Annotated in this window: 52 protein-coding genes (2 of these 52 cut by a window edge); 15 read left to right on the plus strand and 37 right to left on the minus strand. The window is 69.6% G+C overall.

Going from position 1 to position 56215, the window contains the following annotated elements:
• Nucleotides 1–651, plus strand: the 3' portion of a protein-coding gene (locus E3O39_RS00995) for a TIGR01777 family oxidoreductase (RefSeq protein ID WP_134446934.1). 240 nt of this gene lie to the left of the window's left edge; the window shows 651 of its 891 coding nt (coding positions 241–891); its start codon lies beyond the left edge, outside the window; its stop codon occupies nucleotides 649–651.
• A 138-nt stretch (nucleotides 652–789) separates the two neighbouring features.
• Here the strand turns inward: E3O39_RS00995 and E3O39_RS01000 are convergent, their stop codons facing one another.
• Together E3O39_RS01000 and dapB are read right to left on the minus strand one after the other, a co-directional pair.
• A complete protein-coding gene (locus E3O39_RS01000; RefSeq protein WP_134446932.1) occupies nucleotides 790–1233 on the minus strand; it encodes a tetratricopeptide repeat protein in 444 nt (147 codons plus the stop codon).
• Nucleotides 1230–2063 carry a 4-hydroxy-tetrahydrodipicolinate reductase gene (gene dapB, locus E3O39_RS01005; RefSeq protein WP_134446930.1) on the minus strand — a complete coding sequence of 278 codons (834 nt, stop codon included), beginning with the start codon at nucleotides 2061–2063 and terminating at the stop codon, nucleotides 1230–1232. Before dapB ends, E3O39_RS01000 begins: the two co-directional genes overlap by 4 nt.
• Nucleotides 2064–2171: 108 nt before the next feature.
• On the opposite strand from dapB, the gene E3O39_RS01010 reads away from it, so the two are divergent.
• Nucleotides 2172–2693: a GNAT family N-acetyltransferase gene (locus E3O39_RS01010; protein WP_134446928.1), complete on the plus strand. Its 522-nt coding sequence runs from the start codon at nucleotides 2172–2174 to the stop codon at nucleotides 2691–2693.
• A gap of 42 nt (nucleotides 2694–2735) precedes the next feature.
• Here E3O39_RS01010 and E3O39_RS01015 read toward each other — a convergent pair whose 3' ends face one another.
• The 3 genes from E3O39_RS01015 to E3O39_RS01025 form a co-directional block, all read right to left on the minus strand.
• Nucleotides 2736–3338 carry a histidine phosphatase family protein gene (locus tag E3O39_RS01015; protein ID WP_134446926.1) on the minus strand — a complete coding sequence of 201 codons (603 nt, stop codon included), beginning with the start codon at nucleotides 3336–3338 and terminating at the stop codon, nucleotides 2736–2738.
• Between the two features lie 69 nt (nucleotides 3339–3407).
• The gene (locus tag E3O39_RS01020) at nucleotides 3408–4763 is read right to left on the minus strand and encodes a pitrilysin family protein (protein ID WP_134446924.1); all 1356 of its coding nucleotides are present in this window, start codon (nucleotides 4761–4763) and stop codon (nucleotides 3408–3410) included.
• Nucleotides 4764–4844: 81 nt separating this feature from the next.
• A complete protein-coding gene (locus E3O39_RS01025; RefSeq protein ID WP_134446922.1) occupies nucleotides 4845–5915 on the minus strand; it encodes an aldo/keto reductase in 1071 nt (356 codons plus the stop codon).
• Between the two features lie 228 nt (nucleotides 5916–6143).
• Here E3O39_RS01025 and E3O39_RS01030 point away from each other — a divergent pair, with 228 nt between their 5' ends.
• Nucleotides 6144–7781, plus strand: a complete 1638-nt coding sequence (locus E3O39_RS01030) for a peptide chain release factor 3 (RefSeq protein ID WP_134446920.1) — start codon at nucleotides 6144–6146, stop codon at nucleotides 7779–7781.
• A 36-nt stretch (nucleotides 7782–7817) separates the two neighbouring features.
• On the opposite strand, the gene E3O39_RS01035 is transcribed toward E3O39_RS01030, so the two are convergent.
• From E3O39_RS01035 to E3O39_RS01050, 4 genes are all read right to left on the minus strand, one after another.
• Nucleotides 7818–9266, minus strand: a complete 1449-nt coding sequence (locus tag E3O39_RS01035; protein ID WP_166789558.1) for an HNH endonuclease signature motif containing protein — start codon at nucleotides 9264–9266, stop codon at nucleotides 7818–7820.
• 141 nt (nucleotides 9267–9407) lie between these two features.
• A complete protein-coding gene (locus E3O39_RS01040) occupies nucleotides 9408–10010 on the minus strand; it encodes an NADPH-dependent FMN reductase (protein ID WP_134449613.1) in 603 nt (200 codons plus the stop codon).
• 120 nt (nucleotides 10011–10130) lie between these two features.
• A complete protein-coding gene (locus E3O39_RS01045) occupies nucleotides 10131–12236 on the minus strand; it encodes a transglycosylase domain-containing protein (RefSeq protein ID WP_166787386.1) in 2106 nt (701 codons plus the stop codon).
• A gap of 95 nt (nucleotides 12237–12331) precedes the next feature.
• Nucleotides 12332–14020, minus strand: coding sequence for a ribonuclease J (locus tag E3O39_RS01050; RefSeq protein WP_255454135.1), 1689 nt, complete (start codon nucleotides 14018–14020; stop codon nucleotides 12332–12334).
• Nucleotides 14021–14350: 330 nt separating this feature from the next.
• On the opposite strand from E3O39_RS01050, the gene E3O39_RS01055 reads away from it, so the two are divergent.
• Nucleotides 14351–14857, plus strand: a complete 507-nt coding sequence (locus E3O39_RS01055) for a glutathione peroxidase (protein ID WP_134449611.1) — start codon at nucleotides 14351–14353, stop codon at nucleotides 14855–14857.
• Between the two features lie 7 nt (nucleotides 14858–14864).
• On the opposite strand, the gene E3O39_RS01060 is transcribed toward E3O39_RS01055, so the two are convergent.
• Nucleotides 14865–15533, minus strand: coding sequence for a VOC family protein (locus E3O39_RS01060; protein WP_134449610.1), 669 nt, complete (start codon nucleotides 15531–15533; stop codon nucleotides 14865–14867).
• 184 nt (nucleotides 15534–15717) lie between these two features.
• Here E3O39_RS01060 and E3O39_RS01065 point away from each other — a divergent pair, with 184 nt between their 5' ends.
• The 7 genes from E3O39_RS01065 (at nucleotide 15718) to E3O39_RS01095 (ending at nucleotide 23799) form a co-directional block, all read left to right on the plus strand.
• Nucleotides 15718–16233 (plus strand): Lrp/AsnC family transcriptional regulator, encoded by a 516-nt coding sequence (locus E3O39_RS01065; protein WP_134449609.1) that lies wholly within the window; start codon nucleotides 15718–15720, stop codon nucleotides 16231–16233.
• A 107-nt stretch (nucleotides 16234–16340) separates the two neighbouring features.
• Nucleotides 16341–16826 carry an NADH-quinone oxidoreductase subunit B family protein gene (locus E3O39_RS01070; RefSeq protein ID WP_134449608.1) on the plus strand — a complete coding sequence of 162 codons (486 nt, stop codon included), beginning with the start codon at nucleotides 16341–16343 and terminating at the stop codon, nucleotides 16824–16826.
• Nucleotides 16823–18841 (plus strand): proton-conducting transporter membrane subunit, encoded by a 2019-nt coding sequence (locus tag E3O39_RS01075; RefSeq protein WP_134449607.1) that lies wholly within the window; start codon nucleotides 16823–16825, stop codon nucleotides 18839–18841. Before E3O39_RS01070 ends, E3O39_RS01075 begins: the two co-directional genes overlap by 4 nt.
• Entirely contained in the window at nucleotides 18841–19839 is a 999-nt protein-coding gene (locus E3O39_RS01080; RefSeq protein ID WP_134449606.1) for a respiratory chain complex I subunit 1 family protein, read from the plus strand. The genes E3O39_RS01075 and E3O39_RS01080 overlap by 1 nt, the downstream gene beginning before the upstream one ends.
• Nucleotides 19840–19847: 8 nt before the next feature.
• On the plus strand, nucleotides 19848–20504 hold the full coding sequence (locus E3O39_RS01085) for a hypothetical protein (protein ID WP_134449605.1): 657 nt from the start codon (nucleotides 19848–19850) through the stop codon (nucleotides 20502–20504).
• Nucleotides 20504–22222 (plus strand): proton-conducting transporter membrane subunit, encoded by a 1719-nt coding sequence (locus E3O39_RS01090; RefSeq protein ID WP_198413340.1) that lies wholly within the window; start codon nucleotides 20504–20506, stop codon nucleotides 22220–22222. The genes E3O39_RS01085 and E3O39_RS01090 overlap by 1 nt, the downstream gene beginning before the upstream one ends.
• Nucleotides 22222–23799, plus strand: coding sequence for an NADH-quinone oxidoreductase subunit C (locus E3O39_RS01095; protein ID WP_198413341.1), 1578 nt, complete (start codon nucleotides 22222–22224; stop codon nucleotides 23797–23799). Before E3O39_RS01090 ends, E3O39_RS01095 begins: the two co-directional genes overlap by 1 nt.
• A 30-nt stretch (nucleotides 23800–23829) precedes the next feature.
• Here the strand turns inward: E3O39_RS01095 and E3O39_RS01100 are convergent, their stop codons facing one another.
• The 4 genes from E3O39_RS01100 to E3O39_RS01115 form a co-directional block, all read right to left on the minus strand.
• A complete protein-coding gene (locus E3O39_RS01100; protein WP_134449604.1) occupies nucleotides 23830–24165 on the minus strand; it encodes a helix-turn-helix transcriptional regulator in 336 nt (111 codons plus the stop codon).
• A 143-nt stretch (nucleotides 24166–24308) separates the two neighbouring features.
• The gene (locus E3O39_RS01105) at nucleotides 24309–26591 is read right to left on the minus strand and encodes a polyribonucleotide nucleotidyltransferase (RefSeq protein WP_134449603.1); all 2283 of its coding nucleotides are present in this window, start codon (nucleotides 26589–26591) and stop codon (nucleotides 24309–24311) included.
• A gap of 142 nt (nucleotides 26592–26733) precedes the next feature.
• On the minus strand, nucleotides 26734–27654 hold the full coding sequence (locus E3O39_RS01110; protein ID WP_198413342.1) for a dihydroorotate oxidase electron transfer subunit: 921 nt from the start codon (nucleotides 27652–27654) through the stop codon (nucleotides 26734–26736).
• The gene (locus E3O39_RS01115) at nucleotides 27651–28646 is read right to left on the minus strand and encodes a dihydroorotate dehydrogenase (protein WP_241984931.1); all 996 of its coding nucleotides are present in this window, start codon (nucleotides 28644–28646) and stop codon (nucleotides 27651–27653) included. Before E3O39_RS01115 ends, E3O39_RS01110 begins: the two co-directional genes overlap by 4 nt.
• Before the next feature lie 157 nt (nucleotides 28647–28803).
• On the opposite strand from E3O39_RS01115, the gene E3O39_RS01120 reads away from it, so the two are divergent.
• Complete coding sequence (locus E3O39_RS01120; RefSeq protein WP_304990098.1) at nucleotides 28804–30504, plus strand: alpha-glucosidase; 1701 nt, start codon at nucleotides 28804–28806, stop codon at nucleotides 30502–30504.
• A gap of 118 nt (nucleotides 30505–30622) precedes the next feature.
• Here the strand turns inward: E3O39_RS01120 and E3O39_RS01125 are convergent, their stop codons facing one another.
• The 22 genes from E3O39_RS01125 to nirD all read right to left on the minus strand — a co-directional run bounded on the left by E3O39_RS01125 (nucleotide 30623) and on the right by nirD (nucleotide 50647).
• A complete protein-coding gene (locus E3O39_RS01125; protein WP_134449600.1) occupies nucleotides 30623–32155 on the minus strand; it encodes an amino acid permease in 1533 nt (510 codons plus the stop codon).
• A 62-nt stretch (nucleotides 32156–32217) separates the two neighbouring features.
• Entirely contained in the window at nucleotides 32218–33195 is a 978-nt protein-coding gene (locus tag E3O39_RS01130; RefSeq protein ID WP_134449599.1) for an NAD(P)-dependent alcohol dehydrogenase, read from the minus strand.
• Nucleotides 33192–33476: a helix-turn-helix transcriptional regulator gene (locus E3O39_RS01135; RefSeq protein ID WP_134449598.1), complete on the minus strand. Its 285-nt coding sequence runs from the start codon at nucleotides 33474–33476 to the stop codon at nucleotides 33192–33194. The genes E3O39_RS01130 and E3O39_RS01135 overlap by 4 nt, the downstream gene beginning before the upstream one ends.
• The gene (locus tag E3O39_RS01140; protein WP_134449597.1) at nucleotides 33470–33898 is read right to left on the minus strand and encodes a hypothetical protein; all 429 of its coding nucleotides are present in this window, start codon (nucleotides 33896–33898) and stop codon (nucleotides 33470–33472) included. Before E3O39_RS01140 ends, E3O39_RS01135 begins: the two co-directional genes overlap by 7 nt.
• A gap of 122 nt (nucleotides 33899–34020) precedes the next feature.
• The gene (locus E3O39_RS19245; RefSeq protein ID WP_241984932.1) at nucleotides 34021–35205 is read right to left on the minus strand and encodes a DUF4232 domain-containing protein; all 1185 of its coding nucleotides are present in this window, start codon (nucleotides 35203–35205) and stop codon (nucleotides 34021–34023) included.
• A 64-nt stretch (nucleotides 35206–35269) separates the two neighbouring features.
• Nucleotides 35270–35530 (minus strand): ferredoxin, encoded by a 261-nt coding sequence (locus tag E3O39_RS01150; protein ID WP_134449596.1) that lies wholly within the window; start codon nucleotides 35528–35530, stop codon nucleotides 35270–35272.
• Nucleotides 35527–36768, minus strand: a complete 1242-nt coding sequence (locus tag E3O39_RS01155) for an NADH-ubiquinone oxidoreductase-F iron-sulfur binding region domain-containing protein (RefSeq protein WP_134449595.1) — start codon at nucleotides 36766–36768, stop codon at nucleotides 35527–35529. Before E3O39_RS01155 ends, E3O39_RS01150 begins: the two co-directional genes overlap by 4 nt.
• Nucleotides 36765–37322, minus strand: a complete 558-nt coding sequence (locus tag E3O39_RS01160) for a ferric reductase-like transmembrane domain-containing protein (RefSeq protein ID WP_134449594.1) — start codon at nucleotides 37320–37322, stop codon at nucleotides 36765–36767. The genes E3O39_RS01155 and E3O39_RS01160 overlap by 4 nt, the downstream gene beginning before the upstream one ends.
• A complete protein-coding gene (locus E3O39_RS01165) occupies nucleotides 37319–38302 on the minus strand; it encodes an FAD:protein FMN transferase (RefSeq protein WP_134449593.1) in 984 nt (327 codons plus the stop codon). Before E3O39_RS01165 ends, E3O39_RS01160 begins: the two co-directional genes overlap by 4 nt.
• The gene (locus E3O39_RS01170; protein WP_134449592.1) at nucleotides 38302–38604 is read right to left on the minus strand and encodes a hypothetical protein; all 303 of its coding nucleotides are present in this window, start codon (nucleotides 38602–38604) and stop codon (nucleotides 38302–38304) included. The genes E3O39_RS01165 and E3O39_RS01170 overlap by 1 nt, the downstream gene beginning before the upstream one ends.
• Before the next feature lie 214 nt (nucleotides 38605–38818).
• Nucleotides 38819–39088, minus strand: a complete 270-nt coding sequence (rpsO, locus tag E3O39_RS01175; protein ID WP_134449591.1) for a 30S ribosomal protein S15 — start codon at nucleotides 39086–39088, stop codon at nucleotides 38819–38821.
• Nucleotides 39089–39191: 103 nt separating this feature from the next.
• Entirely contained in the window at nucleotides 39192–39833 is a 642-nt protein-coding gene (locus E3O39_RS01180; protein ID WP_134449590.1) for a maleylpyruvate isomerase N-terminal domain-containing protein, read from the minus strand.
• Nucleotides 39834–39860: 27 nt separating this feature from the next.
• Nucleotides 39861–40856 (minus strand): dihydroxyacetone kinase subunit DhaK, encoded by a 996-nt coding sequence (dhaK, locus tag E3O39_RS01185; RefSeq protein ID WP_134449589.1) that lies wholly within the window; start codon nucleotides 40854–40856, stop codon nucleotides 39861–39863.
• A gap of 74 nt (nucleotides 40857–40930) precedes the next feature.
• Complete coding sequence (locus tag E3O39_RS19365) at nucleotides 40931–41017, minus strand: hypothetical protein (RefSeq protein WP_370294556.1); 87 nt, start codon at nucleotides 41015–41017, stop codon at nucleotides 40931–40933.
• Complete coding sequence (locus tag E3O39_RS01190; protein ID WP_370294552.1) at nucleotides 40978–41586, minus strand: dihydroxyacetone kinase family protein; 609 nt, start codon at nucleotides 41584–41586, stop codon at nucleotides 40978–40980. The genes E3O39_RS19365 and E3O39_RS01190 overlap by 40 nt, the downstream gene beginning before the upstream one ends.
• Nucleotides 41583–42401 (minus strand): HAD-IA family hydrolase, encoded by an 819-nt coding sequence (locus tag E3O39_RS01195; RefSeq protein WP_134449588.1) that lies wholly within the window; start codon nucleotides 42399–42401, stop codon nucleotides 41583–41585. Before E3O39_RS01195 ends, E3O39_RS01190 begins: the two co-directional genes overlap by 4 nt.
• 3 nt (nucleotides 42402–42404) lie before the next feature.
• The gene (locus tag E3O39_RS01200; RefSeq protein ID WP_134449587.1) at nucleotides 42405–43262 is read right to left on the minus strand and encodes a class II fructose-bisphosphate aldolase; all 858 of its coding nucleotides are present in this window, start codon (nucleotides 43260–43262) and stop codon (nucleotides 42405–42407) included.
• Nucleotides 43263–43418: 156 nt separating this feature from the next.
• Nucleotides 43419–44648 carry an AI-2E family transporter gene (locus E3O39_RS01205; RefSeq protein WP_134449586.1) on the minus strand — a complete coding sequence of 410 codons (1230 nt, stop codon included), beginning with the start codon at nucleotides 44646–44648 and terminating at the stop codon, nucleotides 43419–43421.
• A gap of 100 nt (nucleotides 44649–44748) precedes the next feature.
• Entirely contained in the window at nucleotides 44749–46557 is a 1809-nt protein-coding gene (locus E3O39_RS01210) for an NAD(P)/FAD-dependent oxidoreductase (protein ID WP_134449585.1), read from the minus strand.
• Entirely contained in the window at nucleotides 46550–48697 is a 2148-nt protein-coding gene (locus tag E3O39_RS01215) for a molybdopterin oxidoreductase family protein (RefSeq protein ID WP_134449633.1), read from the minus strand. The genes E3O39_RS01210 and E3O39_RS01215 overlap by 8 nt, the downstream gene beginning before the upstream one ends.
• Before the next feature lie 126 nt (nucleotides 48698–48823).
• Nucleotides 48824–50221 (minus strand): MFS transporter, encoded by a 1398-nt coding sequence (locus tag E3O39_RS01220; RefSeq protein WP_134449584.1) that lies wholly within the window; start codon nucleotides 50219–50221, stop codon nucleotides 48824–48826.
• A gap of 81 nt (nucleotides 50222–50302) precedes the next feature.
• The gene (gene nirD, locus E3O39_RS01225; protein ID WP_134449583.1) at nucleotides 50303–50647 is read right to left on the minus strand and encodes a nitrite reductase small subunit NirD; all 345 of its coding nucleotides are present in this window, start codon (nucleotides 50645–50647) and stop codon (nucleotides 50303–50305) included.
• Between the two features lie 224 nt (nucleotides 50648–50871).
• Between nirD and nirB the strand changes: the two genes are divergently transcribed.
• The 3 genes from nirB to E3O39_RS01240 all read left to right on the plus strand — a co-directional run bounded on the left by nirB (nucleotide 50872) and on the right by E3O39_RS01240 (nucleotide 55873).
• Complete coding sequence (gene nirB / locus E3O39_RS01230) at nucleotides 50872–53559, plus strand: nitrite reductase large subunit NirB (protein ID WP_134449582.1); 2688 nt, start codon at nucleotides 50872–50874, stop codon at nucleotides 53557–53559.
• 3 nt (nucleotides 53560–53562) lie between these two features.
• Nucleotides 53563–54678 (plus strand): uroporphyrinogen-III C-methyltransferase, encoded by a 1116-nt coding sequence (cobA, locus tag E3O39_RS01235; protein WP_134449581.1) that lies wholly within the window; start codon nucleotides 53563–53565, stop codon nucleotides 54676–54678.
• A gap of 163 nt (nucleotides 54679–54841) precedes the next feature.
• A complete protein-coding gene (locus E3O39_RS01240) occupies nucleotides 54842–55873 on the plus strand; it encodes a uroporphyrinogen-III synthase (protein WP_241984937.1) in 1032 nt (343 codons plus the stop codon).
• A 108-nt stretch (nucleotides 55874–55981) separates the two neighbouring features.
• Here the strand turns inward: E3O39_RS01240 and E3O39_RS01245 are convergent, their stop codons facing one another.
• On the minus strand, nucleotides 55982–56215 hold the final stretch of the coding sequence (locus tag E3O39_RS01245; RefSeq protein WP_134449579.1) for an LLM class flavin-dependent oxidoreductase. Its footprint extends 660 nt past the window's final position; the window shows 234 of its 894 coding nt (coding positions 661–894); its start codon lies beyond the right edge, outside the window; it ends in the stop codon at nucleotides 55982–55984.

Raw genomic sequence — 56215 nt, forward strand, 5'->3', positions numbered from 1 at the left:
GAGATCCTGGCCTCCCGGACCCACGCGACCCGCACCCTCGTCGAGGCGATCAGGAGGACTCCCACCCCGCCGGCCGTGTTCCTGAGCGGCTCGGCTGTCGGCCTGTACGGCGACCGGCCCGGTGAGATCCTCACCGAACTGTCCGCTCCCGCCGACGATTTCCTCGCTGCCGTCGTCGAGGCCTGGGAGGCCGAGGCCCTGCGCACACCGGCGCCGACCCGGGTCGTCCTGCTCCGTACCGGGCTCGTGATCGCGCGTGGCGGTGCGCTGAAACCATTGCTCCCCCTCGTCAGGCTCGGCCTCGGCGGCCCGCTCGGCCACGGCACCCAGCACTGGCCGTGGATCAGCCTGCACGACGAGGTCGCCGCGATCGTGCACCTGCTCGGCTCCACGCTCAGCGGCCCGGTCAACCTCGTCGGGCCGGCGCCGGCCTCGGCGAACGATGTGATCCGGGCCGTCACGGTCGCCCTGCACCGCCCGTTCCTCCTGCCGGTGCCGGAGTTCGCGCTGACGTTCGCGCTCCGCGACGCCGCCCGCCAGCTGCTCCTCGCCGACCAGCGGGTGAGCAGCGCCCTGCTGCAGGGCGACGGCTTCGTGTTCCGGCACGGCACGGTCGCCGAGGCCGTCGACGCGATGCTCGCCGAGGTGTGACCCGGCTGGTCGGCTCGCGCCGGGCAGCCAGTGCCCTGACGAATTCGACGGAGATTGTGCCCGGAAGGCGCCTACCGCGGTCCCCGGTGCTCAGAACCCACAATCTCCGTCGCACTGGTGCCGGGAGAGGTGCAGGGGTCAGGCGGCGGCGCGCTCGAGCGTGATCGCTGTGCGGATGGCGCCACGGGCGCGTTTCCGGTCCCCGGCGGCGTCGTACGCGAGGCCCAGCCGGAACCAGGCTTTCCAGTCCTCCGGTGCCGCGTCGACCGCGTCGCGGTACTGCGGGAAGTCCGCGTCGGCCGCGTCCCTGACCGGGCGCCCGCTCGCGCGGATCGGCAGGGTCTCGACCGGGAGTTCTCCGCTCGCCTCGAGCAGGCGAACGAGCCTGGCCGAGCGGAATCCGAAGGTGACCTCGAGCACGAGCGCCCAGATCCCGATCAGGGGCAGAACCAGCAGCGCCACGCCGATCGCGATGCCGACGGGTGCGCCACTCTGCAGGAAGAGCACCGCCCGCCACCCGACGAGCACCAGGTAGAAGGCGAGCAGGATCGCCATCATGCCGGCGCCGATGCGGCCCTTCATTCGAAGATCTCGGAGTCGGCGTCGATCTCGGGGACGCTGTCGAGGTCGGGCTCCGCTGCGATCGCGACGATCGCCGCCGGCGGGGTGGGGGGCGCGCCGAGGCCGAGGTCGACGACCTGGTCGAGGCCGACGGTCACGCCGACGGCAGTGCGGGCAGCGTCGAGGGCGAGCAGAATGCCGCGCCGGTACGCGTTGGCGGACAGCGTGTTGTGGGAGATCGTGACCGTCTCCCCCGCGCCGCCGAAGATGACGTCCTGCCGGGCGAGCACGCCGTCGAGGCGCAGGCTGTGCACGGGCACGCTCGACACCTGCTGCCCGCGTGCTCGCTGGTCGTTGTGCGGTGCGGACACCGGGCCGAGCTCCGTGCGTGCGAGACCGATGAGCTCGGCGGTGCGGACCGCAGTCCCCGAGGGAGAGTCGACCTTGGCGGCCTGGTGCGTTTCGACGATCTCGATCGAGTCGAAGAGCCGGGCGAGCATGGCCGAGACGGCGGTCGCGACGACGGAACCGATCGAGAAGTTCGGCACGATCACGACGCCGGTGTCACTCCGGCCGCGGATCCGACGCTCGAGCGTCGTGATGCGGGACTGGGACCAGCCGGAGGTGCCGACGAGCACCCGGATGCCGTTGTCGACGGCGAAGTCGACGACGCTCTGGCTCACGCCGGGCAGGGTGACGTCGACGACGACATCCGCCCCGAGCATGTCGGACAGCGGGCTGCGCGAGTCGAGGCCGGCGTGCAGCTCGTACCCGTCGGTCTCCTCGACGAGCCCGCTGATCAGTCGGCCCATCGTGCCCGTAACGCCGACGATGGCCACCCGTGTTGTCATACGCCTAATCTACCAAGCGGTCATCCGGCAATCCGGCATCCGGCATCCGGGCCCCGCACGACCCGGCGCGAACTGGGCTCACCGGGTTCACCGACGTAGCCTTGTGGCATGCCAGCCACCCCGAAAGCACCCGGCCCCGTCTTCCGCGAGGTATCCGTGACGGATGCCGGTTCCCTCGCCCTCCTGACGGCCTACTTCAGCGATCGGCAGTCGAGCTTCCCCGTCGAGCAGGGTGCCTACCGAACGACCTTCCCGGTGGCCGGGGACTTCCTGCCGCCGAACGGTGTCTTCCTGCTCGTCGGCGAACCCAGCGGGAACCCGGAGCAGGCCTGGGTCGGGTGCGGCGGCATCCGTCGGATCGGGGACACCCCGGGCGGCGGCCCCCGCTACGAGGTCAAGCACCTCTGGCTGCAGCCGGGCACACGCGGGAGGGGCTGGGGCCGGGCCTTGCTCGCCGAACTCGAGCGGCGGGCGCGATTGTTCGGCGCCGCCGAGCTCGTGCTCGACACGAACGCGAGCCTGCGGGCCGCCGGAGCGCTCTACCGGAGCGCCGGCTTTGCGGATTGCCCGCCGTACAACGACAACCCGAACGCCACCAACTGGTACCGGAAGAGCCTCGCTCGCGACTAGTACAGAGCCCCGCTCGCGACTGAGAGAGAGTCTCGCTCGCGCCTAGTACAGCAGCGGGTCAGGCAGTCCGGTGCGCATCTCCACGGGCAGGTGCCCGGTGTCGTTGTGGGTGACGAGCGTCCACGGGCGGCCCGGTTTCTGCAACAGCACGGTGAGGCCGCAGTTGGCCTGGTTGATGCTGATCCAGCGCCAGTCCGGAGCGCCCAGCACTGCGCGCACGAACCAGCCGATGACGAAGTTGTGCGTGATCAGCAGTTCGTGGCGCTCGCCTCTGCGGGGCTGCAGGAATTCGGCGACGGCGTCGTCCATCTGCGCACGGCCGGCTTCGATCTCCTCCTCGGTGACGGCACCGAAGAACGGGGCGTATGCCGCGGGCGTCTCCGGCGCCATGCCGGTCGGGATGCAGTCGAACAGCAGCGGGGAGGGAACCGGGGTGAGCGAGGGCAGCCGCCCGGCGACGATCTCTGCGGTCTCGGCCGCGCGCTGCAGGGGCGAGTGCCAGGCGTCGGTGAACGGCACGCCGCCGAGGCGTTCCGCGATCAGCTGCGCCTGCCGTTTGCCGCGCGCCGAGAGCGGCCCGTCGGGCAGGCCGTGTTCGGCATCCTGTTGCTCGCCGTGACGAACCAGGTAGATGTAGTGGGGCAACGGGTTCTCTTTCGGTTCGGGGCGTTCGGCCGGACGGCCGGGCGGTACAGGGCCAGGTGACCCGTTGGATCAGGGCCGGACGCCTGGAGGCACGATTCCCGCGAAGACGTCGTCGTCGAGCGCGCCGACGGCGGCGATGGACAGCGGGCCGGCCGCGAGGTCGACGGCGAGGGCCTGCACGTCGTCCGCGGTGACCAGGGCGAGCCGGCGCAGCGCCTCATCGAGGTCGACGAACTCACCGAGGGTGATCTCGGCGCGGCCGAGCCGGGACATCCGGGTGTCGGAGTCTTCGAGGGCCAGCGAGGAGGCACCGGAGAGCTGCCCGTTGGCGCGTTTCATCTCGTCCGCGGTGACACCGTGTTCGGCGAGCCGGTGCAGTTCGCTCAGGAGAAGCTCGGCGACCTGGCCCGCCTTCGCCGGGGTGCAGCCGGCGTACATGCCGAAGAGGCCCGCGTCGGAGTAGCCGGGGGCGAAGGAATAGACGGAGTACGCGAGCCCGCGCTTCTCGCGCACCTCCTGGAAGAGCCTCGACGACATGCCGCCGCCGAAGATGGAGGTCAGCACGCTCATCGTGACGCGGCGATCGTCGGTCGCCAGGAGTCCGGGGAACCCGAGCAGCAGGTTCGCCTGCTCGAGCGGGCGGCGCACGACCGTGACCGCGCTGCCCTGGTGGATCTCGGCGGGTCGCCCGTTGCGACGCCCGACGGGGGCGGCGTGTTCGCCCAGGTCCCAGCCTGCGGAGTAGAGCGCCCGGGTCACGTCGGCGACGAGCACGTCGTGGTCCACGGCGCCCGCGACGGTGACGACGAGGTCCTGCGGGCGGTAGTTGGCCCGGTAGTGCGCGAGCACGGCCTCCGGGGTGGCCGCCCTGATCGTGTCGGGGTTGCCGCCGATCGGGCGTCCGAGCGGATGCTTGCCCATCACGGCCTCGAAGAAGCGCTCGTTCGCAACGTCCGCCGGGTCATCGTCAGCCATGGCGAGTTCCTCGAGGATCACGCCGCGTTCGGTCTCGAATTCGACCGGGTCGATTGTGGACGAGGTGAGCATGTCGGTGAGCACCTCGACGGCCATCGGCAGGTCGCGGTCGCGGACCTTCGCGTAGTAGCAGGTGTATTCCTTCGCGGTCATCGCGTTATGCTCGCCGCCGACGGAGTCGAAGGCGATCGCGATGTCGAGGGCGCTGCGCTTGGCCGTGCCCTTGAAGAGCAGGTGTTCGAGGAAGTGGGTGGAGCCGTAATGCCCGGGCGCTTCGTCGCGGGAACCGACGGCGACCCAGTAGCCGATCGTCAGGCTCCGGCTGCCGGGGACGTGCTCGCTGAGAATGCGCACACCGCTCGGGAGGACGGTCCGGCGCACGACGGATTCGCCGGCGGCTCGGAAGGACAACTCGGCGAGTGTGAGGGGAAATTCAACGGCGCTGTTCATGACACCACCACCCTACGTCACGGCACCGACGGCATCAGGGTGCCTCGCGGAACCGAATTCGAGCGGCGGGCGGCGTCGGCGTCAGCGGCCGGCAGCGAGCCCCGTCACCCGCTCGAGGTCGACCATGTCGCTGCGGGTGAGCCGGATTCCGGCGGCCGCGATGAGGGAATCCACCTGGTCGGGCTGGCTGGCCCCTGCGACGGGCGCCGTGACCCCGGCCTGCGCGAGGAGCCACGCGAGCGCGATCGATGCGGCCCCGGTGTCGTGGTCGGCCGCGATCCGGTCCACCACGCTGAGGACCCTCAGCCCGGGCCTGCTGAGGTGCTTCGCGGCGCGGGCATCCCTCGTCGTGCTGTGCAGGTCGGCCTTGGAGCGGTACCGGCCGGCCAGGAAGCCGTGCGCGAGGGAGAAGTAGGGCAGGACCGCGAGGCCTTGGGCCCGGGTGACGAGGGACAGCGAGGACTCGAAGCCTCTGCGCTGCAGCAGGCTGTACTCGGTCTGCAGGGCGACGAAGCGCGGCAGGCCGTTCGCGGCGAGGATGCGGGCTTCCATCAGGCGCTCCCCGGAGAAGTTCGAGGCGGCGAGGTACCGCACCTGGCCGCTGCGCATCAGCACGTCGACGGCGCCGAGGCTTTCCTCGAGCGGCACGGTCGGATCGTCGAAGTGGAAGTGCAGCAGGTCGATGTAGTCGGTGCCCAACCGGTCGAGGGACGCCTGGACCGCGCCGATGATGCTCCGGGAGGACAGTCCGGGGTTGTCCCGGTTCTTGCCGATTTTGGTGGCGATCACGGTGCTGTCGCGCGCCTTGCGGGAACGCAGCCAGGAGCCGATGATCACTTCGCTCCGTCCGGAGGTGTAGCTGTCCGCGGTGTCGAGGAAGTTGCCGCCGAGTGCACGGTGCCGGTCGAGGATACGGTGGCTCGTCTCGCCGTCCGCGGTCCAGCCGAAGACGCTCGAGCCGAGGGCGACCGGGTGCACGGAGAGGTCTGTATCCGCGATGGTGCGCCGGGCGCCGACGAGAGGGAGGCGCCCGTCCGGCTGGACCGGGATCGAGACGGAGATCGGCGGCGGCCCCTGGAGCGGGTGCGCGGTCACGTGGGCAGAGGCCGGGTGAAGAGCACGCTCGGAATCCTGAATGCCTGACTGGATCATCCGTCACTCCTTACTGCTTACCGCGACTGCTGGGTGTGGCCCCAAAACTGAGAGTAACCCGCGAATCGGCGCACGGAAAGGACACGCCCGAACCGTTATCAAAACGGATGCTGGGCGTCTGCCGCGAGGTCGCCGCGCCACGCCGGATAGAGTTGTACGGGAACGATTCCGGTTACGGCCTTCTGAGCAGGCGTGAGCCCGAACGAATCAGCCGCGAAAGAAGGATCCATGACGCAGCCCACCACCGGCGTGCCGACGACCGGCGCACCCGCGACCGAGATCACCGCAGAGGCGCGCAGGCGGCGCACCTTCGCCGTGATCAGCCACCCCGACGCGGGAAAGTCGACCCTCACCGAGGCGCTCCTCCTGCACGCGCACGCCATCACGACGGCGGGCGCGACCCACGGCAAGGCCGGCCGCCGTGGGACCGTGAGCGACTGGATGGCGATGGAGCAGGCCCGTGGCATCTCGGTGACGAGCGCGGCAATCCAGTTCGAATACCGCGACAGCGTGATCAACCTCGTCGACACCCCCGGCCACGCCGACTTCTCCGAAGACACCTACCGGGTCCTGTCGGCGGTCGACGCCGCCGTGATGCTCGTCGACGCGAGCAAGGGCCTCGAGGTGCAGACCATGAAGCTCTTCGACGTCTGCCGTCAGCGCAACCTGCCCGTGATCACCGTGATCAACAAGTGGGACCGGCCCGGCCTCGACGCTCTCGCCCTGATGGACGAGATCCGCACCCGCACCGGACTGCTCCCGACACCCCTGACCTGGCCGGTCGGAGTGGCCGGCGACTTCCGCGGCGTCATCGACCGGTCGACCGAAGAGTTCATCCGCTTCACCCGCACGGCCGGCGGCGCGACCGCCGCAGACAGCGACCGGGTGCCGTTCGAGGTCGCCGCGACCGAGGAGGGCGAGGCCTGGGTCACCGCGACCGAAGAATCCGAACTGCTCGGCGAGGAAGGCCAGGACCACGACGAGGCCACGTTCCTCGCCAACCAGACCACCCCCGTGCTGTTCGCCGCGGCCGTGCTCAACTTCGGCGTGCAGCACATCCTCGACACCCTCGTGGACTTCGCCCCTGCCGCGGAGGCGCGTGTCGACGCGGCCGGCGGGCACCGCCCGGTCGCCTCACCGTTCTCCGGCTTCGTGTTCAAGGTGCAGTCGGGCATGAACGCCTCGCACCGGGACTACGTCGCCTTCGTGCGGGTCTGTTCGGGCCAGTTCCGTCGCGGAATGATCGTCACCCACGCCGCAAGTGGCCGGCCCTTCGCGACCAAGTACGCCCAGCACCTCTTCGGACGCGAACGCGAAGTGGCCGACGAAGCCTGGCCCGGCGACATCGTCGGGCTCGTCAACGCGTCGGCACTCCGGGTCGGCGACTCCATCTTCGAGAGCGAACCCGTCGAGTTCCCGCCGCTGCCGATGTTCGCGCCCGAGCACTTCCGTGCTGTGCGCTCCGCGGACAGCAGCAAGCACAAGCAGTTCCGGCGCGGCATCGACCAGCTCGACCACGAGGGCGTCATCCAGGTGCTCCGCAGCGACCTGCGCGGCGACCAGGCCCCGGTGCTCGGCGCCGTCGGCCCGATGCAGTTCGAGGTCGTCGAGGAACGCATGACGCACGACTTCGGCGCCGCGATCCGTTCGGAGTCGCTCCCCTACCAGATCGCCCGCCGCACCAACCGGGAGAGCGCCGAGATCCTCGGCCACGACCGGCAGGTCGAGGTGCTGATGCGCTCAGACGGGACACTCCTCGCCCTGTTCAGCACCCCGTGGCGGTTGCGCAACACGGTCCGCGACCACCCGGAGCTGATGCTCGAAGACCTCGCCGCCGGCGCCCTGGAGCCGGCGCCCTCGGCCTAGTCATCCCCCGGCGGCATCGTTCACCGGAAGCCTCGTTCAAAACGGGCTCGGGTCGTCGGTGTCGTCGGGTGCGGGGTCAAGGTTCCAGACGTCCACGAACGGGACCGGTGGTTTCGGTGCGGGTTTCGGTTTCCGGGGTGGTCTCATATCCGCGGAGGGTTCGACGATGTAGCTGTACCCGGCCGGGCAGGTCCATTCGATGCGGCCGTCGCCGAGGTGTCTCGGCGTCCACCGGGTGTAGCTCTTCACCGCGTGGTGATACGGGCAGAGGTGGGCGAGGTTCATCGCGTCGGTCTCCCCGCCGTGCTGCCACTCCACACTGTGATCCAGATCGGATCGTTTGGCGGAGCGCCGGCAGCCCGGGAAGGTGCAGGTTTCATCGCGCACCTCGAGCCACTTCTTCAAAGCCGCGGGCGGTTTGTAGGTGTCGCGTCCCATCGAGAGCACGACGCCGGTTTCCGGGTGGGTGAGCAGCCGGGTGAAGCTCGGCGCACCCGCCGCGAGACGCCTCGCGGTGTCGGGGTCGATGGGTCCGTACCCGGACAGATACCCGGGCTCCTCGCTCTTCCCCAGCAGGGTCAGCACGGGAACGGTCACGTTGACCTGCGCGGCCACCCCGGCACCGAGTCCGTCCGGGGTGACCCCGCCGATCAGGACGTCGGTGAGGACGTCCGCCGCGATCTGGGTCAGGGTGCGTGACTCCTCCGGGCCCTGCAGGGTCAGCGCGGTGTCGACGGTGCGGTGGTAGGCAGCCTGCACCTTCTCCGCATCCCCGGTCAGATACAGGGAGGCCATGCCGTCGTTGAGGGCCTGGAACACCACATGCCGGTCCTCGACGCTTTTCTGGTGCCTCGCGGTAATGGTCTCCGGGTGGGTGCGTTCCCGCACCCTTCGGGCCCGGTCGGCGAGCTTCGCCACGGTCAGCACTTCCGCATCCGGGACAAGGACCTCCTCGAACACCGCACGCGCCCGCGCGGCCGCTTCCGGGTCATCGACCCGGATGCCCCAGGCCTGCTCCATGATCACCTGCGCGTGCCGGTAACTGATCACCCCGGAGGCCAGGGCCTCCCGGGTCACGGGGAGGTCCTCCGCGAGGGTGCGGCTGGCTTCAATCAGGGTCTCCGCCGTCCGGCGCGGGAGCCGCAGCAGAGCGCCGACCTCGCAGGTGAATTCCTCTTTCGTGGCTTCCTCCGGAGACCACGGCGGGCGAGGCCCACCGGCGCGTTCAGCGGCCTCCGCACGGGCCCGCCCGACGTCGGCGAGCACCCGCTGGGCGGTGTAGACCGCGGCGGCCCGGCGAGCGGTGGCCTGATTGATTTCCCGGTCCGCGTCCCGGATCGCGTCATACACCTCGGACAGGGGCGGATCCACAAGGCTCAGATGCCGGGGGTTCAGATACGGGTCGGGAGGGGTCCCGGGCGGGGTCCCGGGCGGGGGCTCCGCCGTGCTTTCCGAGCGAACTTCTGAGGGTTCTTCAGCTGTCATGCCGGTCACTCTACGGAGGACCACCGACATTCCACCGGCATCCGCACGCCCATGAATCACCTGTGGATAACCCGGTCAAGGAGCACTTTTGTGGAGAAATTCTCTGACAGGCGCTAGCGCTCGGGGCCGACGGCTATCGCGTCACTTCTTCGAGCTCGCGTGCAGGTCTCCGATGTGGCCCGGCGCGGTGACGTCCAGGACGCGCTGGACGAACGCACCGTACTCATCCATGTAGTGCCGGAGAAAGTCCCTGGTGCCCGCATCGGTGATTTCGCCGTCGCCCGTGAAGACCGTCGGATCGAACTTGATGTACGCCTCCGGGGAGTTCAACTGGGGGGCATCGAGGAAGCTCAGCACGCTGCGCATGTTCGACTGCATGACGGCGGTGCCGATATTACCCACGGAGGCGCCGATGATTCCGGTGGGCTTCCGCGCGAAGGAGTTGGTCCCCCAGGGCCGCGAACCCCAGTCGATGGCATTCTTCAGGGCCCCCGGTATCGACCGGTTGTATTCGGGCGAAACGATCAGGATCCCGTCGGAGCCTTCGATGGCAGCTTTGAGGGCGCGCCCCTCCGGTGGGTAGTCGGCGTCGAAGTCCTGGCTGTAGAGGGGAAGGTCCCGGATGGGGATTTCCGTGAAGTGCAGGTTCTCCGGGGCGAGCCGGATCAGCGCCCGGGAGAGCGTGCGATTGATGGAGGTGGAGGACAGGCTTCCGACGAAGTAGCCGATCGTGTGTGACGTCATTTCCGTGTTCTTTCCGGAGCGCCCGAACGGCCACGTCAAACGACTGTCCCCGGCATCTCCTGTGTGATGAGCCGACTCCTCCGTCCTATCACACAGTCGTGATCAGCCACACAGTCCGGATCAGCGGGTCATGCTCCGCGGCGGCACCGTGAAGCTGTCCCCGCCGTACTTCTCGTTGGCGACGCTCATGACATCCGGCCACATCCGGTGCCGGGCGGTCGCGGCCTGGCCGCTGTCGAAGTACGTCGTCCGCTGGTCCTGGCCGTCGCCGGACACGTTCACGACCCCGACGACGGTGGCGACCTTCGTGCTGGCCCCGCTCATCCAGGTGTCCTTGTTGTCGTCGGTGGTGCCGGTCTTGCCGATCATCGGCACCCGGGGCGTGGTGGCTCGGTAGGAGGCCGCCGCCGTTCCGCTCGTCATGACCCGTTGCATCGCATAACTCATCCCCGCGGCGACGTCCGTGCTGACGGACTGGGTGCAGTTCGACGTCGGCGCGGGAATCTCCGTACCATCCGGCCCGGTGATCCTGTCGATCAGGATCGGCGTGCACGTCACGCCGTCGTTTGCGATCCCGGCATAGGCGGCCGCCATGGTGAGGGGCGCGATCTCGTTTGTTCCGAGCACGGATGCCGCGCCCTGCTCGAGCGCATTCCCGTCGGCACGGTGCACGCCGAATGCTTCGGCCGTCTTGCGAATGCCGCACAGGTCGAGTTCCTTGGCCATACCGATGAAACCCGTGTTGATCGACTGGATGGTCGACTGCAACGCCGAACTGTACGAGCCGTTCTCCGACGAGGAATCGTTCTTCGGGTTGAACGCCGCCCCGTAGCTTTGCGGCCCGTTGCAACTGTCCTCGAACGTCCCCCAGTTCGACCGGGGCCGGGAACTCACGGACTCGGAGAGGGAATGGCCTTCGTTGAGCCACTCGGCAAGGGTGAAGACCTTGTACGTCGACCCGGTCTGGAACCCGTTGGAGCCGCCCTGGCCGAGGTCGGTGTTGTAGTTGATGCCGCTGAAGTTGTCTCCGGTCGCCTGAACGGCAGGATCCTGGCTGTAGTCCTTGTTCTGGGCCATGTCGAGGACTCGCCCGGTTCCGACCTCCACACTCGTGATGACCCCGCCGACGTCCCAGCCCGGATACGTCGCAGGCACGTTCGCCTTCATTGTGGTCTCGGCGGCGGACTGCAGATCGAGGTCTAGGGTCGTGTAGACGTTGTACCCGCCGAGTCGCACGTTGGCCAGCCGTGTCTCGGCATCCGCCCCGAATGCCGGGTCGTTGCGAAGCGTTTGCATGACGAGGTCGCAGAAGTAGGCGCTGCCGCCTGCTGTCTGGCACCCGGTGCTCGGCTCGGTGATGGTCGGTTCGATCGGGGCGTTGATCGCTGCATCGTGATCTGCCTGGCTGATCTTGCCGTGCTCGAGCATCGCATCGAGGATGTAATCGCGCCTGTCCTTGTTGTCGGCATAACCGTTGGCCGCACCGTTTGTCGCGCTGTCCGGCTTGTCGAGCTGGAATTTGACCGGGTTGTTGACGATCGCGACGAGGCTCGCGGCCTGTGGCAACGTGAGGTTGGTCGCCGTGGTGTTGAAGTAGTAGCTCGCCGCGGCCTCGATTCCGTAGACGGAGCCGCCGAAGCCCGTGATGTTCAGGTACTGGCGCAGGATTTCGTCCTTGGAGTACTTCTTCTCGAGGCCGATGGCGAGGCTCATCTCCTTGAGCTTCCGGTCGGGGCTCGCCTCGGTGGCCGTGTTGTAGCAGTCCGCGCGTTCCGTCTCGTCGGTGAGCGCTTCGCACTTCTGCACGAGCACGTTCTTCACGTACTGCTGGGTGATCGAGGAGCCGCCCCTGGCGGTGCCGGTGAAGACGGTCGAGACGATGCCGGTCACGGTGCCCCAGATGTCGACGCCCCCGTGGTCGTAGAAGCCCGGGTCCTCTCCCGAGGTCGCGGCATCCTTCACGAACGGGCTGATCGCGTCGAACGCGACTTCGACGCGGTTCTGGTCGTAGAACGACGCGAGGAGGTAGGGGGTTCCCGCGCTCGTGGTCGCATAGAGGTTGCTCTTCTGCGACAGCCGGCCGATCTCGAGGTCGTCGGGCAGGTTCACGGCGATGACGGTCACGACGGTCGCGATGACGGCCACGACGACACCCATTGCGATCAGGACGATGGAACGACGGCGGAGTCGACGGCCCTTCTTCCTGCTGGGCGGCGAAATTGTCATGGTACGACTGTGGCTTTCATTTCTGGACGAGTGGTACGAAGAAGGCGGATGCCGCCGGACCCGCGGGTCCACCGGCATCCGCCTTCGAGTGGCTGCTAGGCGTCGACGACGACGGAGGTGATCACCGGGATGCGGCGGTACTTGCGCTGCATCCACCGTGTCACACTCTGGGTGAAGATCTCTTCGAGCTCGGGCCCGTCGACGATCTTGACCTTGTTCGCCGCGCGGAGAGCGTCGTCGATGGACTTCGTCGCGCCCTGGATCCAGGCGTTGTCCTGCACGAAGCCGCGGGCGATGAACTCGACCGGTTCGACGAGCGCGCCGGTGCGGGTGTCGAGGATGCCGAGGATCGTGACCGCGCCGTCGTTGGAGAGCTGCACGCGGTCGGCGAGGGCCTCCTCGGAGGCGACACCGCCGACGGTCATGCCATCGACGAGGACGATCTCGGCCGGAACGCGGCCGACGATCTTGGCGACGCCGTCGACGAGGTCGACGACCACGCCGTCTTCGACGACGAGCACCTGCGCCTCGGGGACACCCGTGCGGATCGCGAGCTCGGCGTTGGCCTTGAGGTGGCGCCATTCGCCGTGGATCGGCATGACGTTCTTGGGCTTGACGAGGTTGTAGCAGTAGACGAGCTCGCCGGCGCTCGCGTGGCCGGAGACGTGCACCTTGGCGTTGCCCTTGTGCACGACATTGGCGCCCCAGCGGGTGAGGCCGTTGATGACCCGGTAGATCGAGTTCTCGTTGCCGGGAATGAGCGAGCTCGCGAGGAGGACGGTGTCGCCCTCGCCGATCTTGATCGTGTGTTCGCGGTTCGCCATCCGGGAGAGGGCTGCCATCGGCTCGCCCTGCGACCCGGTGCAGATCATCGTGACCTGGCTGTCCTTCATCCGCTCGAGCGCCTTGACGTCGACGATGAGGCCCTTCGGCACGTGCAGGAAGCCGAGCTTCTCCGCGATGGCCATGTTGCGCACCATCGAGCGGCCGACGAAGGCGACCTTGCGGTTGTGCCTGGCCGACGCGTCGATGACCTGCTGGATGCGGTGCACGTGGCTCGCGAAGCTCGACACGATGATACGGCGCGGCGCAGTGCGGAACACCGAGTCGATGGCCGGGCGGATGTCTTCCTCGGTCATCGTGAAGCCGGGAACCTCGGCGTTGGTCGAGTCCGTCATGAAGAGGTCGACGCCCTCTTCACCGAGACGGGCGAAGCCGGGGAGGTCGGTGAGGCGGTTGTCGAGCGGGAACTGGTCCATCTTGAAGTCACCGGTCGCGAGCACGAGGCCGGCTTCGGTGCGAATGGCGACGGCGAGTCCGTCGGGGATGGAGTGGTTCACCGCGAGGAATTCGAGGTCGAACGGGCCGAAGCTGCGACGCTGGCCTTCCTTGACCTGCTGGAGCTTGGGGGTGATCCGGTGTTCTTCGAGCTTGGCGCTCACGAAGGCGAGGGTGAGCTCGCTGCCGACGACGGGGATGTCCGCGCGCTCGCGGAGGAGGTACGGAACGCCGCCGATGTGGTCCTCGTGGCCGTGGGTCAGCACCACGGCGACGACGTCCTGCATCCGGCCGCGGATGTAGGAGAAGTCGGGCAGGATCACGTTGACGCCGGGCTGGGTCTCCTCGGGGAACAGCACCCCGCAGTCCACGATGAGCAGCTTGCCCTTGTGTTCGAAGACGGTCATGTTGCGACCGATCTCGCCGAGGCCGCCGAGGGGGACGATGCGCAGTCCCCGCTTGATGAGGGACGGCGGGCTGTTCAGGTCGAGTTCGTGCTTAGTCAATTAAATAAACTCATTTCTTGGCGAAACCGCGCACAGGGCAACCGGTCTCATAGCCGGCGCCGGGTCTATCCGGCAGCCGTGGTGACGGGGTTATGCAAATCAGAAGGTGATGCGCGCGTCAGGTCGCGAGGCCGTGAGCCTCATTCGACTGGGCGAAGCCGTGGAAAGCCATCCGGGTGTGTGGAACCGCAGAGCGTGAAAGCGCAGCTGTGGATGGCCGTTGAATCGCGCTGTCAACGCCCAATTCTACCGCATGCGGGCCGCCAGCTCCCCCGGCGGTTCTCCCGCCGTCCCCAGCCGACTCGGAGACTTCGCTAATAGCCTGCGATTATGCCTTCTTCTTCCCCCCTGTACGACGCCCCGCTCACCCTCATCGACGGCACGGAGACGACATTCGCCGACTACCGCGGCAAGACCGTTCTCGTGGTCAATGTCGCATCCAAGTGCGGCTTCACGCCCCAGTACGCGGGCCTCGAGGCCCTCTACGAGCGCTTCAAGGACGACGGCCTCGTCGTCCTCGGCCTGCCGTGCAACCAGTTCATGGGCCAGGAGCCCGGGGAGTCCGCCGACATCGAGGCGTTCTGCCAGCTGAACTACGGTGTCACCTTCCCGATAACCGAGAAGGTGGATGTCCGGGGCAAGCACCAGCATCCGCTCTACGCCCAGCTCACCAGGTTCAAGTCCGGCCTGCTGCCCGGCCTCGTCAAGTGGAATTTCGAGAAGTTCCTCGTGAACGCAGAGGGCCAGATCGTGGACCGCTTCGCCTCGACCGTCGAACCCGAGTCACCAGAGCTCGTCGGCGCGATCGAGAAGACGCTCGCCTCCGCCGCCGCCTGACCCGAGTTCAGTAGCTCGAGGTGCAGACGCAGAGCTCGTTGCCCTCGACGTCGGCGAGCACCCACCACTCGGGGGCGTGCTCGTCGGTGAGCAGCGTGCCGCCGGCCTCGACGATCGCGCTGACGCGTTCCTCGGCGTCGTCACCCGGCACGTAGACGTCCAGATGGATACGATTCCGGTCGGTGCGGGCAATCTCCATGTGCTGGAACCAGACCCTCGGCCCATGACCCCGCGGGTCGACGAGTTCCACGTCGCCGTCGCCGTCGGCCGGCAGCTCGACATAACCGAGGCCGACGCGCCAGAACGGCCGGATCGAGTCGGCGTCCGTGCAGTCGATCGCAACGTCGTACCGGGCGGGCGTCACGGCCCTGCCTTCCGCACCGAGCTCATTCGCGAGCGCCTGGATCTGCAGGGCGAGCCGGAGGTCGCGTTCGGTCACGCCGCCGAGATCATGCGAGCGGAGCCGGAAGGCGACCGTCCCGTAGCCGAGTTCGACGTCGGGATGGTGGCCTGCGGCATCCGCCGCCTCGGCGACGCGGTCGAGGAAGCGCACCGCCGAGGCGAAATCGCTCGTGCGGTAGCTCGCGTGCAACGCTCCATCGAGGTGTACGAACGGGCCGTCCGCGAGCACGGGGCCGGTCTGCACGGGACTCTGGATCGAACCGGTTGCGCTCATGTACCTCACTCTGCTCCGGCGCCCGCCGGCGGTCAAGAGAATGAGGCCTGCGAAGGCGGCGGGAAGCGCGGCGGACCGCCGCGTGACCCTCCCGACGCGTCCTTCACGGATGCGCCCTCGCGGGGCGTAACACTAATCACTTTGCCCTATTCTGCGGGCCTCCTGCGTGCTAATCTCATGCGTTATGCACAGTCTGGACAGGGTCGACCTCCAACTCCTCCGCGCCCTCTGCGTAGAGCCGCGCAGCACCTTCGTGGCCCTCGCCCAGCGGCTGGGATTGTCCAGGAACACCGTGCAGGCGCGGATGGCACGGCTCGAAGAATCCAACGCGTTCCTGGCCTTCGATCGCCGGATCAATCCGATCGCCCTCGGCCACCCCCTGACGGCGTTCATCCAGGTGCACCTGCAGCAGAAGAGGCTCAGCCAGATCGTCGCAGAACTCAACCAGATCCCCGAGATCGTTCAGGCCCACGGAATGAGCGGGTCGACGGACCTGCTCGTCCTCGTCGTGTGCACGGATGCCGACGACCTGTTCCGCATCGACGGCACGATCCTCGCGTGCGAGGGCGTCGATCGCACGGAGACCTCGCTCGCCATGGGCGAGCTGATCCCGTACCGGATCACCCCGTTGCTCGACCGGGTGACCCGGGAGCGCGGCCCGGCGAACCGCGCCGACGTCGATATCGACGACGAGGCCTGAGTCCGACGGAACGACCGCCCCGCACCGCGCAGTGTCCACAATCTATTTGATAAATTCATCATATAGGTATATAAAGAAGTAATGATGTTTAGTGGCGTAGACCCCCGGTGAGCGTCACCAGACTGACCTCCCTCATCCGTCGCAGCGGGCGGATCGCAGAGCCGGCCCCGCAGGCCCCCGCCCTCTTCCCCGGCGCCGGGATCTTCGGCGGCAGCATCCAGGTGCGCTTCATCAATGCCGGCGGCTGCAACGACTGCGCCCAGGAAGTCGCCAGTGCCTTCGGCCCGGTCTACGACGTCGAGCGCTACGGCGTGCGGCTCGTCGCCTCGCCTCGGCATGCTGACGTGCTGCTGATCTGCGGTTCGGTGACCAGGAACATGATCGAACCGCTTCGGCGCACGGTCGTCGCGACCCCCACCCCCCGTTTCGTCGTCGCCGTCGGCGACTGCGCGATCACCGGTGGCGTCTTCGCCGACGGCTACGGTGTCGCCGGCCCGGTGTCCGACTTCGTGCACGTCGACCTCGTTGTCCCCGGTACTCCGCCGGAGCCTGCCGCCATCGTCGAAGCCCTCCGACGGATGACCGGGCGATGAACGCCGTCCAGTCCGGCCTCGTCGTCCAGGCCCTGCTCGCGCTCGCCGCCGTTGCGACCGGCCTGCTCAGTCCCGTCTCGTGGCGGTCCCGCGCGACCGGCGCGCTCTGCGCCCTCCTCGGCGTCGCCGGCATCGTCACGGGGGCCGCAGCGCTCGGCGGGGCGAACGGCGCCCTGACCATCCCGCTCGCTCTCCCGATCGATCCCCTCGTGCTCTCCCCTGACCGGCTCGGCGGCCTCTTCATGATCGTCGTCTCCGCGGTCGGCGCCCTCGTCTCCCTCTTCGGGATCGGCTCGGCCCGCGGCGCGGAGGCCTCACGCACTTCCTGGGCGGCCATGGCCGTCTTCCTCGGCGGCATGCAGCTCGTTCCCGCCGCGACCGACGTCGTGTCCTTCCTGCTCCTCTGGGAGATCATGACCCTCGGCTCCACCGTGCTCCTCCTCGCCGACCACGCGAGCCGGAGCACCGTCTACTCCGCCGCGATCTGGTACTCGGCGATGTCCCAGCTGAGCTTCTTCTTCGTGCTCGCCGGCTTCGGCGTGCTCGTGGCCGCCACCGGCGGTACCGGCTTCCAGACGCTCGCGACCGTGCCGACCGATTCCTGGCCGGCGAACCTCGCGTTCGTCCTCCTCCTGCTCGGCTTCGGCGGCAAGGCGGAGCTCGTCCCGCTGCACGTCTGGGTTCCCCGGGTGCTGCCCGAGGCGCCGAGCCACGTCGCCGCGGCGATGAGCGGCGCAATGGTCAAGATCGGCGTCTACGGCGCGCTCCTCGTCTGCGTGCGCCTGCTGCCCTCCGGTCCGCCGTGGTGGGGCGTGCTCATCCTCGTGCTCGGCGGTGTGTCCGCCGTGTACGGCATCCTGCAGGCCTCCGTCGCGAGCGACCTCAAGGTGCTGCTGGCCTACTCGACCACAGAGAACATGGGGCTCGTCTTCCTCGGCCTCGGGGCATCCGTGTTGCTGCGCAGTTACAACGCGACGGCCGCCGCAGACGCCGCCCTCGTCGCGGCCCTTCTGCTCATGGTGAGCCACGCCGCCTTCAAGACGACCCTTTTCCTCGGTGCCGGCGCCGTCGCGCACGCGACCGGCGAGCTCAACCTCGACCGCCTCGGCGGCCTGGGCAAACGGATGCCGTGGACGGCAGGCACGTTCGGCCTCGCCAGTCTCGGCGCGGCATCGCTCCCGATCACGAGCGGCTTCGTCGCCGAGTGGATGCTGCTGCAGGCGCTGATCCACGGTGCCCGGCTCGACGGTGAGGTCGTCTCCGTCGCCGCGTCGATCGCGATGCCGCTCGCCGTCGCCGTGCTCGCCCTCACCGCGGGACTCGCACTGCTGACCTTCGTCAAGGCATACGGCATCGCATTCCTGGCCCGGCCGCGCTCCCGGAAGGCGAGCATCGCCCGCGAGGTGCCCTGGGTGATGCGCGTCCCCCTCGTGCTCGGCGCCCTCGCCGTCGTCGGCCTCGGGCTCATGCCCGGCCCGCTCGCCGCGGCCATCGCCGCGGCCGTCGGCCCCGTCATCGTTCCCGACGTGCACACCGTCGGCCTCGCCGGCGTCAGCCTCTCCGGAATCGACGCTGTGCTCGACCCGGGCACCCTCGTCATCCTCGCGGGACTCGTCCTCGTGCCGATCCTCGTCATCGTCGCCCTCGGCGCCCGGCGCCACCCCACCCGGGTGGACCCGCTGCCCTGGGCCGGTGGCGGCTCGAGGCTCCGGCCCCGGATGCAGTACACCGCGACCTCATACGCCGAACCACTCGTGCGGGTCTTCGACGACGTGCTGCGTCCGTCGCGCGACGTCGAGGTCACCCATGTCGGCGAGTCCAGGTACCTCGTCGAGAAGGTGCACGTCGAACAGACCGTCTCCGACGTGATCGAGACCCGGCTCTACCGGCCGGTCCTGAACGCGGCCCAACGCTTCGGCCTCGCCGCCCGGCGCGCACAGGACGGCAGCATCCACCGCTACCTCGGCTATTCGTTCGCCGCCCTGCTCGTCGTGCTGATCGCGGTGTCGCTGTGATGCGCGTGGGCACGGGCGCTGCGGCGCACGCGGTCGAGCTGACCTGGGCCGGCATCGGGGCCCCCATCCTGATGGCCGTGCTGCAACTCGCGCTCTTCGTCTTCCTGGCCCCGCTGCTGATCGGCGTGATCCGCCAGGTGCGCGCCCGGCTCGAGGGCCGCGCGGGAGCCGGAATCTGGCAGCCCTGGCGCGACGTGCGGAAGCTCCTCGCCAAGGAGCCTGTGCACGCGGCGGACTCGAGCTGGATGCTGTCGGTCGGCCCGATCGTGCTGCTCGTCTCGAGCCTGCTGCTCTGCGTGCTGCTCCCCCTCGTCGGCACCCTCGCGCTTCCTCTCATCCCGAGCGACCTCTTCGTGATCGTCTCTGTCATGCTGATCGGCGTCGTCGCGCTCGCCCTCGTCGGGCTCGACGGCGGCACCGCATTCGGCGGGATGGGCTCGAGCAGGCACATGACGGTCGCCGCCCTCGTCGAGCCGACCCTGCTGCTCTCGATCTACGCCCTCTCGATCCCGGCGGGCAGTTCGACGCTGTCGCTGATCGTGCAGACCCGGCTCCAGACGCCCGCCGTGATCATCTCCCCCGTGAGCCTGCTCGCGATGGTCGCCCTCGCGATCGCGATCATGGCCGAGACGAGCCGGCTGCCCATCGACAACCCCTCGACGCACCTCGAACTCACGATGCTGCACGAGGCCATGGTGCTCGAAAGCTCCGGGCGCGACCTGGCCTGGCTCGAACTGGGCTCCTGGCTCAAGCTCGCCGCCCTGCTCGGCCTGCTCGGCAACCTCATCGTGCCGTGGGGCGTGCTCACCGACTTCACCGTGCCCGGTCTCCTCCTCGGCGCCGTCGCAGTCGCCGCCAAGGTGCTCGCCCTGGGCACCGCGCTGAGCGTCGGCGAGGTCTTCCTCGCCAAGGCGCGCCTGTTCAGCGTGCCCGAGCTGCTCGCGGGGTCGTTCGCCCTCGCCCTGCTCGCCGTCACCGCCTCCTACCTGGTCGCTTAGGAGCATCCGTGTTCGAAACCACCTACCCGCAACTCATCGGCCTCTGCACCGGCACGCTGCTGCTCACGAGCGCGCTGATGGTCTGGCGGCACTCGATGCTCGCCTCGATCCGCCTGCTCGCCGTACAGGGCCTCGCCCTCGCCGCGCTCGTCGCCGTGATCGGCGTGCAGAAGGGCGAGCTCGAGGTCATCCTCGTCGCCGTGCTCGTGCTGCTCGTCAAGGGCCTCGGCCTGCCGTGGGTGCTCGCCCACGAGTCGAAGGCGACGACCCGAACGGATGAGGCCCCGCGCCTGAACCCGACGGCCTCGCTCCTGACCGTCGCCCTGCTCACGATCCTCGCCTACGTGGTCTCGAGCCGGGTGCTGGCCAGGGACACGAGCGTGTCCGCGCACGCCGCGCCGATCGGGCTCGCGATGGTGCTGATCGGCTTCCTGCTGCTCGTCACCCGCAGGCAGGCGCGGTCGCAGCTGATCGGCTTCCTCGTACTCGACAACGGCATCGCGACCGTCGCCTTCCTGACGAGCGGCGGCGTCCCGCTCGTGCTCGAGCTCGGCATCTCCCTCGACGTGCTCCTCGTCGTGATGATCCTCTACGTCTTCGCGGGGCGGATGCACAACAAGTTCGGCAATACGGACATCGACCAGCTGAGAAAGTTGCATGACTGATGGCCCCGTCCCTGTCCTTCGCCCTCTGGACCCCGCTCGCCCTCCCGGTGCTCTTCGCGCTCCTGAGCCTCACGGTGCCGTCCCCGCGGCTGCGCCGGCTCGGTCCGATCGCCTCGAGCGTGTCCGTGCTCGCCTCCGGGGTGATCCTCATCGTCGCCGTGCTGCACAACCAGGTGCCGACGCTCGGCGGCGTGCTCCGCGCCGACGCCCTCTCGGCCTACCTGCTCACGGTCGTCGGAGCCATCGGCCTCGTCTCGACCTGGGGCGGACTCGGCGGCGGCGGCCACTCCCAGACTCCCGCGCGCTGGGCGGGCTCCTACGACGGCCTGATCTCGGTGTTCCTCGCCGCCATGTCACTCGCCGTCGTCGCAGACAACATCGGCCTGATGTGGGCCTCGATCGAGGCGACGACGATCACCACCGCGTTCCTGGTCGGCGCGCACCGCACCGGCAAGTCCCTCGAGGCCTCCTGGAAGTACGTGATCCTCGGCTCCGTCGGCGTCGCGATCGCCCTGCTCGGCATCCTGCTGATCTACGCAGCCTCCCGCGCCACCGGCGAGGCGACGCTGTCCTGGCTCGTGCTCAGTCAGCCGGGCCTGCCCCTCGACCCCGCACTCGTCCGTGCCGGCGGCGCCCTCGCTGTGCTCGGCTTCGCGACCAAGGCCGGCCTCGCACCGATGCACAGCTGGCTACCGGATGCCCACAGCCAGGCGCCCGCGCCGGTGTCCGGCCTGATGAGCGGCGTTCTGCTCGCGGTCGCCCTGTACGCGATCCTGCGGGTGCAGACCATCACGGACGCCGTGATCGGCCCGGACTTCCTCCGGGCGATGCTGAGCGTGGCCGGCCTGCTCTCCCTGTTCGTCGCCGCCGCCCTGCTGATCAGCCAGCGCGACTTCAAGCGGATGCTCGCATACTCGAGCATCGAGCACATGGGCCTGATGGCGATCGGCGCCGCGGTCGGCGCCGCCGCCCTGCCGGCCGTGCTGCTCTACATGCTCGGCCACGGACTCGTGAAGGCGACGCTCTTCGTCGTCTCCGGCCGGATCCTCGAGGTCGAGGGCACACCGACGATCGCCAACGTCCGGGCGCTGCTCGTGCGCCGCCCAGGGCTGGCGATCCCGTGGCTCGTCGCGATGGCGGCGCTCGTCGGATTTCCCCCCTTCAGCATCTTCTTCTCCGAGGTGGGCATCATCCTCGCCGGCTGGTCCGCAGGCATGGGCGTCGTCGTCGGCATCGCCCTCGTCCTCCTACTCGTGATCTTCGCGAGCCTCACCCGGCTCACCGTCGCGCTCACCATCGGTTCCCCGCACGACGCCCTCGACCACACCCCGCCGATCCTGCCGAAGCAGGTGACCCCGCGCGCGACCGCGCCGGGGGACGAATCGGACGCGGACCGCGAAGCCACGGTCCTGTCCCGCCGCGAGGCGGAGGCCGGGATCGACGGTGCCGGAGTCGTGAACGGTGTCGCTCACGTCGCTGACGGCGGGAACGGTCCTGAACCGTTCCCGATGACCTCCAACATCCGCGTGGCCGCTCCGTTCCCCGACACCGTCGCCGTGACCGTCGTCGACGTCGTCGTCGCGCCGGACCGCTCGACCCACGGCCCGCTGCTCCCCCTCGTGCTCGCCCTCGCCACCTGCGCCGTCGTTCCCTTCATCGCGAACCCGGTCGGCGTGCTGCTCGTGCGCGCCGCCGCCGTACTGGGAGGAGCCCACTGATGACCAACCGCGACACGCCTGACCTGAATTCGGCGACGCCCGGCCCACCGATCCCCCACGCACCGGTCCCCCACGCTCCGGTCATGCCGGCGGCCCCGGCCCGGCCCGAGATCCGGGTGCTCGTCCGCGACCGGCTGCGGCAGGAGGCATCCGCCCTGCTGGACAGCGGCAACCGGCTCGCGATGATCGCCTGCCATGACGACGGAGACGCCCTGCGCGTCGTCTACTCGTTCGCGGGCGTCTTTCCCCGCCGGCAGGTCGACCTCGTCGTTCCGGTGCCGTACACCGACGCCTGGGTGCCGAGCATCGCCGACCTGTCCTACCCGGCCGGCAACTTCGAGCGCGGGATGCGGGACCTGTACGGCGTACGCCCGGCCGACCACCCGCAGCCGTACCGGCTCGTGCGGCACGGGCACTGGCCGCGCGGCTGGTACCCGATGCGCCGCGGCGCGCGGGTGACCCCCCGGTTCGAGCCGGACGTCGAGTCCTTCCCCTTCGTCGAGGTCGAGGGACCCGGCGTCTACGAGATCGCCGTCGGCCCGATCCACGCCGGGATCATCGACCCCGGCCACTTCCGGTTCTCCGTCGTCGGCGAGACGATCGTGCGCATGGAGGCCCGCCAGTGGTACATGCACCGCGGCGTCGAGCGGCTCTTCGAGGGCCGCAGGCCGGCCGATGGCCTCGAGCTCGCCGAGCAGGTCACCGGGGACACCGTCGTCGGGCACTCCCTCGCGTACTGCATGGCCGTCGAGGCCGCTGCGGGCATCGAGGTCCGCGAGACCGACCGGCTGCTGCGCGCCCTCCTGCTCGAACTCGAGCGGATCTACAACCACGTCTCCGACCTCGGCTCGCTCGCGAACGACGTCGGCTTCGGGATCGTGCACTCGCACACCCAGCGGCTGCGTGAGACGCTCCTGCGCCTCAACAAGACCGTCACGGGCCAGCGCTTCCTGCGCGGCGGCGTGCGGATCGGCGGCGCCCGGGTGCTCAGCCTGCCGGACCCCGAGGTGCTCCGCGGCGTGGCCGCAGACATGCAGGAGATCATCGCGATCACCCTCGGCCACGCGATCGTGCGCGACCGGTTCACCGGAACGGCGCCGCTGTCCGGCGCCCAGGCCCGCGCGATCGGCACCCTCGGTTACGTCGCGAGGGCGTCGGGGATCGACGCGGACTCCCGCAGGGACCACCCGTTCGTCGACCTCGGCCCGGCGTTCCACGTCGTCACCGAGACCGGCGGGGACGTGCTCGCCCGGTACCGGGTGCGCGCGGGCGAATTCGCGGTCTCGATGGCCGTGGTCATCGACCTCGTGGCGCGCCTCGGAGAGCACCTCGGCAGCGGCACCACGGTCGACCCGGCCGGGCCCGGCACCGGGCTGGCCTTCGTCGAGGGCTGGCGCGGAAGCATCTGCCACCGGGTCGAGCTCGGAGCCGGCGGTGTGCTCAGCCGGGTCAAGATCGTCGACCCCTCGTTCTTCAACTGGCCGGCGCTGCCCGTCGCGCTCGCGGACACGATCGTGCCCGACTTCCCGCTCGTCAACAAGAGCTTCAACCAGTCCTACGCAGGCAACGACCTCTGATACCCGCCCGCCGTCGCGAAGCGGATGCCGCTAGCGCTCGTCCTGCTCGATCGTGCGGAGGAGCGCGTGGGAGTCTTCGAGACTCGCGACCAGCATCCGCTTCGCAACGGTGAGCAGTTCGGCGACGCCGGCGTCACGGACCGCGTAGAAGATGGTGTTGCCCTCACGGCGGGTGACGACCACGCCGGCGCGGCGCAGCACACCGAGTTGCTGGGAGAGGTTGGAGAGCTCGGAGCCGAGCACCTCCGCGAGGCTGCCGACCGAGCGTTCGCCGCCGACGAGCTGTTCGAGCACTTGCACGCGCAGCGGATGCCCCAGCGACTTGAACAATTCGGCCTTGAGCTGGGCCATGGGCAATCCGGTCATCGGCACCGTTTGATTATATCGCCAATTTATAATGTTCTCAAATAGGTGGGGCTGGGCACGGAAAAGGCCCGCCCTGCCGAAGCAGAACGGGCCTTCCGTCTAACCGACTAACCTGGCGAGAGGTTGTCGGCAGAACCCTAAGACTACGCCTCGGTGGACACCGATGCGACCTCGACGACGGATTCGGCGGACGCCGACTCGTCTTCGAGGACCGGGGCGAGCGACAGCTTGCCACGGTCGTCGATCTTGGTGATCTCGACGAGGACCTTCTGGCCGACTCCGAGCACGTCTTCGACGTTCTCGACGCGCTTGCCACCGGCGAGCTTGCGGACCTCGCTGATGTGCAGCAGGCCGTCCTTGCCGGGGAGGAGCGAGACGAAGGCGCCGAACGCGGCGATCTTCACGACGGTTCCGAGGAACTGCTCGCCGACCTCCGGGTTGGTCGGGTTCGCGATCGCGTTGACCTGGGCACGGGCGGCCTCCGCCGAGGGGCCGTCCACGGCGCCGATGTACACGGTGCCGTCTTCCTCGATCGAGATGTCTGCGCCGGTCTCGTCCTGGATCGCGTTGATCGTCTTGCCCTTCGGGCCGATCAGCTCGCCGATCTTGTCGACGGGGATCTGGACGCTGATCACGCGGGGCGCGGTCGGTGCCATCTCGTCGGGCTTGTCGATGGCGGCGTTCAGCACGGCGAGGATGGTCGTACGAGCATCCTTGGCCTGCGTGAGCGCACCGGCGAGCACAGAGGCGGGGATGCCGTCGAGCTTGGTGTCGAGCTGGATCGCGGTGACGAACTCGCTCGTGCCTGCGACCTTGAAGTCCATGTCGCCGAGGGCGTCTTCCGCACCGAGGATGTCGGTCAGGGCCGCGTAGCGGGTCTTCCCGTCAACGGTGTCGGAGATGAGGCCCATCGCGATGCCCGCGACCGGGGCGCGCAGCGGCACACCGGCGTTGAGCAGGGACAGGGTGGACGCACAGACGGAACCCATCGAGGTCGAGCCGTTGGAGCTCAGCGCCTCGGAGACCTGACGGATGGCGTACGGGAACTCCTCGCGCGACGGCAGCACGGGGACCAGGGCACGCTCAGCGAGCGCTCCGTGGCCGATCTCGCGACGCTTCGGCGTGCCGACCCGGCCGGTTTCACCGGTGGAGTACGGCGGGAAGTTGTAGTTGTGCATGTAGCGCTTCTTGGTGACCGGGCTCAGGGAGTCGATCGTCTGCTCGAGCTTGAGCATGTTCAGCGTCGTGACACCCAGGATCTGGGTCTCGCCGCGCTGGAAGATCGCCGAACCGTGCACGCGGGGGATGATCGCGACCTCGGCGTCGAGCGGGCGGATGTCCGCAAGCCCACGGCCGTCGATGCGGATGCCCTCGTTGAGCACGCGGGAGCGCACGACGAGCTTGGTGACCGACTTGTACGCGGCGGAAACCTGGCCTGCTGCGCTCGCGTCGAGCTCGCCGGCTTCGATCTTCGCGGCGATCGCCGTCTTGACGCTCGCCTTGAGGGCGTCGTCAGCGTTCTGACGGTCGACCTTGTCGGCGATCTGGTAGACGTTCTTCAGCTCGTCATAGGCGAGCGCGGCAACGGCGTCGTAGGTGGCGGGCACGTACGGCGGGAACACCGGGTAGTTGCCTGTCGGCTTCGCGGCCGCGGCTGCGACCTTCTGCTGCGCCTCGATGAGCTGCTTGATGAAGGGCTTCGAGGCTTCGATGCCCTCGGCGATGACCTCTTCGTTCGGCTTGATGGCGCCGCCCTGGATCAAGGTCCAGGCGTTGTCGGTGGCTTCGGCCTCGATCATCATGATCGCGACGTCTTCGCTGCCATCGGCATCCGTCACGACGCGGCCGGCGACGACCATGCTGAACACGGCCTCTTCAACCTGCGAGTGCTTCGGGAACGCGACCCACTGGCCGGAGCCGTTCTGGTCGGGGATGAGGGCGACGCGGACGCCACCGATCGGGCCGGAGAACGGCAGGCCGGCGATCTGGGTCGACATCGACGCGGCGTTGATCGCCAGCACGTCGTAGTACTCGTCCGGCGCGATGGCGAGGACGGTGACGACGACCTGGATCTCGTTGCGGAGTCCGTCGACGAACGACGGGCGCAGCGGCCGGTCGATCAGGCGGCAGGTGAGGATCGCCTCGGTCGACGGGCGACCTTCGCGACGGAAGAAGCTGCCCGGGATGCGGCCGGCAGCGTACATACGCTCCTCGACATCGATGGTCAGCGGGAAGAAGTCGAAGTTTTCCTTGGGCTGCTTGCTCGCGCTCGTGGCGGACAGCAGCATCGTCTCTTCGTCGATGTATGCGGCGGCAGAGCCCTGCGCCTGCTGGGCGAGACGGCCGGTCTCGAAGCGGATCGTGCGAGTGCCGTACTTGCCGTTGTCAATAACGGTTTCGGCGAACGTGATTTCTGGACCCTCCATATGGGGGTTCTCTCCTTTTGTGTTTGCTTCTCGCCATTCCGGCGATGAAGACTTGCGCACCCGTATGGCGCGCAAGGCGTGCGGACAATCCATAGATTGGCCTCGCCAAGTCTAACAGAGCGCTCTTGCTCCGGATCTGCGCTTAAACGGCGGCGTCGAAGACCGGGCCGTCGACGCAGACGAGGGGACCCTCGACCGCGGGATCCGTGCGGACGGGGGCCGCGCATCCGTGGCAGTAGCCGAGCCCGCACGCCATGTGCGCCTCGAGGGAGGCCTGCACGGGCACGCCCCATTCGGCGCCGAGTTCTGCGGCGAGCCGGGTGAGCACGCCGGCGCCGCAGACGAAGACGACGTCGGGCGGACCGGCGGCGAACTCGCGGCGCAGGAGAGCCCCGAGTGCGGGAAGGTCGGCGGTGCCCTCCGCGTCGGTGACCGGGATGAAGCGCGCACCGAGTTCGGCGCATTCGGCGGAGCCGATGAGGCTCCCCCTGGTGCGTCCGCTCGCGACGAGCGTCGCCTCGATGCCGCGGGCCGCCGCATCCTCGACCGAACCCATCACGGCGCACACGCCGACGCCGCGGCCGATCATCAGCGCCCGGCGGGTTCCGGACGGGAACTCGAAGCCGCGGCCGAGCGGCCCGGTCACGAGCAGCCGCTGCCCCGGGTTGACCGCGGCGAGTGCGGTCGTGCCGCGGCCGGCGACGCCGTAGATGACCTCGATCGTGCCTCGCTCGGGGTTCCGGCGGTGGATCGCCATCGGGCGTGGCAGCAGGATCCGCTCTCCACCGTGCGGCGGGACCGTGATCATCAGGAACTGCCCGGCGAGCGCGGTTGCCGCGATCGTGCCGCAGGACAGGGTGAGCCGGTGGTAGCGCTCGCGCACGACCTCGTGATTGACAACCGTCGCGTCGTCCCAGACCGGCTCGGGGCGCGGCCCGGCCTCTGCGGGGCGCACGGACAACAGGCCGTCGAGGGCTGCGGCATCCGCTGCGGCGAAGGCGGCCTGCCTGGCGAGCGCCGCCCGGGTCTCCGCAGCGGTCGGCGGGGTCTTCATCGGGCTCATTGGGCTCTCCAGAGGTCGATGAGATCGCGGATGCCGGTGACCCGGTCGTCCGCGCAGCGCTGCTGCAGGGTGCGCACGATCTCGACCATCGCGAACGGGCGGGCGAAACTGGCGGTGCCGACCTGCACGGCGGACGCACCGACCGAGAAGTAGTCGAGGGCGTCGTCCGCGGTCTCGATGCCGCCGCAGGCGATCACCGGGATGTCGACGGAGCGGGCGGCGAGCCAGACCAGCCGGAGCACGATCGGCCGGATCGACGGCCCGGAGAGGCCGCCGATGACGTTGCCGATCGCGGGGGCGCGGGTGTACGCCTCGAGCGGCAAGGCGGGGATCGAGTTGGCGACGCAGACGGCGTCTGCGCCTGCTGCCTGGGCCGCCTGGGCGCACTCGGCGATCGAGGAGGCGAGGACAGGGAGCTTGACGATGATCGGCTTGTCGGTCTCGAGCCGCACCGCGGCGACCGCGCTCTCGATGGCGTCCGGGTCCGAGCCGATGTCGGTGCCGTCGCGGTCGAGGTTGGGGCACGAGACGTTGAGCTCGAAGGCGTCGCCTGCCGTGCCGAGGTCGTGCACGACGGGGGCGTACCCGGCAGGCCGGTGCGCGCCGACGCTGATGATCACGGGCGGGCCGAGGGCGGCGTAGCGCGGGTGCAGTTCGGCGAGGTAGCCGGCGGCGCCGCGGCTCGGGATGCCGACGCTGTTGACCATGCCGGCCCGGATCTCGGTGAGCCGGTGCGCCGGGTTGCCGCCGCGCGGCACGCCGAAGACGGTCTTGGTCACGACGGCGCCGAGCTCGTCGACGGGGATGAGCCGGCCGAGGGCGGGTCCGAAACACCCGGAGGCGGGCATCATCGGGTTCCTGAGCCGCAGGCCGCCGATGCTGACGCTGAGGTCGACCGTGGCGACGGGGGCCGGGCGGGCGGCGAAGAAGGTGCGGCGGGCATCCGTCGTCGGCCGCGGGGTCTCGCTCAACTGGCCTACCTTCGGGTCCACGGGAGGGAATATCGTCCCGTTCCGCGGTCCAATTATCGCGTGCGTTTCCGTGGATGTTCAAATCAGCCGTTCGCCGCCGCCATCCTCGTCCTCCCCAGCCGCGCGGTCTAGGCTCGACCCCAGCGCCGGTCACCCGGCGCGAGGAAAGGATCCAGTCGTGACGAGCCCCACACCCGTGACCGATTCGATTGCCGGCCCCGGAGCCCCCTGGTGGACCTCGGGTGTCGTGTACCAGGTCTATCCGCGCAGCTTCGCGGATGCCGACGGTGACGGGATCGGTGACCTCGCCGGCATCCGCGGCAAGCTCGACTACCTCGCAGAGCTCGGGGCGGATGCCCTCTGGCTGTCCCCGGTGTACCCGTCTCCGCAGCACGACAACGGCTACGACATCAAGGACTACGAGGACATCGACTCCGTCTTCGGTGACCTCGCCCAGTTCGACCTGCTCGTCGCCGAGGCCCACGAGCGAGGGATCAGGATCGTGATGGATCTCGTGGTCAACCACACGAGCGATGAGCACCCCTGGTTCCTCGAGTCGAAGAGCAGCCTGACCAACCCGAAGAGGGACTGGTACTGGTGGCGCGAGCCGAACGCCTCGAACGGTCCGCCGAACGCGTGGGGCAGCTTCTTCAGCGGCCCGGCCTGGACCCTCGACGAGGCGACCGGCGAGTACTACCTGCACCTGTTCGCGGTGCAGCAGCCCGACCTCAACTGGGAGAACCCCGAGGTGCGGCAGGCCGTCTACGCGATGATGAACCGGTGGCTCGACCGCGGCGTCGACGGCTTCCGGATGGACGTGATCAACTTCATCGCCAAGCGGGTCGAGCTCGTCGACGGGCCCGCCCCGTCGCGGGACGCCTCCTGCCCGATGGGCCCGCAGATCCACGACTATCTGCAGGAGATGCACGCGGCCGTGTTCGCCGGGCGCCCCGGTGAGCACCTCACGGTCGGCGAGATGCCGGGGGTGACCACGGCGGACGCCGTGCTGTTCACCGACCCTGCCCGGCACGAGGTCGACATGATCTTCCAGTTCGAGCACGTCTCCCTCGACCAGGGCGCGAACAAGTTCGACGCCCTCCCCCTTGACCTGCCCGCGCTCAAGCGGAACCTCGCGCACTGGCAGACCGACCTCGCGGAGACCGGCTGGAACAGCCTCTACCTGAACAACCACGACCAGCCCCGTCTGGTGTCCCGGTTCGGCAACGACGCCGAGTACCGCTACGAGTCCGCCACCCTCTGGGCGCTCGTGCTGCACCTGCAGCGCGGTACCCCGTACATCTACCAGGGTGAGGAGATCGGGATGACGAACGTGCGGTTCGACTCCATCGCCGACTACCGCGACATCGAAACGCTCAACCACTACCGTGAGGCCGTCGAGGAGTTCGACCGGTCACCTTCAGGCGTTCTCGCCGGGGTGCACGCGATGGGCCGCGACAACGCCCGAACGCCCATGCAGTGGGATGCGTCGCCGAACGCGGGCTTCAGCACGGGAACGCCGTGGCTCGCGGTCAACCCGAACCACACCGGGATCAACGTCGCCGCCGACCGTTCGGGCGAGAGGAGCGTGTTCCGGTTCTACCAGGAACTGATCCGGCTCCGGCATGAGAACCCGGTCGTCGCCCTCGGCGACTTCGGGCTGCTCGAGCCCGATCACGGGCAGCTCTATGCCTTCACCCGCTCGCTGGCCGGTGAGACGCTCCTCGTCTTGGCCAACGCAGCGGATGCCCCCCTCGCCGCGCCGCTGCCCGCCTCGGTCGCCGCTCTACTCGCGACGGCCACCCGCGTCCTCGGCAACTACCCGGAGCAGGAGTCGGCAACCCTCCGCCCCTGGGAGGCCACCCTCTACCGCCTCCCCTAGGCGTCTTGCCCCCGCCCGGCCCGCGAGAGTACGAAAATGGCCCCTTCAGCCACACGGAAAGGGCCGAATTCGTACTCTCGCGGAACGGATTGGCGGAAAGGGTTCGTCGCGGGAGGGGTCAGTCGCGGAGCGAGTTCTCCTCGCGGACGGCCTCGGTGCGGACAGTCTCGTCGAACACGCGCTTGGCCTCGATGCCGACCACGGAGTGGCGGCGCCCGTAGGCGAAGTACACGGCGAGGCCGATCAGGAGCCACACCGCGAAGCGCACCCAGGTCAGGGTCGTGAGGTTCAGCATCAGCCAGAAGCACAGCACGGCCGAGAGGATCGGCAGGTACGGGGAGAAGGGCACCTTGAAGGCGCGCTTGAGGTCCGGCCGCTTCTTCCGCAGCACGATCACGGCGATGCTGACGAGCACGAACGCCGAGAGCGTTCCGATGTTGATCATTTCCTCGAGGACGCCCACGTTGGTGAGGCCGGCGATCAGCGCGACCGCCGTGCCCGCAATGATCTGCACCCGCGCCGGCGTGCCGCGCTTCGCCGAGGTGACGCTGAGGCCGCGGGGCAGCAGGCCGTCACGGCTCATGGCGAAGAGCACCCGGGACAGCCCGAGGAGCAGCACCATGATCACGGTCGTCAGGCCGATCAGGATGCCGACCGAGATGACCTCGGCGGCCCAGCCGGCTCCGACGGCGACGAAGGCCGTTGCGAGGGAGGCGTTCGGGTCCTGCGCGAGCACCGTGTACGGCACCATCCCGGTCAGTACGAGGCTGACGCCGAGGTAGAGCACGGTCACGATCGCGAGCCCTGCGAAGATCCCGCGCGGCAGGGTCTTCTGCGGGTTCTTGACTTCCTCGGCGCTCGTGGCGACGACGTCGAAGCCGATGAACGCGAAGAAGACGAGGGAGGCGCCCGCGAGCAGGCCGAAGAGGCCGTACTGGGCCGGGTGCGCACCGGTCATGAAGGAGAAGAGGGACTGCATCCAGACGTCGCCGTCTCCACCCGTCGTCGGGATAGCGGCGGGGATGAACGGCGAGTAGTTCGCCGGGTTGATGAAGAAGGCGCCGGCGACGATGACGAAGAGCACGATCGCGACCTTGAGGATCGTGAAGACGCTCGCGACCCGCGCGGAGAGCTTGGTGCCGAGCACGAGGAGAGTCGTGAAGATCGCGACGATGACGAAGGCGCCCCAGCTCACGTCGAGGCCGAGAATGTTGATGGTCGCCGGCACGTTCCAGTGCAGGAGTTCGAAGACGCTCGAGAGGTAGATGCCCCAGTACTTGGCGATCACGGCGGCCGCGGTGAGCATCTCGAGGATCAGGTCCCAGCCGATGATCCAGGCCAGGAGCTCGCCGAGGGTCGCATAGGTGAAGGTGTACGCCGAGCCGGCGACCGGCACCGCCGACGCGAACTCCGCGTAACACATGATCGCGAGGGCGCAGGTGAGGGCGGCGAGCAGGAACGCGAGCGTCACCGACGGGCCAGCGTAGCTGCCGGCCGCCTTTGCTCCGACCGAGAAGATCCCGGCGCCGACGGCAACGGCGACACCCATGACCATGAGGTCCCAGGTGCCGAGGGTGCGCTTGAGATTGTGGCCCTTTTCGAGGGAGTCGGCCATCGAGGCCTCAATGCTTTTGGTGCGCCAAATGCTCATAACAGGGGGATATCCATTTCGTTGGGTACCCGCCCAGCCTACGACTCCCCCTGTCCGGGGTCTCACGGAACGGTGACGACGACCTTCCCCCTGGCTTGTCCGGCGTGCTGGTAGCGGATGCCGTCTGCCGCATCCGCGAGGGGAAACGTCCGGTCGATCACGGGCCGGATGGTGCCGGCCTCGAGCAGTTTCCCGAGGGTCTCGAGGTCGTCGGCGCCCTCGGCGGAGACGACCCCGCGCAGGGTCTGCTTCACGAAGCCGGACAGCAGGAGGGCACGCAGCTGGCGGTCGATCCCGCCGAACACGGCGCCACCGCCCTCTCCGCCGACGATGACGAGGGTGCCGGTCGGGGTGAGCGCCCGGCGGAGCCGGGACAGGGTGGGATTTCCGGCAATGTCGAGGATCAGGTCCCAGGTGTTCCTTCCGTCCGCGAAGTCCTCGCGGGTGTAGTCGATCACCTGTGCGGCTCCGAGGGACCGGACGAGGTCGACCTTGCCGGTGCTGCAGACCCCGGTCACCGTCGCGCCGAGCGCCGTGGCGAGCTGGACGGCGAAGGTTCCGACGCCGCCGCCGGCGCCGATCACGAGGACCCTCTGGCCCGCCTCGACCTTCCCGGCGTCGCGGAGGGCGTGCAGGGCGGCGCACGCCGAGACGGGAACGGCGGCGGCCTCCACGAACCCGAGGTTCGCCGGTTTCGGGGCGAGCCGGTCGGCCGGGACCCGGGTGTACTCGGCGAACGATCCGGTGAGCGAGGTGCCGAACACCTCGTCGCCGACCCGGAACCGGGTCACGCCGGCCCCGACGGCCGCGACCGTTCCCGAGACATCCCGCCCGCGCACCCGGAGCTTCGGGGCCCGGAGCCCGAAACCGAACAGCCGGAGCAGGTAGGGACGCCCGGCCATCAGATGCCAGACGCCGGCGTCGATCCCGGCGGCCTGGACCCGGACGAGCACCTCGTCGGCTCCGACCTCCGGCTCGTCGATGTCCTCGAGGTGGAGGACGTCTGCGGAACCGTACTGATTCTGGACGAGGGCCTTCATGATTCTTCTCCTGACGGGGTGAGGGGCGGGGTGAGGGATGGCGTCGGGTACTGGAACACGTCGTCGAGCGGGACGCCGAAGGCGTGGGCGATCAGGAACGCCAGCTCGAGCGACGGCGAATAACGGCCCTGTTCGATGGCGATGATGGTCTGGCGGGTCACGCCGGTGCGGTCGGCGAGATCGGCCTGGGTCATCTCGCCGTGGGCGAAGCGGAGCCGCCTCATGTCGTTGGTGACCCGGGTCGGCTTCGCGGAGGTCGCTGACTTCGCCGGCCTCACCATTGGGGCAGGCCCCTCCGGTAGGCGACGAGCCGCGCGATTCCGCCGAGGACCGCCGAGAGCACGAACGCGAGGTACACCGCGTTGGCGATCCAGAAGTACGGCAGTTGCAGCAGGGCCATCAGGAGGGCGGCGACGCCGCCGATCACGACGAACGACTGGCCGACGGCGTCGCCGAACCTGGCGATCTCGCGGTCGCGCTGGTCAGCCTGCCCGGCGTCCCGCGGCGACAGGATCGAGACCAGGATGTCGAGCACGATCGACACGACGATGGCGCCGCCGATGGTCCAGAGCAGCGCAGGCACGTAGGGCACCTCAGGGAGAGGGATGCCGTCCTCCCGGATCAGGATGAAGCCGAGATAGGTCGCGTACGCGGCGATCGCGGTGCCGAGCCTGATCCAGGCTCGCTTTTCCAGGGCTGACATCGGACTCCTTGAGGGCCGTGAATCGGTGCGAAGTAAAGCTGACATGACTCAATGTAAAGAAAATCATACTTCGTGTCAAGGAAAAGCTACATCTTCGTTGCCGGCCCCCGGTTCGCGCCGGCTCAGTCCGATGCCCCGGTGAGGGACCACGCCGTGACGGAGACCTCTCCGCCGGCGACGATGTCGAGGGTGCTCGGCCAGGAGCCCCGATCGAGCCCGGGATACAGGGCCGCGTACAGCGTGTAGGTCACGGGCACGTCTGCGGTCGCCATGGCATCCCAGCCGAGTCGGGTGATGGCGAATCCGCCGGCCGGGACTTCGATGGGATGGGGGCCGTCGTCGGTGGTCATGAAGGAGCCGCCGTGCACGAGCGTGACGGCGAGGTAGGAGCCGGCCTGGTCCGCGAAGGCGAGATCGGGGTAGCCGTTGAGCGTGCACGGGACGTCGCTGAAGTTCATGGCCTGGATCGACACGGTGCGGTGTCCGGTCGCGGCATCGGGATCCCCGAGCAGCACCGCCGTGTCCTCCTTCGTGCACCATCCGACGGGAGCCACCGCCGCGTCGGGAGCAACGGTCGGCGGGGGCGTGACCTGGACATCCGGATCGGGGACGGCGCCGAGGGTGTTGCCGTCGGCGAGGGCGTTCTCCGCCGCGGCGTGGAGTCGCTCGGCGCGGCTTCCGAATCCCGCCCCGAGGCCGGAGAGGACCAGGACGGCGACCATGCTGCCACCGAGAACGGCGAGCGGGTGCCTGCGAAAGGGGCCGGTCGCGACGGGCGCAAGGGCGGCATCCGCGGTCGACCCGGTTGCGGAGGCGGGCACCCGGACCCGGCGCAGGGCGAGCAGGGCCGGCAACCAGCCCCAGGCGATCCCCCAGTATCCGCTGAGGAGCATGGACTCGCCGGCCGGATCGAGCACGAACGCCGCGCGCGACGGCGGGAATGCGGAGATGATCGCGCTGATCACCCACGGGAGGGTGGCAAGGAAGCCGGTCAGCACGGCCACGAACCAGAGGGCGAAGAACCGGGCGGCGCGGGATCCGTCCGTCCTGTCCACGATCAGGCGCGCCAGGACCAGGTAGACCACGAAGACGCCCGCCGCTGAGGCGAGCGGTGCCAGGCCGACCCACGGCCAGGACCAGAACCAGACGTTGCTCGGAACCGTCTCAGGAAGGAGGTGCTTCACGAAGGCGGTCGGGACGAGGCCGAACCAGGTCAGGAAGCCGAATGCGCCGGCGCACACGACCCACCATGCGGAGGCAACGAGGGCGGGAATCCAGAAAAATGGGCTGTGGCCGGGCCTTGTCATCATCCGAGCCTACGTCACTCCCCCGTCGACGGGCCCTCTCTGCGCTGGCGCGACCGGCGAGGAACTAGGGGTCGACGAGGGTGAGCGCCTGGCGTGGACAGAGGGACACGGCATCCGCTGCCGCGGCGAGCAGGGTGTCCGGGACCGGCACGTTCGAGCCGGCGCCGGCAGAACCGTAGCCGTAGGCGAGCGGGTAGCCCCAGTCGTCGCGGGCCAGCAGTTCCGGCAGGATCTCGGTGCAGAGCCCGCGGCCGTCGCACCTCGTCCAGTCGATGTGCAGGAGGGCGGCGGCCGGGCCGCGGGCCTCTGGGGTGCGCAGATTCATCGGTGGTCCTTTCGGCAGTGCCCGTTCAGGTGCGCGGTGACGTCATCGGCGAACACCGTGAGCGTGCTGAGCACGAACCGGGCGGTGCCGTCCGGGTGGTTGCAGGAGCCCCGCCCCGTGACGATGGCCGCGAGGCGGCGCACCTCCCCGGGGAGCCCCGGGTCGCGGTCCCCGGTGACGAGACGCCCGAGCACGGCGGCCATCGCCGGGAGCCCGTTGACACAGGGGCCGCACTGGCCGGCGGTCTCGCCGGCGAGGTAGCTGGCGACCGCGGCCGCGACCGCGATCGGGCAGCGCCGTTCGCCGAGCCCCATCAGAATGCCGGCGCCGGGGTTCGCGCCGAATCCGGCGAGGTCGGCGCGGTCGAGGCGGGCCTCGAGGGCGTACGCCGGCAGCCAGGCGCCGTGGTAGCCGCCGACGAGCACTGCCGAAAGGCTCCCGGTGTCGACTCCGGTGAACCGGAGCACGTCGCCGATGCGGGACCCGCCTGCGACCTCGAGCACCCTCGACGGATGCCCGTCGCTGCCGACCGTGACGAGTCGCGTCCCCGGATCCCCCGTCGTGCCCACCGACCGGAACCAGGCGGCGCCGAAGCGCGCGATCAGCGCGATGTGGGCGAGGGTTTCGACATTGTGCAGCAGGGTGGGCCGGCCACCGAGGCCGGATTCGGTCAGCCGCACGGTGCGGTCCTGGGGAATCGGCGCCCTGCCGGCGAGGGCGTTGACGACGGCGGATGCCTCACCCGAGATGAAGGTGTCCGCCGCTTCCCGCAGTTCGATCGCGGAGGCATCCGCCCGCTCGGCGAGGGCGCGGGTGGCGGACTCGATCACCGAGGCCTGGGCGTAAAGGTAGACGGAGTGGGCGCCGAGGGCGCCGGCGACGGTGAGGAGCCCGTCGATGACGAGGTGCGGCGACCGGAGCAGCAGGGTCGCGTCTTTCTGGCTGAGGGGTTCGCCCTCCGCGGCATTGCCGATCACGACGACGCGGCGGCGGCGGGCTCGTTCGCGGGCAGGGACGGCGGCGAGCTTGCGCCACGCCGGGAAGCCGGCGCCGCCGCGGCCCTCGAGACCGGAGTCGCGGAGGGCGGCGAGGAGTGCCGCCGAATCCGCGTGGGCGGGCAGCGGGCCGAAGGTCGACTGGTGGGTGGCGTAGTCTGCGGCAGGGGCGGCCGTGAGCCGGGCGGTGCCGACCGGGGCCTGGACGGCGGGGAACAGCCGGGTGTCCGCTGTGCTGCTCATGAGGCCCTCTCGACTCTGACGTTCTGGTACTCGACGAAACCGCGGCTCAGGCGCCAGACGAGCGCGGCGACAACGGCCATCGAACAGGTCGCGGCGAAGGCGATGAACCAGGTCTGGCCGACATCCGTGCCGTTGCCGATGGAGTGCAGCAGCGCAACGGGCCACATCAGGTAGGTGAGCCAGTGCACGGCCTTGAAGACCCGCACGCCGACGACACCGCGGAGGAGTGCTGTGATCACGATCGCGAGCATCAGGTCGACGGCGAGGGTGCCGAGACCGAGCCAGAAGGGCTTGGCCGCGCCGAGGAACGGCACGACGAAGTCGACGAGCCGGAGCTGGGCGTAGGAGTCCCCGAACAGCGTGACGAGGTGGATGGCGAGGAACGCGGTCGCGAGCAGAGCAACGTTGCGGTGCACGAGGGCGACAGAGAAGCGGGGCAACGTGAAGAGCGGCCTGCCGGACCGGTTCAGGATGCCGAGCAGGACGGACACGGTGAAGAGGGCGAGGGAGACGACCCCTGTCCCGCGACCGAGCGCCCAGAGCGCCTCGTTCACAGGAACGACCTTTCGGCTTCGGCGTCGGCTGCAGCCGGGGTTTCCGAGGTTTCCAGGGCCTCTGACCGGTTGTCGTCCGGCCAGCCGCCGAGGGAGACGACCACACCCTCGGCGTCGACGAGGCGCGCGGGAACGCCGAGTTCGCGCAGCCAGGCGACGGCCTTGTGGCCGCGGACGATCGCGGCCGTGCTGAGCGTGTTGGCCCGGTGACAGGTCCCGGCCGCGACCGTGACGCTGCGCCAGACGGGTTCGGCGGGCAGCCCGGAGGCGGGGTCGAGGATGTGGTGCTGGGGGCGGCCGGCCTTCGTCCAGCGGCGCTTCTGGGTGCTCGAGGTCGCGAGGGCGAGGCCCTCGGCGAGGGTCACGTGGGCGCTCGGGTCGAGCGGGGCATCCTGGACCAGGACCTGCCAGCCTCCCGCGGGCGCCGGACCTGCGGTCGCGATGTCGCCGCCGAGGCTCACGAGCACGCCGCAGCCGAGTTCTGCGACGATACGGGCGGCGACCTGGTCGGCGGCGGCGGCCTTCGCGGTCGCTCCGAGGTCGATGCCGAGGTGGGCCGGCACGGTCAGGCGGTTGCCGACGAGGCGCACACTCGCCCAGCCGGGCCGGGGTGAGGCGATCGCGCGCACCGGGACGCCGTCGTCGAGGATCAGGCGGATGTCGTGGTCGTAGCCGATCGCGCCGAGGGCGTTGGCCAGGGTCGGGTCGACATCGCCGTCGGTCTCCGCCGCGGAGGCGAGGGCGAGGCGCATCAGTTCGGCGAGTGTGTCGCTCACGAGGGCACCGACCGGGAAGAGCGGGGCCTTCGTCAGGATCTCGGAGTCCGGGCGGAACCGGCTCGAGGCGAGTTCCACGCGCTCGAGCACGGCGTCGGCGATCCGGCGGGCCTCCGGGAGGAGCGCGGGGTCGGTCACGACGAGGCGGGCGCTCGTGCTCCAGAGACTCCAGTCGTCGGTCGCGACGGTCGCGACGGCGGCCATCAGGACCCGCTCGTCTTGGCGTGCACCTTGGTTCCGCTGCCCGAGGACACACTCGGCGCAGCGGGCGCCGCGGGGGCGGTGGTCGCCTGGGTCGTCGTGCTCCCGGACGTCGTGCCCGAGTCGCCCGAGGTCGTCGTGGTCGTCGTGGTCGCGGAGGCGTCCTGCGTGGCGAGCGAGTCGGCCCAGTCGTGCAGGCCGAGCGCAGAGGCTGCGACGACGGCGAGGAGTCCGATCGTGCCGGTCACGATCCGGCTGAGCTTCTTACCGCGTTCGTGAGCATTCATCTCCGTGCCACCCTTCATTCGTTGACACTAACTACGGTGCCAGCGGACTCTATGGGTTTCCTATGCAGCCACCTTGAGGGAACAGGGTGTTAGGGAGAGGCGCACTGCGGAGGCTCACAGGTCCACGCGCAGGCAGACAAAACGGGCCGCCACCCGAAGGTGACGGCCCGTTTCGTTGAAGTTCAGCTTCAGAAGTGCGCGATATCGACGCGGCTTCCGGTTTCGTGCCTGACTAGCGACGCAGTCCGAGACGCTCGATGAGCGAGCGGTAGCGGGCGATGTCGATGTCGGACAGGTAGCCGAGCAGACGGCGACGCTGACCAACCATGAGAAGCAGGCCACGACGGGAGTGGTGGTCGTGCTTGTGCTCTTTCAGGTGCTCCGTGAGGTCGAGGATGCGCTGCGTGAGCATGGCAATCTGGACTTCGGGGGACCCGGTGTCGCCTGGGTGGGTAGCGTACTTTTCGATGATCGCCTTCTTAGCATTAGCTTCGAGTGCCATAGATGGGATCCCCTTTCTCTCACTGCGCGGTGCCCGTGGGCCGAATGCCTGGGCTCTCTTGTTCCGCGGCCGTTGGACGGCAACCTAGAGAGCTTAGCAGAATTCAGAGCACGCTGAACCGGTCGGTCAACGGTCCACGCCCCGTGCCGGCGAGAAGCAACTCCGGGCCCTTGCCTCCGCGCACGGCGAGGTCGCCGAGCAGGTGCACGGCGATCGACACCGCGGACTCCGGCACCGTCGGCGGAATGCCGAGGCTCGCGGCGAGGTCGCAGCCGTGCACGGCGAGTTCGAACACGCGCGTGGGCAGGTATTCGGCCAGCAACATCCCGCCGAAGGGCGTCAGCACGAACTCGTCGCCGGTCGCGCGGTCGACCTCGGCGAGTACGCGGCCGACGATGCCGGCGACGGATGCCGCCGGCTCTGCCCCGAGGGCCCGTCCGGCCGCCCTGCCCCGCTCCGCGACCGCGGCAGGGTCGCCGGCCCCGACGCCGATCACGCCGTAGTAGTCGACGGCGCTCGCGATCTCGACCGCCGGCGGGTGCTCCGGGTCGACGGACACCTCGCGCCCGGCCGCAAGATAACTCTCCACGGTGAGGAGCGAGCGGCTGGTATGGCCGACGAGGTCGCGCACGGTCCACTCCCCGAGCGCGACCCGCTCCCACTGGTCCGTGATCGTCGCGGTGGTTCCGGCGAACCAGCCCGCGGCATCCCGGTAGGCGGCCCGGCTTTCATTCCAACTGGTCATCGCGTCATTCTAGAGCGGCGGCATCCGCTAGAACACGTGGGCGGCGATCTCGGCGGGCGCGGCCAACAGGCCCTCGATCTCGTCGTCGAGACGCACGAGCGTGAGCGAAGCCCCGGCCATGTCGAGGGAGGTGCAGTACTCCCCCACGTAGCTGCGCCCGACCGTGATGCCGCGGCGGGTCAGTTCGTCGTGCGCGTGCCCGTAGAGGATGTAGAGCTCGCTGATCGGGGTGCCGCCGAGCCCGTTGATCATGAGAGCGACGCGGTCGCCCGCGACGAAGGGCAGGTCGTTCACGACGGCCTCAAGCATCTCGTCGGTCATCTCGTCAGCGGTCGTGAGCTTGGCCCGCCGGCGGCCGGGTTCGCCGTGGATTCCGACGCCCACCTCGATCTCGTCCTCGCCGAGCTCGAAGAGCGGTGACCCCTTCGCGGGCGGGGTGCAGGAAGTGAGGGCGATGCCCATCGTGCGGGTGACGCTGTCGACCTTCTCGCCGATCCGGACGAGCTCGTCGAGGGAGGCGCCGGCCTCGGAGGCCGCTCCAACGGCCTTCATCACGAAGAAGTTGCCCGCGACGCCGCGACGACCGACCGTCCAGGTCGAGTCCTGCACGGCGACGTCGTCGTCGATGAACAGGGTCTTGACGTTGATGCCGTCGGACGCGGCCATCTCCTGGGCCATTTCGAACGCCATCCGGTCGCCGGTGTAGTTGTTCACGAGCAGCAGCACGCCCTTGGGCGAGGCCATCAGCTTGGTGGTTTCGTAGACGTAGTCCATCGGCGGGGCGGCGAACACGTCGCCGGGGCAGGCCGCGTCGAGCATCCCCCGGCCGACGGTCATCACGTGGGCGGGTTCGTGCCCGGAACCGGAGCCCTGGATGATCGACACCTTGTTCGGGTTCGGGCCGCCCGCGCGCATGATCAGGTTGTATTTCGGCTCGTAGCGGAGGGTGTCCGGGTTGGCGAGGGCGATGCCCTTGAGCATGTCCGGCACGTACATTTTCGGGTCGTTGACGAATTTCTTCATGTGTCCATCTCCTTCGTGGGTGGTCCGGAACGTGCAGCAGATCGTTCGGAATAGCGTGCGGAAGGTCGTGTGGATCAGAGGTCGTCGCGCGCGGCCCATTCCCGGCTGAGCCGTTCGAGGATCACGGCGACGGCGACGGCCCCCGGGTCTGGGGAACCGATGCTGCGTTCCCCCGTGTAGCTCGCCCGGCCGCGGCGGGCCTGCAGGAAGCTCGTCGCGTCCGCGCGTCCGCGCGTTCCCGCGCGACGACGGCGGCACGGGCGAGCGCAACCGTGCCGGCACTCCCGGCGTGGATTTCGGCCTCGAAGGCATCCGTTGCCGGGACGAGGGCGTCGAGGAGGGTCTTGTCGCCGAGATCGGACTTGCCCCGCGCTTTGATGCCCTCTGTCGCTGCCCGGAGCATGGCGACGACGTCGTCGCCGTCGAGGTCGGTCTTGCCTGCGACGGCCGCCGATGCCCGCAGGAACGCGGTGCCCCAGAGCGGGCCGGAGGTTCCGCCGATCCGTCCGGAGATGACGAGGGCGATCTTCTTCAGGAAGTCGGCGGGGGAACTGCGGTCGAAGTCCGGCCAGTCGGCGAGGACGATCTCGAAGCCGCGGGCGAGGGAGAACCCGAAGTCGCCGTCGCCGACGACGGCGTCGAGGTCGCCGAACTCGCGTTCGTTGTCGACCGCGGTCTGGGCGATGCTGTGCACGACGAATTCGGTGTCGTCGAGACTGCTGCGGGTCATGGGGTCTCCGGTTCCGGGGAGGTCGGTCCTGGTGTGATCGGTCCTGGTGCGGCCAGGATGGCGGTGAGATCGGTCAGTTCGACGGTGCGGCCGACGTCGAGGCGCAGCGGGTCCTTCAGGGTGATCGCGGTGGGGCCGCCGGGGTCGCCGAGCGAGGTGACGACGAGGGAGGCGCCGGTGAAGTCCTCGGCCGCCGTGTAGCCGCTGACGGTGATGAGCGTGCGGAGACCCGCGGCGAGCGCCGCCTGGAGGCCGTTGGCGCTGTCCTCGATGACGAGGGCCTCGGCTGCCGGGACACCGAGTTCGCGGAGGGCGAGGAGGTAGATGTCGGGGGCTGGCTTCTTGGCCGCGACGATGTCCCCTGCGAAGACCCGGAAGTGCGCGGCGAGGTCGGGTCCGACCGCCTCGGTGAGCACGGCGCGGACGGATGCCTCAGCCGACGTGGATGCGACGGCGAGCGTCCAGCCTGCCGCGTCCGCGTCCGCCGTGATCCGTCTGATGCCGGGGCGGCCGGGGAGTGCGCCGCGCGCCACGGCGTCGGTGTAGATCGCGGTCTTCCGTCGATGCCAGCGCGCGACGGCCTCGTCGAGGGCGCCCGGATCGTCCGGAAGGCCGATGACGGCGGCGACCGCGGGCGTCACGGCGCTCCGCATCCGCTCCTTGCCGCCACCGATCCTGACCTTGACGGCGTAGTCGGAATCGCTCCACCGTACAGGGACGGCGAATTCCCGGAAGGTCTGGTTGAACGCCGGCAGGTGGCCGTCGCGCTCGGTGTCGGCGAGGACGCCGTCGCAGTCGAAGATGAGGGCCGGCATCCGTCAGGCCTTCCCTGCGCTGCCGAATTGCTCGGCGAGTCCACGGGTCAGCGCGACGATGTCGGAACGAACCTGCCCGAACAAGGACGGCGGGTCCCACTTGTCGCGCGCCTCCGCGTCTTTGAGATAGGCGAGGCTCGACTGCATGAAGGTGATCTTGAGCGCCGTGGAAATGTTGACCTTGGCGCATCCGAGCGCGATGAGTTCGGCGAACTGGCCCGGGCTCAGGCCGCTCCCGCCGTGGAGGGCGATCGGGATCGGGTGCGCGGTGACGATGTCGCTCACCCGCCGGAGGTCGAGGACCGGTTCCCGGGTGTAGACGCCGTGGGCGTTGCCGATCGCGGGTGCGAAAACGTCGACGCCGGTCTCCTCGATGAAGCGCAGGGAGATCTCGAGGGACTGCCTCGCGGATGCCGTGTCCGAGCCGATGCCGTCCTCGACCCCGGTGATCGACTCGATCTCACCCTCGACGTGCGCACCGAAGGTGCGGGCCTCCGCGACGACCTCGATGGTCTGCCGCTGATTTTCCGCGACCGGGAGCCGGGACGCGTCGAAGAGCACCGAGTTCCAGCCGCGCTCGAGGCATTCGGTGATGACCGCCCGGTCGGGGCAGTGGTCGAGGTGCAGCACCACCGGCACGTCGATGCCGGCGGTCATCGATTCCCACATGCTGAAGAGCACACGCGACCCGATCGACTTCACGGTCTTGACCGAGGTCTGCACGATCACCGGTGACCGCGCCTCGACCGCCCCGGCCAGGACGGCCTCCATCGTGAGGTCGTTCACGATGTTGATCGCCGGCACGCCGTAGCGTTCCGCGAACGCGCGGTCGACGACCGATTTCAGGGTGGACACCGACATTCCAGGCCTCCTCGCCGGAGTGGGGCCGGTGTCCGGGCCCGGGTGTCACCGGGTCGCCGTCAGCCGGATGCCGACATCGTAGGCTGCAACCCCGGCCCCGACAATGGCCTCTGCTCTCAGGCCTCACGGCCGGAGGAGGTGGATCCTGTCCCTGGGTCAGCCGTCGCGCTGGACGCGGGCAGCGGCCGACGTGCCGCCGGCACCGGACTTTCCGCGGAAGAATCGGCGCGGCGGCGGGCTCGGGGCGACGGGGTGGTCCCAGACGCGCACGATCGACCACGCGACGGCGACGAGCGGCACCGCGAGCACCGCGCCGGCGATGCCGCCGAGCACGGTGCCCGCCGTGAGGGCGACGAGGATCACGAGGGGGTGCAGCTTGAGTGCGCCGGCCATAACGATCGGGTTCAGCAGGTCGCCTTCGAGCTGGTTGACCACGACGACGATGACCACGACGATGAGAGCGACGATCGGCCCGTTGAAGACGAGGGCGACGAGCGCGGCGAGGATCCCGGCGATCGTCGCGCCGATCAAGGGGATGAATGCCGTGAGGAAGACGATCGCCGCGAGCGGCAGGGCGAGCGGCACCTGCAGGATGGCCAGGCTCGCGCCGATGACGACGCCGTCGAAGAGCGCGATGGTCGCGGTCCCGCGCACGTATTGTCCGAGGACCGTCGGTGCGGTCGTGCCGATGCGGCGCGCGCGCGCGAGGGCGGAGCCGCGCAACGGCGTCAGGAAGAAGGCCCAGATCGATGCGGCGTCCTTGAGGAAGAAGAACAGGATGACGACGACGAGGGCGGCTCCGGTGAGCACCTCGGCCGCGGCGGACACCCCGGCGAGTGCGCCGCTGCCGAACTCGGCACTCGTCACGAAGCCGATCACGGCGTTCCTGGCGGCCTCGAATTGGGTGGCATCGAGCGAAAGCGGGCCGGTCGTCAGGTAGCCCTGCAACTGGTCGAGGCCGTCGGAGGCCGCGGTGACGAGCTCGGACCACTGGTTGCGCACGGCGAAGACGATCAGGGTCACGATGCCCCCGAGCACGATGACCCCGCCGAGCAGGGTGAGCCAGGTCGCCAGCGTTCGTGGAACTCCACGGGCGCGCAGCCAGCGCACGAGTGGGCTGAGCGCCGCCGCCAGGATGAGTGCGACGAGCGTGGGGATCACGACGAGTTTGAGCTGCACGAGGGCGAACACCACGCCGATTCCCAGCACGATCACGACGATCAGCTGGGCGCTGCGGATGCTCAGCCACCCCAGCCGGTCGACGAGCAGCGACTTCAGGGTGCTGTCCCTGGCACCAGAGTGCTCGGACCCGGCGGACTCAGCCGGAGTCTGCCGTGGTGTCTGCCGTTGTGCCTGCTGAGGGGTTCGCTCGGGCTTCGCTCGCATGCGTCCCATGGTAGGCCGGGTCGGGCCGCCGTCCCCGAACCTCACCAATTCGACGGAGTTTTTGAGTTTCACACCTGTGGGAGGCACATTTTCGGGGTGTTCAGCCCACAATCTCCGTCGAATTCGTCAGGGCGAAACGCTCAAGGACCTCGCCGATTCGGCCTCTGCACCCGCCGCAGCCGGTTCCGGCGCGGGTGGCCGAGCCGATGCAGGCGACGTCGGTGTTTCCGGCCGCCGCTGACGCGGTGATCGCGCCGGCCGTGACCCCGTTGCACCAGCAGACCGTCGCGTCGGGGGCGAAGGCGTCGCCGCCGCCCGCCGGGTCGACGTCGGGGCCGTCGTAGCGCAGCAGCAGCGAACGGTCGGCGGGCAGTTCGCTGCCGCGCTCGAAGAGCAGGGCGAGTTCGGCACCGGTGCGCGGCATCCCGACGCAGATGAAGCCGGTGAGGATGCCGCCGCGCGTGACCATCTTCACGTAGCGGCCGTGCTCGGGGTCTGACCACTGCGACACGCCCAGGCGCGGCGCGGTCGCGCCCGGTGCCGCCGCGCAGTCCCTGCCGTGAACGGGCTCGGCGGCCCCGTGGCCGTCGTCCGGGTGCGCAGGGTCGATGTCCCAGGGGTCAGCGCTCGTGTCGCCGGCGGCGACGACGTCGATGCCCTCCGCCTTGAGCATGACGACGCCGTGCGCCTGCACGGCGAGCGCCGGCCCGAAATCGGCGGGAGCAGCCACATCGGCGGCGGCAGTCGCAGGAGAAGTGACTGCCCCAGCCCGGGCATCGTGCTCGATTTCCGCGGCGAAGCGGGCGGCGAGCCAGTCGGCCTGGCGCCAGCCGGGTCCGATCAGGCCGGTGGGCCCTCCGGCAGGCGTGGCCGTGGAGGCGCCGGGGGCCGGCCGGGGGGCGACGTGCGCACAGTCGCCGATCGCGAAGACGGCGGGGTCCGTCCAGCTCCGCAGGGACTCGTCGACGAGGATGCCCGTCGACACGCTGAGCCCGGAGAGGCCGGCGAGTTCGGTGCGGGCGCCGATGCCGCAGCTGAGCACGAGCAGGTCCCCGGGGATCTGCTTGCCGTCGGCGCAGATGAGTGCGTCGAAGCGGTCGTGGCCGTCGGCGTCGACGGTGAAGAGAATGCTCTCGGCCCTGGCGTGGCTGACCATGGTGACGCCGGCCCTGCGGGCGCTGCGGGCGAGCACCGTTCCGCCGCCACGGTCGAGATTGCGGTTCAGCGGGATGTCGGCGTGGTAGACGACGCAGACGTCGCTCCCGGCCTGGGCCGCGGCGAGCGCGAACTCCATGCCGAGCACCCCGGCGCCGAGCACGACGATCCGGCCTCCGGAGCGGACGGTCTCGAGCACCGTCGCCGCGTCGTCGAGGTCGCGGAGCGCGGTGACCCCGCGCGGCAACGGCGCGTCGGCGGTGTCGAGTGCACCGGCATCCGTCGGCGGGCGCATCAGGGTGCGGCGCAGCCGGGTCACCCCGTCGAGGGTCGGGACGTTGGCCCGGGCACCGGTCGCAAGCACGAGCCGGTCGTAGCCGAGGTCCGTGCCGTCGCCGAGGGTCACCGTGCGTCGCACCCGGTTGATCCGGGTGACGATCTCGCCGGTGCGGATGTCGACGCCCGCCGCCCTGGCCGCGTCGGTGTCCGTCACCTCGAGGGTGTCCCGGTCGGAGCGGCCGACGGCGTAGTCGGCAATGAGCACCCGGTTGTAGGCGTCCGCCGACTCCGCTCCGACGACGGTCAGGGTGGCGAGGCCGGCCCGCACGACCGGGAGCAGCTCCTCGACGAGGCGGGCCCCGACCGGGCCGTAGCCGACGAGGACGATCCGGCGCGGCGCCGGGGAAGCGGGAACGGCAGCGGGAACGGCAGCGGGAACGCTCCCGACGGGTGCTGCGGGGATCGGCTCAGGCATGGGCATCCGTTCGAATCGACGGGACGGAAACGGGACCGGCAGGCCCGGACCCCGGTGTCCGCACGAGCGCGCGCACCCGCACGGTCGTGCGCTTGAATTCCGGCATGCCCGAGACGGGGTCGGTGACCCCGAGGGTGAGCAGGTTCGCGCGCTGGGCACCGGGGAAATGGAACGGCAGGAACACGGTGTCTGGGCGGATGCCGCCGGTCACCTCGGCGACACAGGTCACGGTTCCCTGCATGTTGCCGACCTCGACCTCGCCACCGTCGACGAGACCGAGTCGGGCCGCGGTCGCCGGGTGCACCTGGAGCCTGGCCTGAGGCTGGGCCTGGTGCAGCTCGGGGACCCGGCGGGTCTGGGCCCCCGACTGGTAGTGCTCGAGGAGCCGGCCGGTGATGAGCGTGACCGTACCGTCCCGTTGGGCCGGCGCATCCGTCACCCTCGCGTGCACGGCGACGATGCGCGCGCGGCCGTCTGCGTGCGCAAAACGGTCGAGGAAGAGCCGCGGGGTTCCGGTCGACCCGACCGGGTACGGCCAGTATGCGGCCTCCCCCGTGTCGAGCAGCCCGTAGCTCAGTCCGGAATAGTCGGCCAGGCCGCCCGCGCTCGCGAGGCAGAGCTCGTCGAACACCTCGGCCGGGTCGGCGCTGAAGGTGCCGGCGGAGCCGAGCCGGCGCGCGAGTTCCTGGAAGATCCAGAGTTCGCTCCGCACCCCGTCCGGCGCGCCGATCGCGGTACGGCGGCGGATGACCCTGCCCTCGAGCGAGGTCATCGTGCCGTCCTCCTCCGCCCACTGGGTGACCGGCAGCACGACGTCGGCGAAGCGCGCGGTCTCGGAGAAGAAGAAGTCGCAGACCACGAGGAAATCGAGAGCCTCGAGGCCGGCACGCACCCGGTTGGAGTCCGGGGCGGACACGACGACGTTCGAGCCGTGCACGAGCAGGCAGCGGACGCCGCCGGACACGCCGAGCGAGTCGAGCAGCTCGATCGCGGGCACGCCGGCCCCCGGCAGGCTCTCGGGCGTGACGCCCCAGACGCCGGCGACGTGGGCGCGGGCGGCCGGGTCGGTGATCTTGCGGTAGCCGGGGAGCTGGTCGCACTTCTGGCCGTGCTCGCGACCGCCCTGGCCGTTGCCCTGCCCGGTCAGGGTTCCATAGCCGGAATGGCGGGTGCCGACGAGGCCGAGCACGAGGGCGAGGTTGATCGCGGCGGTCGCGGTGTCCGTGCCGTCGACGTGCTGCTCGACGCCGCGCCCGGTGAGGATGTATGTGCCCGATCCGGCCGCGAGCCGGCGGGCGAGCTCGCGCAGCTGCGGCACCGGAACGCCGGTGAGCTGCTGCACCCGTTCGGGCCACCACCGGGAGACGCTGCGGCGGAGGGCCTCGAAGCCGACCGTGCGCCGTTCGAGATAGTCGGTATCGATGAGGCGTTCGGTGATGACGATGTTGGTCAGGCCGAGCAGGAGCACGAGGTCGCTGCCGGGCGTCGGCTGGACGTGCATGCCACCGCCGTCCTCGGTGAGGCGCGCGGTCGCCGAGCGACGCGGGTCGACGACGATCAGGCCGCCGGCGCTCCGGGCGCCCTCGAGATGACCGATGAACGGCGGCATGGTCTGCGCGACGTTGGAGCCGAGGATGAGGATGGTATCCGCCGCGTCGAGGTCCTCGACAGGGAACGGCAGTCCCCGGTCGACGCCGAAGGCGCGGTTGCCCGCTGCCGCGGCCGACGACATGCAGAACCGGCCGTTGTAGTCGATCCGGGAAGAGCCGAGCGCGACCCGGGTGAACTTGCCCAGCTGGTAGGCCTTCTCGTTGGTCAGCCCGCCGCCGCCGAACACCCCGACCGAGTCGGCGCCGTGCCGCGCCCGGCTCCCGGCGAGCCGCTCGGCCACGAGGTCGAGCGCCTCCGCCCAGCTCGCCGGGGCGAAGGCGCCGTCCGGTTGCCGGAGCATCGGGGTCAGGATCCGTTCCGGGGATGTGAGCAGTTCCGCGGCGGTCCAGCCCTTCTTGCACAGGCCGCCCCGGTTGGTGGGGAACGCCCGGCCGGCGACGGTCAGACCGGGCCGCGCCGCGGTATCCGTGCCAGCACCGGCACCACCCGACTGCATGCCGATCTCGGCATACGTCGGTGTCAGGGTCATCGCGCACTGCAGCGCACAGTATGGGCAGTGCGTGTCGACGCCCGGGCGGGCGGCGGATGCGAGGGGTGCGGTCACGGGGTCTCCTGTTGCTGGTGGCGTCGGTGATGGCGCGGGAACGGGCGCGCGCTAGATGCGCTGCCCGGCCACGGAGGAGCCGCGGCGGAGGTAGAAGAACGCGGTGACGGCCATCATCACGAGGTAGGCGCCGATGAAACCGTAGATCGCGCCGGTGTAGCTGCCGGTCGCGATCTTCGAGTTGCCGAGGACCTGGGGAATGATGAATCCGCCGTATGCGCCGATCGCGGAGATGAGGCCGAGGGCTGCTGCGGTCTTCCGCTGGGTGCTCACGTCGCCCGAGTTGGTGTGGGCGTCGCTGACGCCGCTGCGGGCGGCGAAGACGCTCGGGATCATCCGGTACGTCGACCCGTTGCCGACACCGGTCGCGACGAAGATGAGCAGGAAGCTCGCGAGGAACAGCCAGAAGTTGCCGAGGGAGAGCACCGCGATCACGAGCAGCGCGCCGAGGGCCATCACGCCGAAGGCCGCGATCGTGACGCGGGCTCCGCCGAAACGGTCGGCGAGCTTGCCGCCGGCCGGGCGGGCGAGGGAACCGACGAGGGCGCCGAGGAAGGCGAGGGAGATCGACGCGGCCATGATGTGGAAGGTCGAGTATGCCGGGAACTGGTCGGCGATGAGCTTCGGGAAGACGCTCGCGAAGCCGATGAAGGAGCCGAAGGTGCCGATGTAGAGCAGGGCGAGGATCCAGAGGTGCGGTTCGCGGAGCGCGGCGAGCGAACCGGCGAAGTCGGCCTTGGCGCTCGACAGGTTGTCCATGTGCTTCCAGGCGCCCCACATCGCGACGAGGATGAACGGCACCCAGAACCAGCCGGCGAGCGAGAGGTTGAGTGTTCCGGCGGCACCGATGGTGATCACGATCGGGACGACGAGCTGGGCGACGGCGGCACCGAGGTTGCCTCCCGCCGCGTTGAGTCCGAGGGCCCAGCCCTTCTGGCTCTGCGGGTAGAAGTAGGTGATGTTGGACATCGAGCTTGCGAAGTTGCCGCCGCCGAGGCCGGCGAGAGCAGCCACGAAGAGCATCACCGGGAACGGGGTGGCCGGGTTGCCGACGCAGATCCCGAGGGCGATCGACGGGATCAGGAGCAGGCCGGCGGAGATGATGGTCCAGTTGCGGCCGCCGAAGCGGGCCACCATGAACGTGTATGGGAAGCGGAGCGTCGCACCGACGAGGCTCGGCATCGAGATGAGCCAGAAGATCTGGCCGGTGTCGAAGGTGAAGCCGGCCTTGGGCAGCTGCACGACGACGATGCTCCAGAGCTGCCAGATCACGAAGCCGAGGAATTCGGCGAAGATCGACCACTTCAGGTTGCGGGAGGCGATGGCCTTGCCGCCGTCGTTCCACTGGGTGGTGTCTTCGGCGTTCCAGTTGTCGATCCATCGGCCGGGGCGGTGGACGAGGCTCGGGCCGGTGCGGAGACCGGTTGTGGGGGTATCGACTGCAGTCATGGTGTTCTCCTCGGGAGGGGTGTGCAGGGGACGGATAGGGGAAGATCGGGGAAAGAGTCAGGGGAAACGTCGGGGGAAACGTCAGGCGGCTTCGGAGAGGTGCACGTGCACCTCGCCGTCCTCGACCCTGACCGGATAGGTGCGCAGCGAGTACTCGGCGGTGGTGAAGCATTCGCCGGTCTCGAGGTCGTAGACCTGCTTGTGCAGGGGCGAGGCGATGGTGAACCGGTCACCGCGCGAGCCGACGATGCCGCGGCTCATCACGAACGACCCGGTTGCGGGGTCACGGTTGTCGACGGCGTAGAGGCCGCCGTTCGGAAGCAGCAGGATGGCGAGCTGCTCATCGCCGACGAGGGCGGCTTCGCCCCAGAGCGGCTCGAGTTCGTCGAGGGAACAGACGCGGATCCAGGTGCCGGGGTGGTTCACGAGTGATCCCGCTTTCTGTGAGGTATGCCTGCCGGGTGGGCGATTCCCTCACGCTAAATCGGCCACGTTTCGCGGGTCCGCGCCGGACGCGTCGAATGCGTAAAGAAGTCCTCACCCTCCCCGGGCAGGCCGGTGAGGTCCCGGTCACACCTTGTTACATGGGCGCAACCGAGGGGAAACGCGGCCCTTTTAGGCTGGCAGCACCACCTACGGAAGGCTCCGCCATGGACAACGTCACGTTCGACGCCGCTCAGGCTCACTCAGGGCCGTCCGGCGCCCCCCGACGCGTCGTCGTCATCGGCGGCGGCCCCGCCGCACACCGGTTCACCGAGGCCATGCAGGCCAGGTCCACCCCGGGTCATGGCCGCGAACTCCTCGTCCTCGGCGATGAGGACCACCTGCCGTACGACCGAGTCGCCCTGTCCCGCCGCCTCGTCGACTCCGAGGACCTCACCCTCGGCGACCGGGCACTCTGGGAGACCCCCGGCGTCACCTACCGTGGCGGCAGCCGGGTGGACAGCGTCGACCCCACCGGCCGCACGGTCACCCTCGCCGATGGCGAGACCCTCTCCTACGACGAGCTCGTGTTCGCGACGGGATCGTCCGCCACCGTGCCGCCCATTCCCGGCGCCGAAGCCGGCCACGTCTATCGCACCATCGAGGACGTCGACTTCCTCGTCGCAGAGGTCGCCCGTCTCCGCGAGCGGCTCGGCCGGCCCGCGAACGTCGTCGTCGTCGGCGGCGGCCTTCTCGGCCTCGAGGCCGCGGGCGGCCTGCAGCGCCTCGGCGGGCTCGCCACGATCGTGCACTCCGGCCGCTGGCTGATGAGCGCCCAGCTCGACGAGGGAGCAGGGCAGGCGCTCGGCCGGCTGATCCAGGCCCAGGGCATCACCCTCGCCCTCGGCAACCGGCCCACCGAGGTGCTCACCTCCCCGACCGGCCGCGTCCTCGGCGTCACACTCACCAACGGCACCCAGCTGCACGCCGACCTCGTCGTGTTCTCGATCGGCATCACGCCGCGCGACGAACTCGCCCGCGCGGCGGGACTCGAGCTCGGCCCGCGCGGCGGCATCGAGATCACGGATGCCTGCGGCACGTCGATCCCGCACATCTGGGCCATCGGGGAGGTCGCGAGCGTCAACGGCAGCTGCGTCGGCCTCGTCGCCCCGGCGAACGCGATGGCCGAGGTCGTCGCCGACCGGCTGCACGGCGGCGCCGCCGTCTTCCCCGGCATCGACGACGCCACCAAGCTCAAGCTCTCCGGGGTCGAGGTCGCGAGCTTCGGAGACGCCCTCGCCGCCGCGGAACACTCCCTCGAGGTCGTCTACGCCGACCCGGCCAGGGGCCTGTACCAGAAGATCGTCGTCACGGGAGACGCGAAGACCCTCCTCGGCGGCATCTTCGTCGGCGACGCCTCGCCATACACGGCGCTCCGGCCCCTGCTCGGCCGCGAGCTCGGCGCCGAACCGAGCGCCTACCTCTCCGCGGCCGGCGCCGAGCCGCCGGCGAACACCGACCTGCCGGACGACGTGCAGCTCTGTTCCTGCAACAACGTCTCGGTCGGAGCCGTGCGCTCCGCCATCCGCGGCGACGAGCACACCGAGGCCTGCACCGAACTCGGCCCGCTCAAGGCGTGCACCCGCGCGGGCACCCAGTGCGGCTCGTGCGTTCCCCTCGTCAAGAAGATCCTCGAGACGGAACTGACCCGGGCAGGCATCGCCGTCTCGCACGCCCTCTGCGAGCACATCGCGCTCAGCCGGAGCGAGCTCTTCGAATCCGTCCGCATCCTGCAGCTCACCCATTTCGACGAGATCATGGGCCGGTTCGGCAGCGGACTCGGCTGCGACATCTGCAAGCCCGTGATCGCCTCGATCCTCGCGACGCAGACCTCGGGGTACATCCTCGACGGCGGCCGCGGCGCCCTGCAGGACACCAACGACCGCGCCCTCGCCAACATGCAGAAGGACGGCACGTACTCGGTCGTGCCCCGGATCCCGGGCGGCGAGATCACGCCGGCCAAGCTCAAGGTCATCGCCGAGGTCGCCGCCGACTTCAACCTGTATACCAAGATCACCGGCGGCCAACGCATCGACCTGTTCGGCGCCCGCCTGGAACAGCTTCCCGACATCTGGAAGATCCTCGTCGAGGCCGGGTTCGAGTCCGGCCAGGCATACGGCAAGTCCCTCCGCACGGTCAAGAGCTGCGTCGGGTCGACCTGGTGCCGCTTCGGCGTGCAGGACTCCGTCGCGATGGCGATCAACCTCGAGCTGCGCTACCGGGGACTCCGCGCACCGCACAAGTTCAAGCTCGGCGTCTCCGGCTGCGCCCGCGAGTGCGCGGAGGCGCGCAGCAAGGACGTCGGCATCATCGCGACCGACCAGGGCTGGAACCTCTATGTCGGCGGTAACGGCGGCTTCCAGCCCGCCCACGCGCAGCTCCTCGCCCAGGACCTCGACGACGAGACCCTGATCAAGTACATCGACCGGTACCTGATGTACTACATCCGCACCGGCGACCGGCTGCAGCGCACCGCCCGCTGGCAGGAAGACCTCGAGGGCGGGCTCGACCACGTGCGCGACGTCGTCTGCAACGACTCCCTCGGTATCGCCGAGGAGCTCGAGGCCGCCATGCTCGCCCACGTCGGCCACTACGAAGACGAATGGGCCGCGACCCTCAAGGATCCGGAGCGCCTGCGCCGGTTCCGCTCCTTCGTCAACGCCCCCGGAACCGCGGACCCCGCGCTCATGCAGGTCATCGAACGCGACCAGCCCCGGCCGGCGCGGCCTGCGGAGCGCGAGGCCGTGCTGCTCTCCGGTCCGAGTATCCCGGTCCGGCCCCGTGACACCACTGCCGCCGACACCGGTACCGCCAGCACCACCGAACGCGCCATCGAACTGCGACAGGGAGTGTGAACCATGGACATCAGCCTCGACCTGGCCGGCCGCCGGGTCCTCGTCTTCGGAGGTGCCCTCGCGGCCAGGCGGGTGCTCGCCCGGTTCCTGGCCGCAGAGGCGATCGTCTACCTCGCCTCTGTCACCGTCGACGGGCATCCGCCGGAACGGCCGCACCCGCAGGTGCGACCCGTCGAATACCCGCATTTCCCGCACGGCTGGCGTGACCTCGTCTCGGCGGTCGACCTGGTCGTGCTCGTCGAGGTCTCCGAGTCCACCGAGCGCATCATCGTCGATGCCTGCGCCGCGCAGCGCGTCTGGCTCAGTCGCGAACCCGCGGCGTCCGTCGCCCCGCTCGGCCGGGTGACCCTCGTCGGCGGCGGCCCCGGCGACGACGGTCTCCTCACGATGGCCGGTGTCCAGGCGCTCCGCGACGCCGACATCGTCTTCTACGACAAGCTCAGCCCGCACGGCCGGCTCGACGAGTGGTGCCCCGGTGCCGAGCACGTCGACGTCGGCAAGACGCCGGGCCATCACGCCACCCCACAGGCCGACATCGAGCGGATGCTCGTCGACAGCGCCCTCGCCGGCCTCACCGTCGTCCGCCTCAAGGGCGGCGACCCGTTCGTGTTCGGGCGCGGCGGCGAGGAGGTACTCGCGTGCCGCGAGGCCGGCGTGCCGGTCACCGTCATCTCCGGGGTCACGAGCGCGATCTCGGTGCCGGCCGCCGCGGGCATCCCGGTCACCCACCGGGAACTCAGCCGGGTCTTCACCGTGCTCTCCGGCCACGCGCCGCTCAGCGAGAACGAGCTCGCCCACCTCGCCGGGCTCGGCGGCACGATCGTGGTCCTGATGGGCGTCGGGACCCTGCCGCACCTCACAGCGGGGCTCGCCCGCCACGGGATGCGGACAGACATGCCCGTCGCGATCATCGAGCAGGGCTTCTCTTCCCGCCAGCGCACCACGAAGGCCCGGCTCGACACGATCACCCCGCTCGCCGCGAAACTCGGCGCCCGCTCCCCCGCCGTCCTCGTGATCGGTGAGGTCGTACGATTGTCCCAGCACGACGACGCCGCCAGCGAGGAGCTGTTGCAGGCCATCGCGGGCAACGCCGAGCACGCACTGAACGCCGAGCACTGACCGGGGACATCCGCCCCGCTTCCCCCAGCCACCTGCCACCATCCAACGAGCCGGAGACACCGTCAACGACACGAGCGCCGAAGCAAGCCAGCCCGGGTTCCGCGCAGACCAGCTCGAGGGCTTCCGCATCGCCGTCACGAGCGATCGGCGCTCCGAGGACCTCATCGCCGCCTTCGAACGCCGCGGCGCCGAGGTCGTCCACGCGCCCGCCATCCGCATCGCGGCCGCGGCGGACGACGCCCGCATCACGAGCGACACCCTGACGATCATCGCCGCCCGGCCCGACATCCTCCTTGCGACGACCTCGTACGGCATCCGGCGCTGGTTCGAGGCGGCGGATGCCGCGGGTGTCGGCCACGAACTCACCGACACCCTCGCGCACTCCAGCATCCTCGTGCGCGGCCCGAAGGCGCGCGGCGCCGTGCGGGCGGCAGGCCTCGACGACGACGGGATGAGCGACGAGGAGACCACCAAGTCCCTCGTCGACTACGTGCTGCGGGACGGCGCCGCCGGGAAGACGATCGCGGTGCAGCTGCACGGCTTCACCGACCAGCCCCAGCTCGAGCGCCTCGTCGCCGCCGGCGCGACGGTGCTGACCGTCGCGCCCTACCGCTGGCTGCTCCCGGAGGACTCCGCACGGGTGCTGCGCCTCGTCGACCTGATCTGCGCTGGCGGGGTCGACGCGGTCACCTTCACAAGCGCCCCTGCCGTGATGGCCCTGTTCGGCGTCGCCGACTCGATCGGCCGTCTGGAGGAGCTGCAGGACGCGTTCAGTGAGACCGTCGTCGCCGCGGCCGTCGGCCCCGTCACCGCCGGCCCCCTGCTCGCCGCCGGGCTGGCACCGATCGTGCCGGAGCGGTTCCGGATGGGCGCGCTGATCAAGCTCGTCTGCGACCACCTCGAGCAGCAGCGGGTGCTGCGCCTCGACACCCGGTTCGGGCCCGTCGAGCTTCGCGGCCGGCTGTTCTCCCTCGCCGGCGCCCAAACCACTCTGCCGCCGAGCTCACTGACGCTGCTGCGCGTGCTGCTCGCCGCCGGCGGAACGGTCACCTCCCGGGCGAGCCTCACCGCGACGCTGCCCGAGATGCAGGACGACCACGCCGTCGACGTCGCGATCAGCCGGCTGCGCCAGGCGCTCCCCGAGCCGGGCCTCGTCGCGACGGTGATCAAGCGCGGCTACCGCATCGACGTCTGAACCGCCCTCCCGCGTTCCGAATTCAGGAGTTGAGCGCGTTCCGGGACAGAATCAGACCGGAATCGTGCCGAAAACGGCTCAACTCCTGAATTCGGAACACACCGGGGGTCAGGGGCGGGGCTGCATCCGGGCGGCGGCGACGGCCTCGAGCACGTCCTCCGAGCCGGCGTAGATACCGGAGGCACGCGGCCAGTGGCTGATCACGTCGGTGAAGCCGAGTTCTTCGGCCCGGCCGACGGCGTCGTCGAAGGCTCCGACGCTCTGCAGGGAGTAGCCGCCACCGCTGTCGAGGTTGAGGTACCGGTCGATCGAGCGAGGATCGCGGCCGACGGCATCCGCCGC

The sequence above is a fragment of the Cryobacterium sp. MDB2-A-1 genome (assembly GCF_004402675.1).
Lineage (GTDB): Bacteria > Actinomycetota > Actinomycetes > Actinomycetales > Microbacteriaceae > Cryobacterium > Cryobacterium glucosi.

Bases quoted from the DNA above. Each gene is read 5' to 3' on its own strand.
- E3O39_RS01215 (WP_134449633.1), bottom strand. From the start codon at position 48,697: ATGACCCTGACACCGACGTATGCCGAGATCGGCATGCAGTCGGGTGGT.
- rpsO (WP_134449591.1), bottom strand. From the start codon at position 39,088: ATGGCACTCGAAGCTAATGCTAAGAAGGCGATCATCGAAAAGTACGCT.
- E3O39_RS01055 (WP_134449611.1), top strand. From the start codon at position 14,351: ATGCCTTCTTCTTCCCCCCTGTACGACGCCCCGCTCACCCTCATCGAC.
- E3O39_RS01030 (WP_134446920.1), top strand. From the start codon at position 6,144: ATGACGCAGCCCACCACCGGCGTGCCGACGACCGGCGCACCCGCGACC.
- E3O39_RS01075 (WP_134449607.1), top strand. From the start codon at position 16,823: ATGAACGCCGTCCAGTCCGGCCTCGTCGTCCAGGCCCTGCTCGCGCTC.
- E3O39_RS01140 (WP_134449597.1), bottom strand. From the start codon at position 33,898: ATGTCAGCCCTGGAAAAGCGAGCCTGGATCAGGCTCGGCACCGCGATC.
- E3O39_RS01205 (WP_134449586.1), bottom strand. From the start codon at position 44,648: ATGCGAGCGAAGCCCGAGCGAACCCCTCAGCAGGCACAACGGCAGACA.
- E3O39_RS01135 (WP_134449598.1), bottom strand. From the start codon at position 33,476: ATGGTGAGGCCGGCGAAGTCAGCGACCTCCGCGAAGCCGACCCGGGTC.
- E3O39_RS01170 (WP_134449592.1), bottom strand. From the start codon at position 38,604: ATGAAGGGTGGCACGGAGATGAATGCTCACGAACGCGGTAAGAAGCTC.
- E3O39_RS01060 (WP_134449610.1), bottom strand. From the start codon at position 15,533: ATGAGCGCAACCGGTTCGATCCAGAGTCCCGTGCAGACCGGCCCCGTG.
- dhaK (WP_134449589.1), bottom strand. From the start codon at position 40,856: ATGAAGAAATTCGTCAACGACCCGAAAATGTACGTGCCGGACATGCTC.
- E3O39_RS01020 (WP_134446924.1), bottom strand. From the start codon at position 4,763: ATGAACAGCGCCGTTGAATTTCCCCTCACACTCGCCGAGTTGTCCTTC.
- E3O39_RS01150 (WP_134449596.1), bottom strand. From the start codon at position 35,530: ATGAATCTGCGCACCCCAGAGGCCCGCGGCCCGGCCGCCGCCCTCCTG.
- E3O39_RS01200 (WP_134449587.1), bottom strand. From the start codon at position 43,262: ATGTCGGTGTCCACCCTGAAATCGGTCGTCGACCGCGCGTTCGCGGAA.
- E3O39_RS01105 (WP_134449603.1), bottom strand. From the start codon at position 26,591: ATGGAGGGTCCAGAAATCACGTTCGCCGAAACCGTTATTGACAACGGC.
- dapB (WP_134446930.1), bottom strand. From the start codon at position 2,063: ATGACAACACGGGTGGCCATCGTCGGCGTTACGGGCACGATGGGCCGA.
- E3O39_RS01130 (WP_134449599.1), bottom strand. From the start codon at position 33,195: ATGAAGGCCCTCGTCCAGAATCAGTACGGTTCCGCAGACGTCCTCCAC.
- E3O39_RS01195 (WP_134449588.1), bottom strand. From the start codon at position 42,401: ATGCCGGCCCTCATCTTCGACTGCGACGGCGTCCTCGCCGACACCGAG.
- E3O39_RS01040 (WP_134449613.1), bottom strand. From the start codon at position 10,010: ATGACGTCACACACGATCGGCTACTTCGTCGGAAGCCTGTCCTCCACC.
- E3O39_RS01035 (WP_166789558.1), bottom strand. From the start codon at position 9,266: ATGACAGCTGAAGAACCCTCAGAAGTTCGCTCGGAAAGCACGGCGGAG.
- E3O39_RS01100 (WP_134449604.1), bottom strand. From the start codon at position 24,165: ATGACCGGATTGCCCATGGCCCAGCTCAAGGCCGAATTGTTCAAGTCG.
- nirB (WP_134449582.1), top strand. From the start codon at position 50,872: ATGGACAACGTCACGTTCGACGCCGCTCAGGCTCACTCAGGGCCGTCC.
- E3O39_RS01000 (WP_134446932.1), bottom strand. From the start codon at position 1,233: ATGAAGGGCCGCATCGGCGCCGGCATGATGGCGATCCTGCTCGCCTTC.
- E3O39_RS01180 (WP_134449590.1), bottom strand. From the start codon at position 39,833: ATGACCAGTTGGAATGAAAGCCGGGCCGCCTACCGGGATGCCGCGGGC.
- E3O39_RS01190 (WP_370294552.1), bottom strand. From the start codon at position 41,586: ATGACCCGCAGCAGTCTCGACGACACCGAATTCGTCGTGCACAGCATC.
- E3O39_RS01220 (WP_134449584.1), bottom strand. From the start codon at position 50,221: ATGACTGCAGTCGATACCCCCACAACCGGTCTCCGCACCGGCCCGAGC.
- E3O39_RS01010 (WP_134446928.1), top strand. From the start codon at position 2,172: ATGCCAGCCACCCCGAAAGCACCCGGCCCCGTCTTCCGCGAGGTATCC.
- E3O39_RS01155 (WP_134449595.1), bottom strand. From the start codon at position 36,768: ATGAGCAGCACAGCGGACACCCGGCTGTTCCCCGCCGTCCAGGCCCCG.
- E3O39_RS01210 (WP_134449585.1), bottom strand. From the start codon at position 46,557: ATGCCTGAGCCGATCCCCGCAGCACCCGTCGGGAGCGTTCCCGCTGCC.
- E3O39_RS01165 (WP_134449593.1), bottom strand. From the start codon at position 38,302: ATGGCCGCCGTCGCGACCGTCGCGACCGACGACTGGAGTCTCTGGAGC.
- E3O39_RS01095 (WP_198413341.1), top strand. From the start codon at position 22,222: ATGACCAACCGCGACACGCCTGACCTGAATTCGGCGACGCCCGGCCCA.
- E3O39_RS19245 (WP_241984932.1), bottom strand. From the start codon at position 35,205: ATGACAAGGCCCGGCCACAGCCCATTTTTCTGGATTCCCGCCCTCGTT.
- E3O39_RS01025 (WP_134446922.1), bottom strand. From the start codon at position 5,915: ATGATCCAGTCAGGCATTCAGGATTCCGAGCGTGCTCTTCACCCGGCC.
- cobA (WP_134449581.1), top strand. From the start codon at position 53,563: ATGGACATCAGCCTCGACCTGGCCGGCCGCCGGGTCCTCGTCTTCGGA.
- E3O39_RS01080 (WP_134449606.1), top strand. From the start codon at position 18,841: ATGCGCGTGGGCACGGGCGCTGCGGCGCACGCGGTCGAGCTGACCTGG.
- E3O39_RS01110 (WP_198413342.1), bottom strand. From the start codon at position 27,654: ATGAGCCCGATGAAGACCCCGCCGACCGCTGCGGAGACCCGGGCGGCG.
- E3O39_RS01125 (WP_134449600.1), bottom strand. From the start codon at position 32,155: ATGAGCATTTGGCGCACCAAAAGCATTGAGGCCTCGATGGCCGACTCC.
- E3O39_RS01090 (WP_198413340.1), top strand. From the start codon at position 20,504: ATGGCCCCGTCCCTGTCCTTCGCCCTCTGGACCCCGCTCGCCCTCCCG.
- E3O39_RS01045 (WP_166787386.1), bottom strand. From the start codon at position 12,236: ATGACAATTTCGCCGCCCAGCAGGAAGAAGGGCCGTCGACTCCGCCGT.
- E3O39_RS01065 (WP_134449609.1), top strand. From the start codon at position 15,718: ATGCACAGTCTGGACAGGGTCGACCTCCAACTCCTCCGCGCCCTCTGC.